This window comes from Pseudactinotalea sp. Z1739 (genome assembly GCF_049725055.1).
Classification (GTDB): Bacteria; Actinomycetota; Actinomycetes; order Actinomycetales; family Beutenbergiaceae; genus CALKWS01.
In genome coordinates this window covers 1-54,858 of sequence record NZ_JBMPQA010000006.1, presented here as the reverse complement: position 1 = coordinate 54,858, position 54,858 = coordinate 1, and the positions used below count along the sequence as shown (strand labels likewise).

General features: G+C 70.0%; 55 protein-coding genes, 3 pseudogenes and 1 riboswitch (1 of these 59 only partly in view). Of the genes and pseudogenes, 28 read left to right on the top strand and 30 right to left on the bottom strand.

What is annotated here, in order from left to right; genetic code table 11:
• Nucleotides 1-220, bottom strand: the 5' portion of a protein-coding gene (locus tag ACO0LV_RS09510) for a TOBE domain-containing protein (RefSeq protein ID WP_424787653.1). The gene continues 191 nt to the left of window position 1, outside the view; only the first 220 of its 411 coding nucleotides appear in the window; it begins with the start codon at nucleotides 218-220; its stop codon lies off the left edge, out of view.
• Nucleotides 221-368: 148 nt separating this feature from the next.
• Entirely contained in the window at nucleotides 369-962 is a 594-nt protein-coding gene (locus tag ACO0LV_RS09505; protein ID WP_424787652.1) for a TetR/AcrR family transcriptional regulator, read from the bottom strand.
• A 53-nt stretch (nucleotides 963-1,015) separates the two neighbouring features.
• Here ACO0LV_RS09505 and ACO0LV_RS09500 point away from each other — a divergent pair, with 53 nt between their 5' ends.
• The 3 genes and pseudogenes from ACO0LV_RS09500 to ACO0LV_RS09490 form a co-directional block, all read left to right on the top strand.
• Nucleotides 1,016-1,996 (top strand): alpha/beta fold hydrolase, encoded by a 981-nt coding sequence (locus tag ACO0LV_RS09500; RefSeq protein ID WP_424787651.1) that lies wholly within the window; start codon nucleotides 1,016-1,018, stop codon nucleotides 1,994-1,996.
• A gap of 20 nt (nucleotides 1,997-2,016) precedes the next feature.
• On the top strand, nucleotides 2,017-2,415 hold the full coding sequence (locus tag ACO0LV_RS09495; protein ID WP_424787650.1) for a DUF4267 domain-containing protein: 399 nt from the start codon (nucleotides 2,017-2,019) through the stop codon (nucleotides 2,413-2,415).
• Nucleotides 2,412-2,915 (top strand): annotated as a pseudogene (locus ACO0LV_RS09490) (TetR/AcrR family transcriptional regulator); the annotation flags it as partial. The gene ACO0LV_RS09495 and the pseudogene ACO0LV_RS09490, both read left to right, overlap by 4 nt.
• A gap of 146 nt (nucleotides 2,916-3,061) precedes the next feature.
• Here ACO0LV_RS09490 and ACO0LV_RS09485 read toward each other — a convergent pair.
• Nucleotides 3,062-3,427 carry a WhiB family transcriptional regulator gene (locus ACO0LV_RS09485; RefSeq protein WP_424787649.1) on the bottom strand — a complete coding sequence of 122 codons (366 nt, stop codon included), beginning with the start codon at nucleotides 3,425-3,427 and terminating at the stop codon, nucleotides 3,062-3,064.
• Entirely contained in the window at nucleotides 3,424-5,295 is a 1,872-nt protein-coding gene (locus ACO0LV_RS09480; RefSeq protein ID WP_424787648.1) for an MFS transporter, read from the bottom strand. The genes ACO0LV_RS09485 and ACO0LV_RS09480 overlap by 4 nt, the downstream gene beginning before the upstream one ends.
• A 114-nt stretch (nucleotides 5,296-5,409) precedes the next feature.
• On the opposite strand from ACO0LV_RS09480, the gene ACO0LV_RS09475 reads away from it, so the two are divergent.
• Entirely contained in the window at nucleotides 5,410-6,132 is a 723-nt protein-coding gene (locus ACO0LV_RS09475; RefSeq protein ID WP_424787647.1) for a TetR/AcrR family transcriptional regulator, read from the top strand.
• A 45-nt stretch (nucleotides 6,133-6,177) separates the two neighbouring features.
• Here ACO0LV_RS09475 and ACO0LV_RS09470 read toward each other — a convergent pair whose 3' ends face one another.
• The 4 genes from ACO0LV_RS09470 to ACO0LV_RS09455 form a co-directional block, all read right to left on the bottom strand.
• Nucleotides 6,178-6,573 (bottom strand): hypothetical protein, encoded by a 396-nt coding sequence (locus ACO0LV_RS09470; protein ID WP_424787646.1) that lies wholly within the window; start codon nucleotides 6,571-6,573, stop codon nucleotides 6,178-6,180.
• A gap of 239 nt (nucleotides 6,574-6,812) precedes the next feature.
• Complete coding sequence (locus ACO0LV_RS09465; RefSeq protein ID WP_424787645.1) at nucleotides 6,813-7,238, bottom strand: cupredoxin domain-containing protein; 426 nt, start codon at nucleotides 7,236-7,238, stop codon at nucleotides 6,813-6,815.
• Between the two features lie 40 nt (nucleotides 7,239-7,278).
• Nucleotides 7,279-8,034, bottom strand: coding sequence for an anti-sigma factor family protein (locus ACO0LV_RS09460; RefSeq protein ID WP_424787644.1), 756 nt, complete (start codon nucleotides 8,032-8,034; stop codon nucleotides 7,279-7,281).
• Nucleotides 8,027-8,605, bottom strand: coding sequence for an RNA polymerase sigma factor (locus ACO0LV_RS09455; RefSeq protein ID WP_424787643.1), 579 nt, complete (start codon nucleotides 8,603-8,605; stop codon nucleotides 8,027-8,029). The genes ACO0LV_RS09460 and ACO0LV_RS09455 overlap by 8 nt, the downstream gene beginning before the upstream one ends.
• A gap of 141 nt (nucleotides 8,606-8,746) precedes the next feature.
• Between ACO0LV_RS09455 and ACO0LV_RS09450 the strand changes: the two genes are divergently transcribed.
• The gene (locus ACO0LV_RS09450) at nucleotides 8,747-9,325 is read left to right on the top strand and encodes a hypothetical protein (RefSeq protein WP_424787642.1); all 579 of its coding nucleotides are present in this window, start codon (nucleotides 8,747-8,749) and stop codon (nucleotides 9,323-9,325) included.
• 122 nt (nucleotides 9,326-9,447) lie between these two features.
• Here the strand turns inward: ACO0LV_RS09450 and ACO0LV_RS09445 are convergent, their stop codons facing one another.
• The gene (locus ACO0LV_RS09445; RefSeq protein ID WP_424787641.1) at nucleotides 9,448-9,828 is read right to left on the bottom strand and encodes a DUF5655 domain-containing protein; all 381 of its coding nucleotides are present in this window, start codon (nucleotides 9,826-9,828) and stop codon (nucleotides 9,448-9,450) included.
• 143 nt (nucleotides 9,829-9,971) lie between these two features.
• Here ACO0LV_RS09445 and ACO0LV_RS09440 point away from each other — a divergent pair, with 143 nt between their 5' ends.
• The 9 genes and pseudogenes from ACO0LV_RS09440 to ACO0LV_RS09400 all read left to right on the top strand — a co-directional run bounded on the left by ACO0LV_RS09440 (nucleotide 9,972) and on the right by ACO0LV_RS09400 (nucleotide 19,370).
• Nucleotides 9,972-10,781: a serine hydrolase domain-containing protein gene (locus ACO0LV_RS09440; protein WP_424787640.1), complete on the top strand. Its 810-nt coding sequence runs from the start codon at nucleotides 9,972-9,974 to the stop codon at nucleotides 10,779-10,781.
• An 81-nt stretch (nucleotides 10,782-10,862) separates the two neighbouring features.
• Nucleotides 10,863-11,351 (top strand): hypothetical protein, encoded by a 489-nt coding sequence (locus ACO0LV_RS09435; protein ID WP_424787639.1) that lies wholly within the window; start codon nucleotides 10,863-10,865, stop codon nucleotides 11,349-11,351.
• Nucleotides 11,352-11,570: 219 nt separating this feature from the next.
• Nucleotides 11,571-14,174 carry a DEAD/DEAH box helicase gene (locus tag ACO0LV_RS09430; protein ID WP_424787638.1) on the top strand — a complete coding sequence of 868 codons (2,604 nt, stop codon included), beginning with the start codon at nucleotides 11,571-11,573 and terminating at the stop codon, nucleotides 14,172-14,174.
• Complete coding sequence (locus ACO0LV_RS09425) at nucleotides 14,167-15,318, top strand: DUF2510 domain-containing protein (RefSeq protein WP_424787637.1); 1,152 nt, start codon at nucleotides 14,167-14,169, stop codon at nucleotides 15,316-15,318. The genes ACO0LV_RS09430 and ACO0LV_RS09425 overlap by 8 nt, the downstream gene beginning before the upstream one ends.
• An 82-nt stretch (nucleotides 15,319-15,400) precedes the next feature.
• Nucleotides 15,401-16,057, top strand: a pseudogene (locus ACO0LV_RS09420) (DUF2510 domain-containing protein); the annotation flags it as partial.
• Nucleotides 16,054-16,290 carry a hypothetical protein gene (locus tag ACO0LV_RS09415; protein ID WP_424787636.1) on the top strand — a complete coding sequence of 79 codons (237 nt, stop codon included), beginning with the start codon at nucleotides 16,054-16,056 and terminating at the stop codon, nucleotides 16,288-16,290. The pseudogene ACO0LV_RS09420 and the gene ACO0LV_RS09415, both read left to right, overlap by 4 nt.
• 114 nt (nucleotides 16,291-16,404) lie before the next feature.
• A complete protein-coding gene (locus ACO0LV_RS09410; RefSeq protein WP_424787635.1) occupies nucleotides 16,405-18,060 on the top strand; it encodes a DUF2510 domain-containing protein in 1,656 nt (551 codons plus the stop codon).
• Between the two features lie 84 nt (nucleotides 18,061-18,144).
• Nucleotides 18,145-18,678: a pentapeptide repeat-containing protein gene (locus ACO0LV_RS09405; RefSeq protein ID WP_424787634.1), complete on the top strand. Its 534-nt coding sequence runs from the start codon at nucleotides 18,145-18,147 to the stop codon at nucleotides 18,676-18,678.
• Complete coding sequence (locus ACO0LV_RS09400) at nucleotides 18,675-19,370, top strand: YggS family pyridoxal phosphate-dependent enzyme (RefSeq protein WP_424787633.1); 696 nt, start codon at nucleotides 18,675-18,677, stop codon at nucleotides 19,368-19,370. The genes ACO0LV_RS09405 and ACO0LV_RS09400 overlap by 4 nt, the downstream gene beginning before the upstream one ends.
• Nucleotides 19,371-19,385: 15 nt before the next feature.
• Here the strand turns inward: ACO0LV_RS09400 and ACO0LV_RS09395 are convergent, their stop codons facing one another.
• Both ACO0LV_RS09395 and ACO0LV_RS09390 read right to left on the bottom strand, forming a co-directional pair.
• Nucleotides 19,386-20,207 (bottom strand): ABC transporter permease, encoded by an 822-nt coding sequence (locus ACO0LV_RS09395; protein WP_424787632.1) that lies wholly within the window; start codon nucleotides 20,205-20,207, stop codon nucleotides 19,386-19,388.
• Nucleotides 20,204-21,139, bottom strand: a complete 936-nt coding sequence (locus tag ACO0LV_RS09390) for an ABC transporter ATP-binding protein (RefSeq protein WP_424787631.1) — start codon at nucleotides 21,137-21,139, stop codon at nucleotides 20,204-20,206. Before ACO0LV_RS09390 ends, ACO0LV_RS09395 begins: the two co-directional genes overlap by 4 nt.
• A 103-nt stretch (nucleotides 21,140-21,242) precedes the next feature.
• Between ACO0LV_RS09390 and ACO0LV_RS09385 the strand changes: the two genes are divergently transcribed.
• Nucleotides 21,243-21,995 carry a TetR/AcrR family transcriptional regulator gene (locus tag ACO0LV_RS09385; protein WP_424787630.1) on the top strand — a complete coding sequence of 251 codons (753 nt, stop codon included), beginning with the start codon at nucleotides 21,243-21,245 and terminating at the stop codon, nucleotides 21,993-21,995.
• 77 nt (nucleotides 21,996-22,072) lie between these two features.
• Here ACO0LV_RS09385 and ACO0LV_RS09380 read toward each other — a convergent pair whose 3' ends face one another.
• The 4 genes from ACO0LV_RS09380 to ACO0LV_RS09365 form a co-directional block, all read right to left on the bottom strand.
• Entirely contained in the window at nucleotides 22,073-23,122 is a 1,050-nt protein-coding gene (locus ACO0LV_RS09380) for a lipoyl protein ligase domain-containing protein (protein WP_424787629.1), read from the bottom strand.
• A 41-nt stretch (nucleotides 23,123-23,163) separates the two neighbouring features.
• Nucleotides 23,164-24,801, bottom strand: coding sequence for a citramalate synthase (cimA, locus tag ACO0LV_RS09375; RefSeq protein WP_424787628.1), 1,638 nt, complete (start codon nucleotides 24,799-24,801; stop codon nucleotides 23,164-23,166).
• A 245-nt stretch (nucleotides 24,802-25,046) separates the two neighbouring features.
• A complete protein-coding gene (locus tag ACO0LV_RS09370; RefSeq protein WP_424787627.1) occupies nucleotides 25,047-25,460 on the bottom strand; it encodes a DUF7715 family protein in 414 nt (137 codons plus the stop codon).
• 104 nt (nucleotides 25,461-25,564) lie between these two features.
• Entirely contained in the window at nucleotides 25,565-25,753 is a 189-nt protein-coding gene (locus ACO0LV_RS09365; RefSeq protein ID WP_424787626.1) for a hypothetical protein, read from the bottom strand.
• A 443-nt stretch (nucleotides 25,754-26,196) separates the two neighbouring features.
• A riboswitch (SAM riboswitch) is annotated at nucleotides 26,197-26,311 on the bottom strand.
• Between the two features lie 81 nt (nucleotides 26,312-26,392).
• Between ACO0LV_RS09365 and ACO0LV_RS09360 the strand changes: the two genes are divergently transcribed.
• From ACO0LV_RS09360 to ACO0LV_RS09350, 3 genes are all read left to right on the top strand, one after another.
• Nucleotides 26,393-26,935 (top strand): hypothetical protein, encoded by a 543-nt coding sequence (locus ACO0LV_RS09360; RefSeq protein ID WP_424787625.1) that lies wholly within the window; start codon nucleotides 26,393-26,395, stop codon nucleotides 26,933-26,935.
• A gap of 139 nt (nucleotides 26,936-27,074) precedes the next feature.
• Nucleotides 27,075-27,905 (top strand): ABC transporter ATP-binding protein, encoded by an 831-nt coding sequence (locus tag ACO0LV_RS09355; RefSeq protein ID WP_424787624.1) that lies wholly within the window; start codon nucleotides 27,075-27,077, stop codon nucleotides 27,903-27,905.
• A complete protein-coding gene (locus tag ACO0LV_RS09350; RefSeq protein WP_424787623.1) occupies nucleotides 27,902-29,302 on the top strand; it encodes an FtsX-like permease family protein in 1,401 nt (466 codons plus the stop codon). The genes ACO0LV_RS09355 and ACO0LV_RS09350 overlap by 4 nt, the downstream gene beginning before the upstream one ends.
• A gap of 9 nt (nucleotides 29,303-29,311) precedes the next feature.
• Here ACO0LV_RS09350 and ACO0LV_RS09345 read toward each other — a convergent pair whose 3' ends face one another.
• On the bottom strand, nucleotides 29,312-30,199 hold the full coding sequence (locus tag ACO0LV_RS09345; RefSeq protein ID WP_424787622.1) for a DUF2268 domain-containing protein: 888 nt from the start codon (nucleotides 30,197-30,199) through the stop codon (nucleotides 29,312-29,314).
• A gap of 69 nt (nucleotides 30,200-30,268) precedes the next feature.
• On the opposite strand from ACO0LV_RS09345, the gene ACO0LV_RS09340 reads away from it, so the two are divergent.
• A complete protein-coding gene (locus ACO0LV_RS09340) occupies nucleotides 30,269-32,011 on the top strand; it encodes a bifunctional 3'-5' exonuclease/DNA polymerase (protein ID WP_424787621.1) in 1,743 nt (580 codons plus the stop codon).
• Between the two features lie 28 nt (nucleotides 32,012-32,039).
• Here ACO0LV_RS09340 and ACO0LV_RS09335 read toward each other — a convergent pair whose 3' ends face one another.
• The 5 genes from ACO0LV_RS09335 to ACO0LV_RS09315 all read right to left on the bottom strand — a co-directional run bounded on the left by ACO0LV_RS09335 (nucleotide 32,040) and on the right by ACO0LV_RS09315 (nucleotide 36,829).
• Complete coding sequence (locus ACO0LV_RS09335; RefSeq protein ID WP_424787620.1) at nucleotides 32,040-33,140, bottom strand: branched-chain amino acid aminotransferase; 1,101 nt, start codon at nucleotides 33,138-33,140, stop codon at nucleotides 32,040-32,042.
• Nucleotides 33,141-33,210: 70 nt separating this feature from the next.
• Nucleotides 33,211-34,251, bottom strand: a complete 1,041-nt coding sequence (locus ACO0LV_RS09330; RefSeq protein WP_424787619.1) for a 3-isopropylmalate dehydrogenase — start codon at nucleotides 34,249-34,251, stop codon at nucleotides 33,211-33,213.
• 100 nt (nucleotides 34,252-34,351) lie between these two features.
• The gene (locus tag ACO0LV_RS09325; protein ID WP_424787618.1) at nucleotides 34,352-35,515 is read right to left on the bottom strand and encodes an FAD-dependent oxidoreductase; all 1,164 of its coding nucleotides are present in this window, start codon (nucleotides 35,513-35,515) and stop codon (nucleotides 34,352-34,354) included.
• Between the two features lie 13 nt (nucleotides 35,516-35,528).
• On the bottom strand, nucleotides 35,529-35,963 hold the full coding sequence (locus ACO0LV_RS09320; RefSeq protein ID WP_424787617.1) for a hypothetical protein: 435 nt from the start codon (nucleotides 35,961-35,963) through the stop codon (nucleotides 35,529-35,531).
• A 233-nt stretch (nucleotides 35,964-36,196) separates the two neighbouring features.
• Complete coding sequence (locus ACO0LV_RS09315) at nucleotides 36,197-36,829, bottom strand: hypothetical protein (protein WP_424787616.1); 633 nt, start codon at nucleotides 36,827-36,829, stop codon at nucleotides 36,197-36,199.
• A 146-nt stretch (nucleotides 36,830-36,975) separates the two neighbouring features.
• On the opposite strand from ACO0LV_RS09315, the gene ACO0LV_RS09310 reads away from it, so the two are divergent.
• Genes ACO0LV_RS09310 through ACO0LV_RS09300 form a run of 3 tightly spaced genes read left to right on the top strand, consistent with a single transcriptional unit; the run spans nucleotide 36,976 to nucleotide 39,691 of the window.
• Nucleotides 36,976-37,557, top strand: a complete 582-nt coding sequence (locus ACO0LV_RS09310; protein ID WP_424787615.1) for a DUF4870 domain-containing protein — start codon at nucleotides 36,976-36,978, stop codon at nucleotides 37,555-37,557.
• Nucleotides 37,554-38,594, top strand: a complete 1,041-nt coding sequence (locus tag ACO0LV_RS09305) for a proline racemase family protein (RefSeq protein WP_424787614.1) — start codon at nucleotides 37,554-37,556, stop codon at nucleotides 38,592-38,594. The genes ACO0LV_RS09310 and ACO0LV_RS09305 overlap by 4 nt, the downstream gene beginning before the upstream one ends.
• On the top strand, nucleotides 38,591-39,691 hold the full coding sequence (locus tag ACO0LV_RS09300; protein ID WP_424787613.1) for a YeiH family protein: 1,101 nt from the start codon (nucleotides 38,591-38,593) through the stop codon (nucleotides 39,689-39,691). The genes ACO0LV_RS09305 and ACO0LV_RS09300 overlap by 4 nt, the downstream gene beginning before the upstream one ends.
• Before the next feature lie 50 nt (nucleotides 39,692-39,741).
• Here ACO0LV_RS09300 and ACO0LV_RS09295 read toward each other — a convergent pair whose 3' ends face one another.
• From ACO0LV_RS09295 to ACO0LV_RS09280, 4 genes are all read right to left on the bottom strand, one after another.
• Nucleotides 39,742-41,085, bottom strand: coding sequence for a GNAT family N-acetyltransferase (locus tag ACO0LV_RS09295; RefSeq protein ID WP_424787612.1), 1,344 nt, complete (start codon nucleotides 41,083-41,085; stop codon nucleotides 39,742-39,744).
• Between the two features lie 252 nt (nucleotides 41,086-41,337).
• Complete coding sequence (gene ilvC / locus ACO0LV_RS09290) at nucleotides 41,338-42,366, bottom strand: ketol-acid reductoisomerase (protein WP_424787611.1); 1,029 nt, start codon at nucleotides 42,364-42,366, stop codon at nucleotides 41,338-41,340.
• A gap of 48 nt (nucleotides 42,367-42,414) precedes the next feature.
• On the bottom strand, nucleotides 42,415-42,939 hold the full coding sequence (gene ilvN, locus ACO0LV_RS09285; protein WP_424787610.1) for an acetolactate synthase small subunit: 525 nt from the start codon (nucleotides 42,937-42,939) through the stop codon (nucleotides 42,415-42,417).
• Between the two features lie 8 nt (nucleotides 42,940-42,947).
• Nucleotides 42,948-44,789 carry an acetolactate synthase large subunit gene (locus ACO0LV_RS09280; RefSeq protein ID WP_424787609.1) on the bottom strand — a complete coding sequence of 614 codons (1,842 nt, stop codon included), beginning with the start codon at nucleotides 44,787-44,789 and terminating at the stop codon, nucleotides 42,948-42,950.
• Nucleotides 44,790-45,102: 313 nt separating this feature from the next.
• Here ACO0LV_RS09280 and ACO0LV_RS09275 point away from each other — a divergent pair, with 313 nt between their 5' ends.
• Nucleotides 45,103-47,544, top strand: coding sequence for a DUF418 domain-containing protein (locus ACO0LV_RS09275; protein WP_424787608.1), 2,442 nt, complete (start codon nucleotides 45,103-45,105; stop codon nucleotides 47,542-47,544).
• Nucleotides 47,541-48,164: a response regulator gene (locus tag ACO0LV_RS09270; RefSeq protein ID WP_424787607.1), complete on the top strand. Its 624-nt coding sequence runs from the start codon at nucleotides 47,541-47,543 to the stop codon at nucleotides 48,162-48,164. Before ACO0LV_RS09275 ends, ACO0LV_RS09270 begins: the two co-directional genes overlap by 4 nt.
• Nucleotides 48,165-48,197: 33 nt before the next feature.
• On the opposite strand, the gene larB is transcribed toward ACO0LV_RS09270, so the two are convergent.
• From larB to ilvD, 4 genes are read right to left on the bottom strand one after another with little or no spacing between them, the layout of a single operon-like run.
• Entirely contained in the window at nucleotides 48,198-48,875 is a 678-nt protein-coding gene (gene larB / locus ACO0LV_RS09265) for a nickel pincer cofactor biosynthesis protein LarB (RefSeq protein ID WP_424787606.1), read from the bottom strand.
• On the bottom strand, nucleotides 48,868-49,716 hold the full coding sequence (gene larE, locus ACO0LV_RS09260; RefSeq protein ID WP_424787605.1) for an ATP-dependent sacrificial sulfur transferase LarE: 849 nt from the start codon (nucleotides 49,714-49,716) through the stop codon (nucleotides 48,868-48,870). Before larE ends, larB begins: the two co-directional genes overlap by 8 nt.
• A gap of 55 nt (nucleotides 49,717-49,771) precedes the next feature.
• Nucleotides 49,772-50,161, bottom strand: coding sequence for a hypothetical protein (locus tag ACO0LV_RS09255; RefSeq protein WP_424787604.1), 390 nt, complete (start codon nucleotides 50,159-50,161; stop codon nucleotides 49,772-49,774).
• Nucleotides 50,162-50,163: 2 nt separating this feature from the next.
• A complete protein-coding gene (ilvD, locus tag ACO0LV_RS09250; RefSeq protein ID WP_424787603.1) occupies nucleotides 50,164-51,888 on the bottom strand; it encodes a dihydroxy-acid dehydratase in 1,725 nt (574 codons plus the stop codon).
• Nucleotides 51,889-52,014: 126 nt separating this feature from the next.
• Here ilvD and ACO0LV_RS09245 point away from each other — a divergent pair, with 126 nt between their 5' ends.
• From ACO0LV_RS09245 to ACO0LV_RS09230, 4 genes and pseudogenes are all read left to right on the top strand, one after another.
• Nucleotides 52,015-52,548 carry an aromatic ring-opening dioxygenase LigA gene (locus ACO0LV_RS09245; protein WP_424787602.1) on the top strand — a complete coding sequence of 178 codons (534 nt, stop codon included), beginning with the start codon at nucleotides 52,015-52,017 and terminating at the stop codon, nucleotides 52,546-52,548.
• A 242-nt stretch (nucleotides 52,549-52,790) separates the two neighbouring features.
• Nucleotides 52,791-52,922: pseudogene (locus ACO0LV_RS09240) on the top strand (hypothetical protein); the annotation flags it as partial.
• The gene (locus ACO0LV_RS09235; RefSeq protein ID WP_424787809.1) at nucleotides 52,870-53,211 is read left to right on the top strand and encodes a hypothetical protein; all 342 of its coding nucleotides are present in this window, start codon (nucleotides 52,870-52,872) and stop codon (nucleotides 53,209-53,211) included. The pseudogene ACO0LV_RS09240 and the gene ACO0LV_RS09235, both read left to right, overlap by 53 nt.
• Complete coding sequence (locus ACO0LV_RS09230; protein ID WP_424787808.1) at nucleotides 53,208-53,429, top strand: hypothetical protein; 222 nt, start codon at nucleotides 53,208-53,210, stop codon at nucleotides 53,427-53,429. The genes ACO0LV_RS09235 and ACO0LV_RS09230 overlap by 4 nt, the downstream gene beginning before the upstream one ends.
• Nucleotides 53,430-53,652: 223 nt before the next feature.
• Here the strand turns inward: ACO0LV_RS09230 and ACO0LV_RS09225 are convergent.
• Nucleotides 53,653-54,858: IS1634 family transposase (locus ACO0LV_RS09225; RefSeq protein ID WP_424787601.1), on the bottom strand; the 1,206-nt coding region annotated here is incomplete at its 5' end.

The following is a 54,858-nucleotide window of genomic DNA, read 5'->3' as shown; positions in this document are numbered from 1 at the left end:
TGAACCGGTTCCGCGCGGAGGACCCGATCGCCGAGTCCCCCAGGCTCGCCGGTCGCGCAGCATGCTCCTCAGCTCGGCGAGCGAGTTCGGCGCCGTCGATCACCTTGCGTCCAGCACGGTCCTGGGATGCGCTCAGCAACCCTTCCTCGACCCATCGGCGCACGGTGTCATCGCTGACACCGAGAAGAACGGCGGCCTCACTGATCCGGAAATACGGCATGATCAGCACTCTACATCCGCATGCTCGGTTGTATGGCACTCTATTACCCGATTTCGCGGAGTGTCTCTCTTGGCTGCCAGGACCAAGCGCGCAGCATGTCCGGACCAGCGCGCAGAACTCATGGCGTCGGCCCGGTATGCCACGTCGCTCAGTCGAACAGGAGGTGCTCCATCATCCGCACCAGTTCGTGCGCCGCCCCGGCCGTGTCATACGCAGGGTCAACCAGCCGCTCCCGCATGATCGCGTCGATTCCGCCGCCCACGATGATGGCCAGGGAGCGCAGGTCCGCATCGCCGGGACGCCTGCGGTCACGCCGGGCCTCGGCCATGATCGCCGCGAGGTCCCGCCAACGCCGACCGCGATCGAGGTCCCGGGGCTGGTTGATCAACGCCTCCGCCATCATGCGGATGTGGCGGGGGTGGCGATGCAGGTGCGCGATCATCGTACGCACGTAGACCGCGGGACGGTCCGCAGGTTCAGCCTCCGCCACCGCCTCTCCCACCTCGGCGACCAAGGAATCCAACACGTACTCCAGCGCCGCCTGCACAACGGCGTCCTTGGAACCGAAGTGATAGAGCACCGCCGCCTTGGTGATCTCCGCCGCCGCCGCGATGCCGGCGAGGGAGGTGCCGGCATAACCGCGCTCGGCGACGAGTTCGATCGTGACGCCGACGAGTTGCTCGCGCCGCGCCTGCTCGGTGAAGGTCAGTACCCGCGACCCGTCGGACTTATCCCTTGCCATGCTCTGAGATTCTACCGTACGGTGACTGAACTTACCGATCGGTTAGGAGCGATATGTCCACACCTTCTCGCCGCCCCCGGTGGCGTCGTCTTCGAATCGCCCTGGTAGTCGTCGCTGCCATCGGGGTCGTCGCTACGTTCGCACTCCGGTCGCCGTCCCCGGCCGGTCACTGGCGAAGCGCTGAAGGTCATGACCACTTCCAGGAGGCCTACGCCGAGGCGATGGCCGAGATGCCCGCACCAGATCGCACGCTCGACCTGCGTACCGACTTCGGTCTGGTGCGCGCGTACCACTTCCCCGGCACCGGCGACAGCGGTGACCCGCTCATCCTGATCAACGGCCAGGGCTCAGCCTCTCCCGCATGGGCGGACAACATGCCCGATCTGCTCGCCCTCGGTGACGTCTACACCGTGGACCTGCTCGGGCAGCCCGGAATGAGCGTGCAGGAGCGGCCGATCGAGGACAATGCCGAGCAAGCCTTGTGGCTGCACCAAGCCCTGGACCAGCTCCCGGAGGACCAATTCCACTTCGTTGGGCTGTCCGTCGGAGGCTGGACGGCAGCGAACTACGCCACCCATCACCCCGGACCGGTCGCCAGCCTCAGCCTGATCGACCCAGTGTTCACCTTCGGCACCATCTCTCCCGGATTCGTCGCGCGCTCCATCCCTGCCTCGATCCCCTGGCTCCCGAAGTCTTGGCGCGACGGTTTCAACTCCTGGATCGCCGGCGGGGAGGACACCGAGGAGTTCGCCGTGGGCCGGATGATCGACGCCGGTCAGGTGCACTTCGCCACGAAGGTCCCGGCCCCCGAGCGGATCAGCGAGGAGGCCTTGCGCGACCTGCAGATGCCGGTGCTGGCGATCATCGCCGGAGGCTCGGTGGTGCACGACGCCGAGTCCGTCGCACAGACGGCCGAGGCCACCCTGGCTCACGGCACGGTCGAGTTCTACGACGGAGCCTCCCACGCCGTGGCGGGGCAAGAGCCGCAGCGTGTGGCCGCCGACGTCGGCGCCCTCCTCAGGTCCCAGGACTAGATCCGCACAGATCGCGACCGGTGGGTCGGGCCCGGTCCGGAGGAGGCCGCGCCGCGCAGTCGGCATCGCAATCGCCGTGGTCGGCGCATTCGGCATCTCGGGAATCGGGCCGCCTACCTGGCGGTTCCCCAGGCGATGGCGGCCAGTTTCGGCCTACCCGTCATCCCCGCGGTCGGGGCCACCGCATGGTTGCAACTGAAGGGGTCCGGGATCTGGCGACCGGGGTGGTCGCCGGGGTGCTGATCTTCCTCGCCTCCCCGGTCGTGGTTGGTGCGGCGATGCTGGCCTTGGCGATCGTGCCCGCCAGCGATGCCCTCGTTGTGCTGCGAGGCGCAGGTAGCACGAGCACAGCCCTCGGAATGCACGGCGCCACGGCTGCGGTCATGGTGCTCGGCGGGTTGGGCCTGGTGCTGGGATGAGGGCGCCGACGGATGGCCCGTGCGAGCGCCGGAAGACAGCCCGTCGGGACCAGATGGCGGCTGCGTTGCAGATCGCGGACGCAGAGGGCTGGTCGGCGGTGACCACGAAGCGGGTGGCGCAAGCGATCGATGACAGTCAACCGGTCATTCATCAGCACTTCACCGGCCGGCAGGATCTGATCGATGCGATCGCCAAGGGAGAGTTTGAGGCACTGACGACCCTCACCGATCAGTTCGTCGACGGGTCGCGACGGCACGGGCTCGCGGATCTGTGCCGGACCTACTTGGCCTTCACCGCGACGAACGCGCGGCTGTACGAGGCGATGTTCACCCGCACGAGCGCGCTGACCTTCGCCGCCACGAACACCCCGGGAGAACTGCGCGAGTCGTTCATGAGCCTGCGCCGGGCGATCGCCGACCGTATCGGCGGTGCGGATCCGGATGAGTCCGCGGAGTTGCTCCGGGCCACCTGGCACGGGTGGGCCTCGCTGCGTGCAGCCGGGCGCATCCCGCCGCAGCGGATCGAGGCGCACATCGCCCCGATCGCGCGGATGTGGGACGGAAGCGGAGCCGGGACCGCGGAGAGCGGCCAGCACGTTCAGTTGGCCGCGCGGCAGCCCGGTCCATCAATCGCGAGCGCTCGTCCTCAGGCTGCCTGGGTGCGGCGGCGCGACGGGGCGTGCGACTCGTTCTTGCGGGGCCGGCCACGCCCACGCTTGCGGGCAACGATCTCCCCGTCGACGAACACCTCGCCGCCCCACACACCCCAGGGTTCACCGCGGTCCATTGCACCACGCAGGCATGCCTGCTTGATCGGGCACTCCTGGCACAACTCCTTCGCTCGCTCCACCTCGTGTCCACCCTCGGCGAACCACAGGTGGAGGTGAGCGGGGTCCTGGCAGGGCAGCACGCGCTCGTCACGGGCCGGCCGCGCGAGCGCATCGAGCCGCTGGACGGTACCTGAGTTGCGCTCCTGCCCGGTGCCCGACGCACGTTCGCTGGGCACAGTCATGATCCATCTCGGGTCGGGGTGAGTTCGCTGGCCACGGACACCTCGGACGCTACCGCCACAGGGGAAGCGGGTCGGCTCGCCCGGGCCGCTGCCCCCGTAACGACTGCTGGAGCAGAATTGCCTGCGGGAGCGGGGCCATCTGCTGGAGCGGGGCCATCTGCTGGAACCGAACCAACTGCCGGAGCCAGGCCATCTGCTGGAGCGGAGCCATCTGCTGGAACCGAACCAACTGCCGGAGCCAGGCCATCTGCTGGAGCGGAGCCATCTGCTGGAACCGAACCAACTGCCGGAGCCAGGCCATCTGCTGGAGCGGAGCCATCTGCTGGAACCGAAGGGCGGCTGGTGCGCACGCGCACGACCGTCACTCCGACCGCCACAATCGCTATCGTCACCGCGGCGAACCCGGCATAGGCCTGCAGTCCGGCGACGGTCGCCTCCCGGATCAGGCCGGGTAACTCAGGCGCCGTTGCTGCCCAGTCCCGGCCGGCGAGGAAGCCCTCGTGGGCACTGCCCCGGGCCGCCTCCGCCGCCTCCGGCGGGGTGTGCGGGGGAACGCGTCCGGTCAGGTACGTCCGGTACATCACCAGGGCCAGAGCACCGGCGGCCGCGATCCCCATGGCCGAGCCCAGTTCCCCACTGACCTCCTGCGCCGCCGCGGCCGATCCGGCTTTGCGCTCCGGCGCGCTGGAGACAATCAGGTCCGATAGCAGCGCCATCGCCGGGCCTATACCGAGACCGACAGTGGCAATACCGGCGACCTGGGCCAGCAGGGGCGCGTCCGGCGTCGCCGTCAACGCCAGCAGGAGGGCGCCGAATGCGGCCACAATGAGGCCTCCTGCCACCGCCGTCAGCGGCATCATCCACCGGGCCAGCCTCGGGGCAAGCATGGCGCCGATGATGTTGAGCACGATGAAAGGCAGGGTCCACAGTCCGGCATGCAATGCCGACAGTCCGACCACCAACTGCAGGTGCTGGGTGAAGAGGTAGAACGTGCCAACGCCGGCGACGCCGGTCAGTAGCAAGACCAGGAGGGCCGCACCCACGCGGGTGTTCCGGAGCAGCCCCAGGTCGAAGACCGGCTCGGCGAGCCGGCCCTGGCGGCGCAGGAACAGAGCCAGGGCCCCGGCACCCGCGACGACGGCGACCAGGTACGTCCACCCCGACCCGCTTCCCGACTCCTGGCGGGTGACGAGCCCCTGCAGGCCGTAAACCAGTGCCAGCATGCCGGCGACGGACAGGATCACGCTGTGCAGTTCGATCGGGGCGCGATTGCGTACCTCCCGTTCCGGTAGCAGCGCCGTACCCAGGATGACCAGCAAGAGCATCGGTGGCACGTTGAGCAGGAAGACCGAGCCCCACCAGAAGAACTCCAGGAGCGCGCCCCCCAGGAGCGGGCCGATGGCGCCGCCGACCGTGAAGGAACTGAACACCACCGCGATCGCCAGCCGGCGCTGGTCCGGATCGGCGAACATCGTGCGCAGCAGGGAGAACAACGACGGCATCAGCGTCGCACCGGCGACCCCGAGCGCGGCGCGCGCCCCGATCAACATCGCGGCGCTGGTGGACATGGCAGCCACAAGAGACAGCGCACCGAAGACCGCCGAGCCCATCAGCAGCAGACGCCTCGGGCCGATCCGGTCCCCCACCCGCCCGGCGACAAGGAGGAAGCCCGCGATCAGGAAACCGTAGACATGCACGATCCACAGCGCCTGTCCCGCGCTGGGCTGAAGGTCCTGGGTCAGGGACGGCAGCGCGAAGAACAACACGGTCAGGTCACTGGCCACCGCGATCATCGGCAGCACTAGGAGCACCAGACCCAGCCACTGCCGCGTCGTGGCCCGGGGTGGCTCCTCGTAGTGGTAGCCCATCGCTTCCTCTCCCTGGTCGTTCCGTTACGTTGCGGAACGTTACGCGCAGTGGCACAGGTTGCACAAGGGGGTTTTATTACGACATGTCTCGTAATCTCGACGTAACATGGCCACATGACGTCCGAAGACGCCCCGCGTACGGTCGGCCGGCCCCGCGATGCGCAGATCGATGCGGCGATCACCGCTGCGGCCATGGAGTTGGTGCGCGAGGTGGGCTACCTCGGGGTGACGCTCGGAGAGGTAGCCAAGCGCGCAGGGACGTCGCGTCCGGCGATCTATCGTCGCTATTCCGGCCGCGCAGAACTGATACTGGCCGCGATCGAAGCCCATCTGGAACCCCCGACCGCCCCCGACGATGGCTGCACCCTGTGTGGCATCGAGGAAAGTCTCACGATCTTCCTCTCCATGTTCCGCACGATCGCCCCGGAGGTATTCACCACCCTGTACTCCGAATGCGCCCGGGACCCGATGCTGCGCGAGCGGTACGTGCGCGTGGCGATCGAGCCGTCCCGCCGGGCCGTGCGCACCACCTTGCGCCGGGCGGTCGACCGCGGCCACCTGCGCGAGGACGTTGACATCGAACTGCTACTCGACATCATCGCCTCCCTGACGCACTACCGGGTCCTGACCGGTGAGCACCTGAGTAACGTCGAGGCCGAGCAGGTGGTCACGGTACTGCTACGCGGCGCTGCGGTGGACTATGACGAACTGCTGGCACACAGCATGGAACTCGAGCGTGCACAACACGCCACCGAACCTCGCCTGGCCGAACCGCATTCATTCTGCTGGCCACAGCCCGGCGCCGCCGACCCACCCCGCGAGGACGGCGGTCCCTAGGCGCCGGGGGGTCGCAAAACCCTGCCGCAGCGCCGTCCTCGGTCCTCACACGCGTTCGGACGCGGCCCGCCTGCCGGCCACGGCGAACCCGAACAGCCCCAACAGCACCCCGACCGCCGCGGCGAGCACGCTGAGCACCTTCAGTGGATACCAGGTCGGGTCATACATGGACGGGATCGGTCCCACAGCGGGCACGTTCACGAAGGAGTAGAGCAGCACCGGTCCCAGTGCGGACAGGGCCACCAGCGCCGCCACTGCATAGGCGAGCCGCGATCCCGCGACCAGCACCAGGAGCGCGGCCACCGCCGCAGCGCCGCCCTGGATCCGGAAGAGCGCGGCCCCGCCGATCCCCTCCGGTGCGGCCAGTTGCATCGCCCCGGCGAGGGTGAAGTGCACGTACGCATCCACTGCGAGCGCAACGGCCACCAGGATGCGCACCACCGGTTCGACACCGCGAGCGCGAGTGCGGCCGGCGGCGCGGCCAGCGATGCTGCCGTCTGGAGGGCCGCCGGTGCGGTCAGTCGTGCGGTCAGTCGTGCGGCCACTGGTGCGGCCAGTCGTGCGGCCACTGGTGCGGCCAGTCGTGCGGCCAGTCGTGCGGCCAGTGGTGCGGTCGCCTCTACGGCCAGGAGTGCGGCCGGCGGTCCGGTAGCCCCGGTCCTTCGCGCCGGCCACCTCGCTCACTCCACGACCAGCGTGGCGGTCATCGTCGGATGCGGGGTGCAGTGGAACGAGTACTCCCCGGGCTCATCCGGCACGGGGAGCATCACTTCCTCTCCCGGCGCCAGATCGACATCGAACAATCCGGCCTCATCGGAGGTGACCGTGTGGCCGACACCGTCCTCGTTACGGATCGTGATCTGGCCGCCGGCCGGCACCGCGCCCGGCATCTGATACTCGAAGTCGACGATGACGATCACGGCGGCCTCCTCCCCTGCCTCCCCCGGTTCCGGCTGGGTCGCACCGGACGGGCCGTCAGCCTCGCCGTTGCCACACCCGGTGAGCAGAGCAACGAGCAGGGCAAGGAGCAGGGCGGAAGCGCCGAAGCATGCCCGGGGGTGGCGCTCGGCCGCAGCGTCCAGGTCAAGGTGGGCGTCAAGGTCCATGTCAGGGATACGACTGCCGGACCCGAACGGATTGCCTCGATCAGAATTCGGCGACGGACCAGACCGCACCGTCCTCGGTGACCATCTCGACCGCCTCGACCCCTTCGTCGGGCATCGCGATCACCCAACTGTTGGGTCCATCGGCACGGAGGCGCCACTGGCCCACGTCCCGGGTGCTGCCGTCGGCCAGGACCAACCGGCAGGTGTAGGAATACCCTTGCGGACCGTCGGTCCGGGTGAGCACCCGGTCGTCGATCTGTACGACGAGCACCGGCCCGTCCGCGGCCCTGCTGGGGGTGACCGTGCCGACGGCCTGCCCACCGGTATCCACCAGGGGTTGCTCCCACCGGCTCGAGGCTGCCGGGATCTCCTCATCGCTCTCGCCGAGTCCGGCCATCACCCCGGCTCCCACCGCTGCTCCGAGCAGTCCGGCAGCCACCGCCAACCGTACCGACCACCGGCGCCGGCTTCGCCGGTGTGCGAGCACGGCAGGGCCGGGTTCGCCAGCCGGATCAGGTACAACCTCCGGGTGGTGCTCGCCGGCGGCCTGCTTCTGCGAGTTCTGCCGACCCCGGGCCAGCGCCGCGAGCACCCCGTCCTCGAAACCGGCCGGCGGTGCGGTGCGCGGCACGGCCGGAAGCACCAGTTCGACGGCGTCGGCGATCTCACCGTAGTCACGGCGACAGGTGGGGCAGGTGGTCAGATGCGCGGTGACCTGGTCGCGCTCGCCCTCCGCTGCGTGGCCCAGGGCCAGGTCGGTCAACTGATCCTCGGTGGGGTGCAGTCGCTCAGCCACGGTCCACCGCCATCTCCTCCCGAAGCCTGCGCAGCCCGGTGCGGATGCGGGTCTTGGCGGTTCCCAGCGGGATCTGTTCCCGGTGGCTCACCTCGGCCGCCGTACAACCCCCGACGACGGCGAGCACCACCGCGCGGGCCTGCTCGGGCGCGATGCGGTGCAGCCGCCGGATGGCCTGCTCGGTCTCCAGTCGGTGCACGGCGCTCTCCTCCAGGTCCGGGGCGCTGGACAGTGTCTCGTGCAGGAGCCGGTCCAGCACGAGGTCGTCGGTGGGCTCGGCGCGCCGGGCCCGGACGGCGTCGATCGCAGCGTTGCGGGTGATCGTGAGCAGCCAGGTCAGCACCGAGGCACGGCGCAGGTCGTAACTGCCCGCGGCTCGCCAGACCCGCACGAACACCTCCTGGGACACGTCGTGCGCCAGTGCCGCGTCCCGGGTGATGCTGACCGCCATCCCGAACACCGCCGACTGGAAACGCCGCACGAAGGCTGCCGAGACCGCCGGATCGTCCAGCGCCAGCCCGGCGAGCAGGGCGGCGTCGTCGGCCCGGTCGGCGCGGGACACGGCTGCCATACCCCAGGGTACGACCGGGCCGGCCAAAGGGATTGGACGGCCGACAGGAATCGTCGGCTCCGGCAATCCCTGCACGCCCTCTCCCACGTATCCCACAGTGTCCGGCCACCACGGCCGGCGGTCAGGAACTGGAGGAGAGCAATGGGACGACGGACCACCGCGCTACTCAGCGCCGGCATCCTCGGCGTGGGCCTGCTGACGGCATGTGACCCCGGGGGGTCTTCCGGCGAGGGAATGGAGGACCCTGCTCCGGCGGACGACGCCGCCGTTGATGCCACCGCGGAGGACGACGAGGCCGCCGAGCGTGACAACGGTGCCGGCGGCGAGGACGGCGATGGCGATGCTGCCGGCGAGACGCTCACGACCACCGAAACGGACCTGGGCACCTTCCTGGTGGACGGGGCGGGCATGACGCTGTACCTGTTCACCGCCGACTCGCCCGGCGTGAGCGCCTGTATGGACGAGTGCCTGGAGAACTGGCCGATCCTCGAAGGTGAACCGAGCGCCGGCGACGGCGTCGATGAAGCCCTGCTCGGCAGCATCGAGCGCGATGACGGCACCGTGCAGGCGACCTACGCCGACTGGCCGCTGTACTACTTCGTCCAGGACTCCTCCCCCGGGGATGTGACCGGGCAGGGGGTCCAGGACGTCTGGTACGTGGTGGCCCCGGACGGGCAGATGATCACCGCGGAGGATGAGGACAGCAGACCGGGCTACTGATCCGAAGCAAGCCACCTGAGCCATGCAACACGGCCTGCTGATCCCGGCCGAGCCGCACCCGTGGCACGTCGCGGCGAGCGCTATCGCCGGCGAGTCACCGCTCGAGGGCTGGTCGGGCGCCGCTAGGACTGCAGGTGCGCACCGCAACCGACGTCGTAGGCCTCCCGCAGCCAGGCGATGAATGTGTCATCCAGGTCGGCCGCCTCGCTCAATCGGTACTGATGCACGTTCAGGTTCCGCTGATAGGGCGCAACGCTGCTGATCCGCCGGTCATCGGTGCCCAACGACCGGGTCATGTCGAAGTAGCCCCGGACACCTGTACTGGTGGGACGGGCACTGGCGAAGCCGCGGCGGGAACCCTTGAAGGTGACCGTGGTCTTGGACACCGACTTGGTGACGTCACCGAAACCATTGATCACCTCCTGCACCCGCCGGTACAGCGTGACGAATTCCTCGGGTTTGCCGTGCAGGTGATCTTCTTCGGTCCAGGTGCGCTCGCTCATCACTCGAGCGTACTGACCCGCCCGTGCCGAGGGTCTCTACTGTCGACTCGCATCCGGTTCTCCGGGGACGGTCATCGGGCCCCAGGCCCCGGGCGAGGTGCCAGCGCAGGCGCACTGCCGCCTGGTCGTGGCAGGCTGGAGGGGTGAGCACTTACCCCACCCTGGAAGATTTCGACTTTCCCGTCGCTCTGGCGGTCTCCGATTCGCGGGAGGTGCTGGCGTTCACCGGCGCCATCGAGGAGGTCTTCGACTGGAAGTCGGTGACCAAGCCGCTGGCCGCCTGGGCCACGCTGGTGGCGATCGACCAGGGCCACCTGGCACTTGATGACCCGGCCGGCCCCGACGGCTCGACTGTGCGGCACCTGCTCGCCCACGCCTCCGGGCTCCCGTTTGAAGAAGGTCCGACGCAGAGCCCGGAGAGGCGCCGGGTGTACTCCAACATGGGCTTCGACGTCCTCGCCGAGCACGTCGGCTCCGCCGTGGGCAGCAACTTCGATGACTGGATGCGCGCCAGTGTGCTCGAACCGCTGGAGATGGACAGGGTCGAACTCTCCGGTTCAGCGGCATTCGGTGCCTCCGGAACGATCACCGATCTGCTCGCCCTGGCGCTGGAACTGCTGGTGCCCACGCTGGTCACCGCCGAACTGGCCGAGCAGGCCCGCACCGTCCAGTTCCCCGGGTTGGACGGGGTGCTCCCGGGCTTCGGCCGCCAGCAGCACAACGACTGGGGTCTGGGCATGGAGATCCGGGACCACAAGTCCCCGCACTGGACCGCCGAGGACGCCTCCCCCGACACTTTCGGACACTTCGGCCAGTCGGGCAGTTTCGTGTGGGTGGACCCCGGCGCCGACCTGACCGCGGTCTTCCTGGGCGAGCGCTCCTTCCGCCAGGACACCCACGCCAAACTCTGGCCCCGGCTCAACGCCGAGATTCTCGCGTCCCACCGCGGCTGAGGCCGTGCCGGCCGCCTCTCAGGTCGCGGGGGATGGCGTTGTGGCCTTTGATGGAGGCACCTTGAGGAATAGGAGTGCGCCATGGACACGTGGATCTGGATCGTCATCGGAGTCGTTGTACTGGCCATCATCGTGGTCGCGGTGCTGGCAATCACCCGGAAGAAGAGTGCTCGCGACCAAGAGCAGCGAGCGGTACAGGAGCGGGCCAACCGCGAGCAAGCGGCCGCCCTGCGCGCAGACGCCGAACAACGCGACCTCGAAGCGCGCGAACGCGAGGCCCAGGCCACCAAGACCGAGGCGCAGGCCCAGCAGGCCCGTGTGGAGGCCGACCGGCTCGAGCGCGACGCACAAACCCAGGCCCAGGGCGCCGATCGGGTCCGATCCGATGTCGACCGCGAACTGGCCGATGCCGACCACCTCGACCCCGACCGGGACGCTGAGGGCACCCGATCCGGCTCCGAACACCACGCCGGGGCCGGGGAGCCCGACTCCGGCCGGCATGCCGGGCGCACGCGGCCCGACTCGGACCGACCCGACACCGGCGACGACCGGACTGCCCGGGGTCACTGAGACCGAGCACGCCCGGCGGGCGGCCGGGACCGCACGAGACTGGGATCTGCGGCGGACCAGTTAGCGAGCCGGGACCCGGATCCCGCCCGATCGCCGACGCCGATCGGAACTGGTGCCGGCGCGAACCCGGTCGCATGGAGCCCGAGAGCACCTGAGCCACCACGGTCCGACCGGTGCCACCGGGCCGCACTGCCTCCGGGGTAGGCCACACTGGGAGCGATGACCCTCACACCCCCGGCCGATCCGGCCGATCCAGGAACCGTCGACGACGACGCCGTCGTGGAGACGTTCACCGACTGGGCCACCACCCGCGGCCTGAGCCTGTACGACCACCAGGAGGAGGCGCTGCTGGAGCTGGTCACCGGTTCCCACGTCATCCTGTCCACCCCCACCGGCTCGGGGAAGTCACTGGTGGCGGTGGCCGCCCACTTCACCGCACTGGCCCACGGCCAACGCTCCTACTACACCGCCCCGCTGAAGGCCCTGGTCAGCGAGAAGTTCTTCGACCTGATCGAGATCTTCGGGGCCGAGCGGGTCGGGATGATGACCGGGGACTCGGCCATCAATACCGACGCTCCGATCATCTGCTGCACCGCCGAGGTGCTGGCCAACCAGGTGCTGCGCGAGGGTGAACTGCATGACGCCGGTGTGGTGATCATGGACGAGTTCCATTTCTACGCCGACCCCCAGCGCGGCTGGGCCTGGCAGCTCCCGCTGCTGGAACTACCCGAGGCCCAGTTCCTGCTGATGAGCGCCACCCTGGGCGAGGTGTCCTTCTTCGCCGAGGACCTGCAGCGCCGCACCGGCAACCCCACCGCGATCATCGCGAACGCCGAGCGCCCGGTTCCGCTCACCTTCGAGTACTCCCTGGAACCCCTGCACGAGTTGATGCTCAAACTCGTCCAGACCGACCGCGCCCCGGTCTACGTGGTCCACTTCACCCAGGCCGCTGCCCTGGCCCAGGCCCAGGCGCTGACCTCGGTGAACCTGACCGACAAGGCCCGGCAGAACCGTATCGCCGAGGCCATCGGCGACTTCTCCTTCGCCAAGGGCTTCGGTGCCACGCTCTCCCGGCTGCTGCGCAAGGGCATCGGGGTGCACCATGCCGGGATGCTGCCCCGCTACCGCCGGCTCGTGGAGCGGCTCACCCAAGCCGGACTGCTCGCCGTCATCTGCGGCACCGACACCCTGGGGGTCGGCATCAACGTCCCGATCCGCACCGTGGTGCTCACCGGGCTCACCAAGTTCGACGGCGTGCGCTCCCGGCACCTGAGCGCCCGGGAGTTCCACCAGATCTCCGGGCGGGCCGGGCGGGCCGGCTACGACGATGAGGGCCTCGTGATCGTCCAGGCCCCCGAGCACGTGATCGAGAACGCCAAGGCCCTGGCCAAGGCAGGCGACGATGAGAAGAAGCGGCGCAAGATCGTCCGCAAGAAGGCGCCCAGCGGGGTGGTCAACTGGACGGACAAGACCTTCGAACGGTTGCGCGACGCCCAGCCCGAGGCCCTGACGAGCCAGTTCCGGGTCTCCCACGCCACCGTGCTGGGCGTGCTTGCCCGGTACGGGGACCCGGTGGCTGCGATGGCGAAACTGCTCACCGACAACCACGACGAGCCCGTGGATCGCAATCCTCATCTGCGCCGGGTGGTCCACATCTACCGGTCCCTGCGCGCAGCCGGGATCCTGGAACGCCTGCCGGTACCGGACGCCCAGGGCCGGCGGGTGCGTCTGGTGCGTGAGGTGCCCCTCGATTTTGCGCTCAATGCCCCGCTGTCCCCCTTCGCCCTGGCTGCTCTGGAACTGCTCGACCCCGAAGCCCAGACCTATGCCCTGGATGTGGTCTCGGTGATCGAGGCAACCATGGAAGACCCGCGCCCGGTGGTCCTGGCCCAGCAGCGTGCGGCTCGCGATGAGGCGGTCGCGGCGATGAAGGCCGAGGGTTGGGAGTACACCGAGCGGATGGAGGCGATGGAGGAGATCACCCATCCGATGCCGCTGGCCGAGCTGCTCGGTGCCGCGCTGGCCGAGTACCGCACCGCCCACCCGTGGGTGGATGAGTACCCGCTGCGGCCCAAGTCGGTGGTGCGGCACATGGTCGAACACGCCATGACGTTCTCGGAACTGATCTCCCGCTACTCCATCGCCCGCAGTGAGGGGGTGGTGCTGCGGTACCTCACCGACGTCTACCAGGCGCTGCGCCAGGTGGTCCCGGCCGAGCGGCACACGCCCGAACTCACCGAGATCATCGACTGGCTCGGGGCAGCGGTGCGGGGGGTGGACTCCTCCCTGCTGGCCGAGTGGGAGGCGCTGCACGCCGGGGATCAGGACGCTCCCGACGCACTGGCCCGCGCCCGCTCGGACGCGCAGGAGCAGCCGACGACGACGGAGGCCCGGCTCGGCGGTGAGGGCGCCTCGGTCACGGCGAACCGGCACGCTTTCGCCACCAAGGTGCGCACCGCGATGTTCCGTCGGGTGGAACTGCTGGCACGGGAGGACTACACCGGGCTGGCCGCGCTGAGCGCCCGGGAGGGCCAGAGCGAGTGGGATGAGGACCGCTGGCGCACCGAGATCGCCGGCTACTGGGCCGAGTACCACGATATCGGCATCGGTCCGGACGCCCGGAACGCGGCGATGTGCCGCCTCACCACCGAGGGGCGCACCTGGCAGGTGACCCAGATCCTGGACGACGCCGACGGCGACCGGGACTGGCGGATGTTCGCCGCGGTCGACCTGGACGCCAGCGATGAGCGGGACAGCCCGGTGATCCGCATGCTCGGCGTCGGAACTGCGGATTGGGCGCAATACAGTAGTGCCCATGAGTGAGAAGGAGGCCGGGTGGTACCCGGATCCCTCCGGGGAGAACCAACAGCGGTTCTGGGATGGCGATGGCTGGACGGAGTACTACCAGCCGTTGCTGCCCAAACCGGAGGCCGCTCACGACTCCCGGACCCCGACCGAGGACTACCCCTACCTGGCCCAGGCCGGCGGAACGATGACCACTCCGCACATCCCGCCGCCGCAGGGGTGGGCGACGAGCTCGAACACCTGGTCCGCCCCGCAGCCCACCACCAGTTGGGGTACCCCGGCCGACCCCCAGGACTACGCCGGCGGCGACTACCGTCCCCCGGATCCGGCCTGGGACGCCGGGGCCGGTACCCAGGTCTACCGCTCCGGCACCCAGGGTGGCGGCGGTGGTCGCGGCGGGCTGATCGCCGTGGTGGTGGCCTCTGTGGTGGTGTTGGTGTTGTTGGTGGTCGGTGGTGTCCTGGCCTTCCGGGGCAACGGCGGCGGTGGTGCCGGTGACGACGGCCCGACCGAGGAGGGCGTGGTCGAGGTGGGCGGGACCTCCTCGGGCAGCCTGCCTCGCGATGGCGAGTGGGTCGGTGCGCTGACGATCGCCGACGCCGGGGCCTACCTGGTAGACGCCCGCAGCACCGGCGGTGACGACCTGCAGATGGCGGTGCGAGACGGCGGCGGCGCCACCCTGGCCTACAACGACGATCGGGGCAACCTGTTCCAGTTGGGCGGTGACCGACTCGACCCGATCGCGCCGGTGTACCTGGAGCCGGGTGAGTACGAAGTCGTGCTGAGTGAGTACCGGGGCAGGGCCACCGACGTCACCGTGGACGTGGTGGCCATCACCGAGCGGTTCGCCGTTGCTGATGTCGTACAGGCCGACATCGAGGCCGATGGTGCCTTCCTGGCCGTGCTGGAACTGGATGAGGAAACCGAACTCACGGTGGACGTGCAGGCCGTGGGTGCGGGCGACCCGACGCTGACCGTGCGCAGCCTGGACCGCGACGCGATGTGGACGGACGACGATCGCGGCAGTAGGGCCGATGACGAGGGTGGCAGCACCTACGATCCGCTCCTCACCGAGGACCTGCAGGCAGGACGGTACGCGGTGATGGTGGCCGAGTACGGCGGCGACCCATTGACCGTGCAGATCGAGCTCTCGTCCTCCTGAGCCGGTGCCGATGTCCTCGAACGAGCCGGCGGCCGGTGCTGTCGAGCGAGGGCCGATCCCGCCGGGGTGATACCCCGATCCCCTCGATGTGGCCGGGCAGCGGTACTTCGACGGGTCGTCCTGGACGATGCACGTTGCCCCCAGGCCCGCGGTGCAGGTGCCGGTCCAGCGGCGCAGGTACGCCCGTTGGGTCCTGACCGGTGGGGCGGTCGTGCTCGCGGTGGTGATCGGCCTGGTGGCGTTGAGCCGGGCCATGGATCGGCCCGAGCCGGTGGACTTCCCGACGATCGGCGTCGGCGGCGCCCAGGAGGATGATCCGACCGAGGCCGGTCAACCCGAGGTGGTTCCCGGTGAACAGCTCGCGGCCGGGGACGCAGTCGCCGGGTCCATCGCCGAGGGCCAGGAGCGGCACGGCACCCTCACCGTCGCCGAGGAGGCCCTGATCCTGCTCGATGCCCGCCCGGTCGACGACGGCGGGGGTGACCTGACCATGTCCGCTCACACCGCCGACGGCGAACGGGTGGCGGGCAACGACGACCGCGGCGAACTGGCACGCATCGGCGGATCCGACCTCCCGGTACTGGTGCTCAGCGCCGATCCCGGTTCCTACAGGTGGTGGTGGTGGGATCCTGGCTGGCCGAATCGGCGTCCGACTTCGAGTTGGTCGCCACGATCCCCGAACCGGTCGAGGTGGAGGGTGAGATCGAGGAGTCATGGGATCTCGGAGCCGGGTCGATGATCATGCGGACGCTGGTGGTGACCGAGCCGGGACCGTACCTGATCGAGGTGATGGCCGAGGGCGGAGCGCACGGGTTCCTCATCGACACCGTCTCCGGTGAGGTCACCACCTGGCGTTCCGGAGCCGAACACATCCAGGAGGAACGTGACCTGGCCACCGGTCGTCACCTGCTCATCATCTCCCGCGACGGCCTGGACGCCGGAGACCTGGCACTAGCCATCGGTCCCGCCTGAGACCAGTAGGCCCGCCAGCGGCCCGGAGATTCAGCCGGCGGATGGCGGTGCGCCTGGTCCCGCTCATCTCGGGGAGGGCTCCCGTGCGGCCCCCACGCCAGTAGGCTGATCTTCATGAGTCATCACGTGCCTGCCGGCTGGTACCCCGACCACCACGACGCCACGCTGCTGCGCTACTGGGACGGTGCCCAGTGGACCCAGCACACCCATCCGGCCGCCGGGGATGCGCAGCAGGACCAGGCCGGCCAGCAGGCTCAGGACAGTCAGCGCACCGGGCAGGACCAGCGGGCCGGCTATGACCAGGATGCTAACGGCCAGTCGGCCGTCGGTGGCCTCGCCGGGACCGAGGGCGCCCACGGGTCCGAGAGCGCCGGGGCCACCGAGAGCGGCGAAGGGATCGAGGGTTCCGGTGGGCCTACGAGCGCCGAGGGCACCGACGAGGCTGAGGACGCCGAGGGCACCAAGGTGATCCCGCCTGGAGCGGACGAAGCGCAGACACAGCAGTTCGACTCCCCGACCGAACAGTTCCCAGCGGGCCATGGTCAGGGCTCCGCACCCGACTACGGTCACGCCGCCACCTCCGGTTATGACCAGCCCGACCAGCCGACCCCGCAGCCCCACGACCAGGGCGCAGCCGCCGGCTACGGGGCCGCCGGCTATGGGGCCGCCGGCTACGGGGCCGCCGGCTACGGCCAGGGCTCCGCCCCCAGTTACAGCCAGCAGCCCACGCCCGGCTACGGGGAGTCGCAAGGCGGCTACGGCCAGGGCTCCGCCCCCAGTTACAGCCAGCAGTCCACACCCGGTTACGCCGCCGGCGGCTACGGCGCGGCCGGCTATGGCCACTCGACACCGGGATACGGGCAGCCGGGCGACGGTTCGGCCCCGCCGCCGGGAGGCGGCTCGCCCGGCCCGGGTGACCAGCCGAAGAGCAAGACCGGCATCCTGATCGCCATCATCGCCGTCGTCGTGGTGCTCCTGGCTGGACTGATCTTCCTCGGTGTTCGGTTATTCGGCAGCGACGGCGCCGATCCCGAACCCACGACTGTCCCCACCGGGGAGCCCACCGAGGAACCCACCGAGGAACCCACCGAGGAACCCACGGACGAACCCACCGAGGAACCCGACGGCGGTGGCGCCGACGTCGACGGGGGCCAGTTCGAGATCGGCGACGTCGTCGCGGGCTCCATCGAGGTGGGCGAGACCTGGTCCGGGATGATGACGGTCGAGACCGAGGGGGTCTACGTGATCGACGCGATCCGCGGTGAGCAGGACCCGGACCTGACGTTGCGAGTGCTCGACTCCTCCGGCAACCAGATCGCCTACAACGACGACCGCGGCGGGTCGCTGACCAGCATCATCGGCGGCCACAACTTCGACCCCTACCTCGCCCTGGGCCTGGAAGCGGGTGACTACACCGTCGAGGTGGGCACGTGGAGCGACGCGGACGGCGGTCAGTTCGAGTTGTTCGCCGGCGAGATCGCCCCTCTCGAACCGGGACAGGAGATGACGGCCGGTCTCGATGCGCACTCCTACGTCGCACGGGCCCTGGTAGTGGAGGAGGCCGGGGAGTACACGGTCAACGCGACCGCCGAGGAGTGGGAGGCCGCGATCGCCCTCTTCACCGCTGATGGCACCAGTTACACCCTGGAGGACCCGCAGGAGTCCGAGGCATCGCTGACCGCGAACCTGGAACCGGGTAGTTATGCCTTCGTCATCGCCGACCCGGGCGGGGAGCCGGACACCTTCACGTTCGAGGTCCAGGGTCCCTGACCTCCGGGGTGTGAGCCGGCGATGGAGGGACACAGCGGCGATTGGTTCAGCGCAGCGGACCTGACGCAGCGCAGGTGGGCGGGGGTGACGCTCGAGGAAGTCACCCTCGAGGAGTGTGACCTGTCCCGGATCCGGGCCACGGCCGGCACCTGGCGGCACGCCCTGATCGACGGGGGCACCCTGCGCGGGTCGGACCTGGCCGCCCTGCACACCACCGACTGCTCGCTACTGCGGGTGAGCATGGACGGGGCCAGGCTCACCGGATCGTCGTGGCTACGCGCACGCTGGCGCGACCTGGAGGTCAACGACGTCCAGGCGGACGGGCTCAGCGCGGTGCAGGCATCCTTCGCCGACGTGCGGCTGCGCAATGTGAGTCTGCGGGAGGCCGACTTCACCTCCGCCACCTGGCAGCGGGTGCACCTGATCGACTGCGACCTCACCGCCGCCCGGTTCGCCGGGATGCGAGCCGCTCACGTCAGTTTCAGTGGCTGTACCCTGACCGGTATCAGCGGTATCGAGGCCCTCCGCGGCACCACCCTCGCCAGCACCGACGCCATCAGTGCCCTGGGTGCCATGGCCGCCCACCTGGGGATCCGGATCACGGAAGGAGAACAGTGACACTGCAGGACAACCTCTCGGCCATCCGAACCCGGGTCGACCGGGCCGCCCGGGACGCCGGCCGCAACCCTGCCGAGGTGCAGATCCTGCTCGCCGTCAAGACCCAACCGGCCGAGTCGATCCGAGCGGCCATCGCCGCCGGTTACACCCTGCTCGGGCACAACCGGGTCCAGGAGATCCGGGCGACCGCGAAGGAACTGGGCGACCTTGATCACCAGATGCACATGATCGGCCACCTGCAGTCCAACAAGGTCTCCCAGGCGCTGCGGCACGTCACGTGCGTCCAGTCCGTGGCCGGCACGCGCCTGGCCGACCGTCTGGACCGCGCCGCGCAGGCTCGCGGGCAGGCCCTGGAGGTGTTCGTGCAAGTGAACACCTCCGGTGAGGACTCCAAGGGCGGAGTCGGCCCGCAGGAGGCCCCCGCGTTGTGCACCCACGTGGGAGCCCTGGAGCACCTGCGTCTGCGCGGGCTGATGACCATCGGGGCCAACTCCCCCGACCCCGAGGTAGTCCGCGCCTCCTACACCGACCTCGCGAAGGTGCGGGACGCCGTCGTCGGCTCCGGTGCCCCCGGCACCGACCGGGCAACCGAACTGTCCATGGGTATGAGCAGCGACCTCGAGATCGCGATTGCCGCAGGAGCCACCATGGTGCGCATCGGCACCGGCGCGTTCGGAGAGCGACCCGCCTGACCCGCGTCTGCGCCCTCAGGACCGCCGCGACATCAGTCCCAGCGTCAGCGCCGTGGCTCCCACACCCCAGGCCGCCACCAGCAGTACCTGCGCGGGCTCGACCGTGAAGACGTGCGGCGCCAGGTTCGCACGGATCAGATCGGCCATCGACTCCATCGGTAGGACCCGGTGGACGGCGGCGAGCCACCCGGGCAACACCTCCGAGGAGAAGGTGAGCGGGCTGAACAGCAGGATCACGAACACGAGCACCTGGGTGAGCAACTGGGCGATTCGTGCCGGTAGCGCGGTGGCGATCGCGTACCCGATCATCGCCGCGATAGCGGCCACCACCACCGCCACCAGCGGAGACCAGAGCGTCGGAGCCAGATCCAGGTCGTACCGCAGGGCCGCGACGAACACGGCCAGGGCGATTCCGGGCAGGGCCACCACGGTCCAGACGGCGATGTCGGCGAACAGGAACGCCGAGCGCGGGGCCGGCAGAGAGCGGAACCAGTCGTAGGAGCCCTCCAGTTTCATCGACCCCACCACCTGGGGCACGAGCACCAGGCCGGTGACCAGCAGCAGGATCGTCGGGGCGCCGGTGGACAGCATCATCGCCACCTGGGGGTCCTGCACCGGGGCCAGGAAGCCGAACCCGATCACGATGCCCGTGGCCATCATCACCTGCACCACCACGTTCAGCGGTAGCAGCACCTTCGAGGCCGCGGCGTTCCAGCGCACCAGCATCGACCACGACCGGATCCACTCGGTCACCACGTTGGTCCCGGTGTCCTGACCGGCCCCCGGGATCAGGTCCATGGCCGGGACGCCGCTCTCGGTCGGAGTCGTCGCGCTCATGCTGCCTCCTGCGGCTCAGTGGTTGCGGGGGTCCTCCGGGTCAGTTGCACGTAGGCGTCCTCCAGCGTCGCCGGCTGCATCGCGAAGGTCTCGATGCGCCCGTCCACCTGGGCCGCGCGGGCCCACCCGATCGCGGCCTCGGCAGCGGCGGCGTCGATGGTGGCGCTCAGCCGGCCGTCGCGGGTTTCGGTGACCTCGGCCTGCGTCGGGGCCGGCGGGGTGGTGCCCGGGGCACTGCGCAGTTCCAGTCGCAACCGGCCGCGCAGGTCCGCGGTGAGTTGGCTGGGTGTACCGCCTGCCACCACCGTGCCCTGGTCCATGATCACCAGGTGGTCCACGGCCCGTTCGGCCTCGGTCACGTTGTGCGTCACCAGCAGTACTGCTGCGCCGGCATCGGCTTCCTGCCGGATCTCGGTCCACAGGAGCCGGCGGCGCACCGGGTCGACGTCATTGGTCGGCTCATCGAGAACCACCAGTCCGGTGGGCACCGCGGTGGCTATGCAGAATGCCACCAGCCGCTTGGCGCCGCCGGAGAGCTTGTCCGTGGGGCGGTCCATCCACTCGGTCAGGTCGAGTCGCTCGAACCGTTCCCTCGCCCGGGCACGGACCAGGTCACGGTTCGCACCACGGATGCGCCCGACCAGTTCCACCGCGAGCGCCGGGGTCAGGCCACTGATCGGCACGTTCGCCTGTGCCTGGATGGCGCACCTCCGCCGGGCCTGCCGCGGATTGGCCACCGCGTCGATGTCACCGATGTGGACGCTGCCGGCATCGGGCTTGGTGATCCCCACCACCTGGTTCACCAGGGTGGTCTTGCCCGCGCCGTTGTGTCCGAGCAGACCCACGACCTGCCCTGCGGCCACATCGAGGTCCACCTGGTTGTTGGCGACAACCTTCCGGAAGCGTTTGGACACTCCCCGCACAGCCAGCATCGCACCACCCTTTCCACATACTCATCAGTACTCACATACCTACCGGTATCTCGATGAGACTAGTCAGATACCAACGGGTATGTCAACGCGATATCATCGGTCCATGACGAGTTCACGGGTCGACCGCTCCATCCCGTCCGATGGCATCGAGCCAGGGCCCGCCGATCGCGCGGAGCCCGGGTCCGGGCCGCCGGCTCCGAAGTCCCGCGCACAGCGCCGGGCCGAAACCCGCGAGCAACTACTCGACGCCGCCCTGGTGGTCTTCACCGAGCGCGGGTTCCACGGCGCCACCCTCGATGAGATCGCCCGGCACGCCGGCTACACCAAGGGGGCGGTGTACGCGAACTTCGCCGATAAGGAGGACCTGTTCCTCGCCGTCGTCGACCGCCGCATCGACCACGGCGTACAGAGCCTGAGCGAGGTGGAGGCACTGACGCACGCCGGTGAGATCACCGACGAAGAGGTTCCGGAGGTCATCGAGCAGCAGTTCCAGATCCGCTGGGCGCTACTGGCTCTCGAAGCGGTCATGTACGCGGTGCGGGAGCGGCCCGAATTGCTGGCCGAGTTCGCGAAGCGGTACCGACACATCGACGCCCACACCACCCGCTTCCTACGGATGAAGGCGGCCGATCCGCCCGAGGCGATCGAGGCACTGGCGATCGGACAGAACGCCCTGGGTGAGGGGCTCATGATCCGCCACATGATCGAACCCGAGCGGATCACGCACGAGGTGATCGATCGGGTCTACACCGCCGTGTTCGACCCGGCGCACCGCCAGGCGTGGCGGGAGGACCCAGCCGCGCCGGATCCGGAGCGTGCCCACCGGGGAGAAGCCGACGACGACGCACCGCGGTAGGCGCGTCGGCACACCCTGGGTACGGGTGCGGCCGGGATGCCCGCGACCTCGTTCCGGCGCACCGGGCCGGTCCGCGTTCACGGGACCCGGTGCAGCCACTCCTTGGTGGCGAACTTGGACTCCACGAGCTCCTCGACCCGAGCGAACTCGGCCGACCGGACCTCGCTCTGGCTGGTGGTGTACCGGGAGCGGAAGTAGTCCAGCAGTGCGGTCACCACGTCCTCGCGCGCCATCTGACTCTGCGAGCGCAACGGATCCACCCGCTTGTTCGCGCTGGTGGTGCCCTTGTCGGAGAGTTTCTCGCGGCCGATCCGCAGCACGTCGGTCATCGCGTCTGCGTCCATGTCGTAGGACATCATTACGTGGTGCAGGACCGCTCCCCCGGCCAGCCGCTTCTGGGCCGCCCCGCCGATCTTTCCGGCCGGTGAGGTGATGTCGTTCAACGGTACGTACGTGGCACTCACCCCGATGCTCTCCAGCGCACCGAGCACCCAGTCGTCCAGGAACGCGTAGGACTGCTCGAAACTCATTCCGTCCACCAGCGTAGCAGGCACGTACAGGGAGTAGGTGATGGACGTTCCGGGCTCGACGAACATCGCTCCGCCTCCGGAGATCCGCCGCACCGGCCTCACCCCGCGGCGCTCGGCGGCAGCCAGGTCCACCTCATTGCGCACCGACTGGAACGACCCCAGGACCACGGCCGATTCGGCCCACTCCCACAACCGCAGCATCGGCCCACGCCGTCCGGCGCCGAGTTCCTCCACGAGCACCTGATCCAGCGCCAGGTTCTGGTACGCCGGCAACGGCCCGGCCTGGATGAGTTCGAAGGAGTGGTCCGACCAGGTGGTGGAGGCCCCCAGCGCACGGCGCACGGCGATGCCCACCGAGCGCGCGTCGAATCCGATCAGTGCCGCGTCGATGGTGGCGGCCTCGATGCGCTCGGCGAGTTCCCGGCCACTGGTCTCGGCCGGGAGGCCGCGCAGCGCCTCATCGATCCGGTCCAGGGCGTCATCGGGCTCGAGGAAGAAGTCCCCGCTGATGTTCACCCGGGCCAGCACCCCGTCCTCGACCTCGACCTCGGCGACCACCAGTTTGCCGCCGGGAACCTTGTACTCGCCTCGTCTCACGCCACCACCCTAGCCAGTCACGAGCATCGCCGAGGGCGCGCTCAGCGCGGCGTCACCTCATGCTTGACCAGACCGAAGACGAAGCCGTCCACCAGCGCCTCCCAGGAGGCCTCCAGGATGTTCGGGCCGACGCCCACGGTGGACCAGGACCGCTGCCCGTCGGTCATCTCGATCAGCACCCGGGTGATCGCGTCGGTGCCGTGGGAGGAGTCCAGCAACCGCACCTTGTAGTCGATCAACTCGAAGCCCTCGATCACCGGGTACACCCCGGACAGCGCCACGCGCAGGGCGTGGTCCAGTGCGTTGACCGGGCCGTTGCCCTCCCCGGTCGACACCCGGCGCTGGTCCCCGGCGTGCAACTTCACCGTGGCCTCGGAGTTGATCTCCCCGGCGTGCGAGGTGTGCTCCACGATCGCCCGCCAGGACTCCACCCGGAAGAACGAACGACGACGGCCCTCGAGTTCTTCCAGCAGCAGCAGTTCGAAGGAGGCGTCCGCGGCGTCATAGGTGTACCCGTTGGCCTCGGCGTCCTTGACCCGCGTGGTGACCCGCCCGAGCAACTCCGACTTCCCGGCCAGGTCGAACCCCAGCTCCCGGCCTTTGAGCTCGATGCTGGCCCGCCCGGCCATATCCGAGACCAGCATCCGCATGTCGTTGCCCACCTCGCGTGGGTCGATGTGCTGGTACAGGTCCGGGTCCACCCGGATCGCCGAGGCGTGCAGGCCCGCCTTGTGCGCGAACGCGCTGGCGCCGATGTAGGGCTGGCGGGCGAACGGGGCGATGTTGGTGATCTCGCTGATCTGGTGTGCCACCGAGGTCAGTTCGGCCAATCCGGCATCCGGGAGCAGTTCCTGCCCACGCTTGAGTTGCAGGTTCGCCACCACGGTGAGCAGGTCGGCGTTACCGGTGCGTTCCCCGTATCCGTTCACGGTGCCCTGAACGTGCCGGGCACCGGCCTCGATGGCCGCCAGGGAGTTCGCCACCGCACACCCGGAGTCGTTGTGGGCATGGATACCCAGTTTGCCGGTCGACCGGGCTCGCACGGCCGAGACGATCTCGAATACGTCATCGGGCAGCATCCCGCCGTTGGTGTCGCACAGCGCCACCACGGCCGCACCGGCCTCCTGCGCCGCCATCACCGCGGCCAGGGCGTAGCCGGAGTCGAACCGGTAGCCGTCGAAGAAGTGCTCGGCGTCCACGATCACCCGCCGCCCGGCGTCGATCAGGTAGCGCACGGTGTCGGCGATCATGTTGAGGTTCTCCTGCCCGTCGGTGCGCAGGGCCCGCTCGACGTGGCGGATGTCGCTCTTGGCCACCAGGGTGATGACCGGCGCCTCGGAGTCCACCAGGGCGCGCACCTGGGGGTCGAGATGCGCACTGCCCAGGGGTTTGCGGGTGGAGCCGAACGCGGCGAGTTCGGCGTGGCTGAACTCCATCTCCTTGTGGGCCCGGGCGAAGAACTCGGTGTCCTTGGGGATGGCGCCGGGCCAGCCGCCCTCGATGTAGGTCACGCCCAATCCGTCCAGCAGCGGGGCGATGGCGATCTTGTCCGCCACCGACAGGTTCATCCCCTCCTGCTGGGCACCATCGCGCAGTGTGGTGTCGTAGACGTCGACCTGGTCGGCCTCCTTCGCCCCGCTGGCGGCGCCCGCCGTCTCGGTGTTGAGGCTGGTGCTCATATTCCTGACTCTCTCCTGGGTGCCACCGCTCGGCGGCCGGATCTTCCTTCGGGCCGGTGCGGGATGAGTGATCCCGATGGTCCTGCCCGGAGTGTGCGACTTCGCTGCCGGCGGGAAGGGGTGGTCCCGCCAACAAAAAAACCTCCCGTGGTGCGGGAGGTTAGCGCGTGTGCCTGCAGGCACACGCGCTAGTCAATAATGAGCGCGACGGGGGTGGTGTAACGCATGGTGTTCATCATGCCACATCAGGGCCGGGACGCGGGTACCTCGCGCTCGTAGACCACATCCAGGCGCCGGCCCAGCACCGTGCCCACCCCGAAGTGGGTGGCCACGTGCTGGATCCGCTGCCAGGCCTCGGCGACCATCTGCTCCGCCAATTCCGGCTCGTCGGCGTCGAACCAGCCACCGGCACTCAGGCTGGAGCGGATCGCCTCGCGCACCTCCGCCTCGCTCAGCGGCACCTCGGCCACGATCGCCGTCGTCGTCATCCGGTGGGAGTTCAGGCCGCTGAACGCGATCCCGCACCCGCACGAGCCGGGGTCGATCCGGCAGCAGTCGCAGTACTCTCCGATCATCAGCAGTTCTCCGGCCACGCAGTAGTCCACGTCGGTGGCAACGTCCCCGTTCGTGCGACGGGTGGCAATCAGTACTCGCATCATTCTCGCCTCCTGCCCGCACGGTAGGGGCAGGCACTGACATCGCGGCCCGGGAGGGCGTGCCCAGCCACCCGTCCCGTCGCGGCCGGCTGCCCACGGACCGGCGGCTACGCACCGGCGAGGGTGAGTGCCATCCGCGTCCCCGCTTCACGCGCTTCCAGGACGTCCAGGACGTCCAGGACGACCTCGCGCACCGCCGAGGCGGTCCAGTCCCCCGCACCGGTCCACTCATCGGGCTCGAGGGCGAATGGGCCCGGGCCGGGGCGGCCGGCCCAGGTGCGGTAACGACGGGGCACCCGCCGCGCCGGGCTCGGCCGGGGCTGACGTCGACCGGGGCTGACTCGACTGGGGCTGACTCGACTGGGGCTGACTCGACTGGGGCTGACTCGACTGGGCCGGCCCCACGGCCGGAGTGCTCGAAGGAGCCACGGGGATCTGGTACCCCAACCGGGACAGGTCGCTCACCGCCTCGTGCAGCACCAGGAAGGTAGGCGGGCGAAACCCACGCGAGCGCCGGGCCAGCACCGCTTCTTCCCAGTGCGGGTGCATGGTCAGGTCACCGCCCAGCGCGCGTTGCTGCATGGCGCCCAGCGCGAACGTGGCCATGTGTCGTCCGGGCTGGTCGGGTGGGCGGTGCGACAACAGGGCGAGTTTCCACTGCAGCCGCTCGCGGTCGGAGAGATTGGTCAGTAAGGAGATGGCTCGTCGCCACCTTTCGCATCGCCGGCACAAACCCACCGGCTCCGACTTGCCGCCACCGGTTGGCAGCGGCCGGTTCTTACCCCGGAGCACCCCGCTCAGGAGAGGGGGTTGCTGTGCGGCCAGCCGGGTACTTCACGCCGCAACTCGGGAACCTGGTACGGACGGTAGCAACCCCGGCAGACATCCGGCCTCGCACAGATGCCCCGACCGGCCGGCCGTGGTGGACTGGCACCATGTCCGTCACGATCGATCGGCACACCCGGCTTACGCCCGAGGAGGCATGGGCCGCGCTGACCGACTTCGCAGGCCACGGCGCCGTCATGCCCTTCACCTACGTGTTGTGCGAGCCGGGTGCGCCGAACTCCCCCCGTGCGGGTTGGCGTTTCATCGCCCGCACCCGCCTGGGGCCGTACCTGCTGGAGGACCCGATGCGGATCACCCACTGGGAGCCTCCGAGGGCCGGCCGCGGCGGCGAGTTCCACGTGCGCAAGGTGGGTCGCGTCCTCGCCGGCTACTCGGTGGTGCAGGTGCGCCCCACCGCCACCGGCGCCGCAACCGGCACCACCACCGCAACCGCAACCGGCACCACCACCGCAACCGCCACTGGCACCACCACCGGCACCGGCACCGGCACCGGCACCACGATCACCTGGCGACAGCACCTTCGGCTCCGCGTACCCCTGCCACCACCGGGCCCCTGGATCTCCGATGCGATCACCCGGTGGTTGTACGGGCGCGCGATCGACACCCTGCTCGCCGCCCATCACGGACGCTGAGCCGGCACCATCGCCACGACTGCTCTCTCGGGTCAGACCACGGTATGACCTTCCCCTGCACCGCCCGGCTGACGTTGCTCCAGGATGAGGGGTCTGCCGGCTGATGTGCCGCCGCCCCGTCCGCGGGCACGCTGGCACCATGACCTTCGCACGCACCCTCAGCGCCCACGCCCTGACCAAGACCTACGTCACTGCGCCGCACACCACCACCGCCCTGCGCGGGGTGGACCTGAGCATCGCTCCCGGGGAGTCGGTGGCGATCATGGGACCCTCCGGATCCGGCAAGACCACCCTGTTGCACTGCCTGGCCGGCGTGCTGGTGGCCTCGGCCGGCCAGGTGCAGTGGGCAGGGACGGATCTGGGCGCGATGTCCGACGCCGAGCGCACCGTGCTGCGACGACGCGACTTCGGGTTCGTGTTCCAGTCCGGGCAACTGCTGCCGGAATTGCCCGCGGAGGAGAACGTCGCACTGCCGCTGTTACTGGCCGGTCACCCCCGGGCTGCCTCGGTCGGGCGCGCCCGGCAGTGGCTGGCCTATCTCGGCCTGGCCGGGATGGAATACCGCAGGCCCGGGGAACTCTCCGGCGGTCAGGCCCAGCGGGTGGCGATCGCTCGTGCGCTCATCGCCGCCCCGGGTGTCATCTTCGCCGATGAACCCACCGGGGCCCTGGACCAGGAGACCGGGCATGAAGTGTTGTCGGTGCTGACCAACGCCACCCGGGAGACCGGCTCGGCGCTGGTGGTGGTCACGCACGACACGGGGGTGGCCGAGTGGTGCTCACGCACCGTGCACATGCGCGATGGGTCGATCGTGCCCGGGCCGGGCGAGCCGCAGCCTGGTCATCCCCCGCCCGGCGCGCCACCCGGTGCCACGGCCACGCCACCCTGGCCGCCGGCAGCGCAGGCGGGCCCGTCCCAGCACCATCCCGCTGCGAGCGGCCCGTGGAGCGGTCCAGGGGTGCGCTCGTGACCGCTCCGGGCAACCAGGCCGTCACCATGAACTCGCAGGGCACGGCCATGTCCGCTGGGCCGCAGCCGGCCGCATCCGCCGGCTCGTTGCGCTCGGCCCTACGGCTGTGGCGCCTGCTGCGCGTCCGCGACGCCGGCCGATCGGATCCACAGCGTCTCACCGGGGTGCTCGCGGTGGTGGCCTTCGCGGTGACCACCGCCGTGCTGCTCCTGGTGCTGGGTGGCTTCGGCGCGTTCCAACAGCGGGCCGAGGCCGGCGGTCCCTACTCCGATGAGGGCTTCTACGTGGTCCTGGCCGGGACCGCCTCGGTACTGCTGCTGGTCCCGCTGATCACCCTCGGCGGGGCCGCGGCCCGGCTCTCCATGGCCCGCCGCGACGAACGCCTCGCGGCCCTGCGCCTGGCCGGTGCGACCACATCCCAGGTCTCGGTCATGACCGTCCTGGATGCCACCGTGCAGGCTTTGGCCGGAGCGTTCATCGGAACGGCCGGGGTGTTCGCACTGATCCCCCTGGTCCTGCCGGTGACCTTCCAGAACCGACCCTTCACCTACGCCGAACTGGTCCCGGAGTGGTGGGTGTTCGCGCTGACCGTCACCGGTGTAGCGCTGGTGTCCATGCTCTCGGCCGGTGCGAGCCTGAGGAAGGTCGCGATCACCCCGCTGGGTGTGGCCGCACGGCACACACCGAATCCGCTGCACTGGTCCCGCGTGGTGCCGCTCGTGCTGTTCGCCGCCTGCTTCGCCGTTCTGGTGCACTACGGGTTGGCCGGGATCGTGGTGCTCGTGGCGGTCCTGGCCGGTGGGTTCGCCCTGCTCAACCTGCTCGGACCGTGGGTGATGAGCCTGGTCGGTCGTCTCAGTGCCCGCCGGGCCCGGTCGGTGGGTACGTTGATCGCCGCCCGCCGGATCATCGATGACCCCAGGGGGGCCTGGCGCAGTGTCGGCGGGGTGGCACTGTGCACCTTCATCGCCGGGCTGACCGCAGCGGCCGCGATGTTCGACTCCGTCGGCTCGGATGACCCGATCGTGGCGGACCTGTCCACCGGCGGTCTGCTCACCCTGACGATCGCCGGTCTGCTCGCGGCGGTGTCCACCGGGGTGATGCAGGCCGGAGGGATCATCGACCAGCGCACCCAGTACCGTGCGCTGCATCTGGCCGGCACCGATCTGACGGTGATGCATGCGGCCCGGCTCCGCCAGACGGCCATCCCGCTGCTGGCGGCCGTGCTCATCGCCACCGCGGCAGCACTGGTGTTCATGCTGCCGGCCCTGGGGTTCGGCCTGCTCAGTTCGGTGCCCCTGCTGATCCAGTTCCTGCTCAGTGTGGTGGCCGTCTGCCTCCTGGTGCTGGCGGGCAACCTGGCCAGCGCCCGGGTGGTGCGCACCGTGCTGGCCTGAACTCCGGCCTCAGGGGTCCTCGGCCCGGCGCAACGCGACCCGGATGACCTCATCGTGATCGGCGAGCAGCGCCTGGTCGGCAGTCATCCCGCCGGCCTCCAGATAGGCATCGACCAGACGATTGCCTGCCGAGTAGCCGGCTCCGGTGGGAAGCCCAACCGGCTGTCCGCCGTAGCGGAGCGCGTGGGCGTCACCGAGTACCCAGGCGGTGAAGTCCTCCATGCCCGTGACGCCCAGACCGGTGCAGACCTTGGCGAACACCTCGTCGTCGTCCAGTGCCCCCAGACCGATACGGGTGTATCCGAGATTTCCGTACAACTGCCGGGCGAAGGCATCGGCCAAGCCTTCGGAGACGATGTGCTCGCCCACCGTGACGGTGGCCGGATCCCAGACCCGGTTGGCGAAGCGCAGGTTGTGGTGCAGTTCGTGCACCGCGATGGCCTCGATCTGCTCCAGGTTCTCCGCCGTCGGCCAGATGTTGATCCACAGGTAGCCGGTCACACTGCCGTTGGCGACCATGGCAAGGCTGTCGTTCATGAAGTGCTCGTCATCGGGATTGCCCAGGACGACCAGGACGATGATTTCCTCCGGGACGGTGATGTCGGGCGTGGCCCGCAACTGCACCGCGAGCGCATGCTGCAGCGCGGACTCCACCCGTCCCCATACGTTCGCCTCGGCCATCGCATCCAGCGCGGGCAGGTAGCGCGCGTCCTCGACATCGAGCCGGAACCCGCTGCCCATGTGGTGCATCTCGATCACGTCGGCCTCGCCCGGGAAGTAGCGGTACATCCCCGCGGCTTGCTCCAGGAACGCACGCGCGATCTCCGCTCGCTGCGGCAGCGGAGCGGTCAGGATCTCGCGGAACGCGGTCCGGCCATCAAGCACGGTGAAAACCATGGTCGAGAGCGTAGGAACGGCGGCACCCGGGATCAAGACGTTTTCCGGCGCCTCGATACAGTAGGCCGGGTGGAGATCGCGGTTGCGGTGCAGGGGCCGACGGCGATGGTGCAGTCGGTGCAGCACCGCAGCGATTCCGGCCACGGCAGGGCCGAACCGGAACGACTGGCCCTCGCCGAACTGCCGGCGCGGGTGGCCGCGCTGGAGTCCGAGCACACCCATACCCCGCCCCGGTGGATCTGGGCCGACACCCGTGCGGCCGCCGCCGTCCTGCTCCCCGCCGGTGTGCGGGTGCGGCGCTGCCTGGACCTGCGGTTGTGCCACGCGATACTGCGCCGCACCCCAGCGGGTCGACAGTGGCCCGACTCCCCCTGGGACACACCGGTGGAAGTCCCGGCGGCCTCGGTCACCGACCAGGGTGAGAGGCTCTTCGATGATCACTTCGGCGCCACCGGCGCCGACGAGTTCTCCCTGGCGCAGGTACACGCTGAACGCGCGCGGCAGGACCAGGCCATCCGCGCTCACCCGGCCCCGGGCAAGCTGCGGCTGCTGATGGCGGCTGAATCGGTCGGTGCCCTGATTGCGACCGAGATGCAGGCCGACGGGGTGCCGTGGGACCGGGCCGTGCACGAGGAACTGCTCACCGCCGCACTCGGTCCCCGCCCGGGACCGGGACTGCGCCCGGCGAAGTTGGAGGACCTGGCCGTTCGGATCCGCACCCACCTGGACACCCCGGCACTGAACCCGGACTCGCCCGCCGATGTGCTGCGAGCCTTGCGCGCCCAGGGCCTGGACGTGCGCACCACCCGCAAGGGGGAACTCGCCAGGATCGACCATCCGGTGATCGCACCGCTGCTGGAGTACAAGAAGCTTGCCCGGCTGCTCAGTGCCAACGGCTGGGCGTGGCTCGATGCCTGGGTGAGCCCACCCGACCCACACGGCCCGGCCGGGCGCCAGGGTCGGTTCCGGCCCGAGTACGTCCCCGGCGGGGTGGTGACCGGCCGGTGGGCCGCCAGCGGCGGGGGCGCACTGCAATTGCCCAAGCAGGTCCGCGGCGCCCTGCGAGCCGATGCCGGGTGGCGCCTGGTGGTGGCCGACGCAGCCCAGATCGAACCCCGCGTGCTGGCCGCGATGGCCGGCGACCAGGCCCTGGCCCGGGCCGGTCGCGGGGGTGACCTCTACCAGGGCCTGGTCGACTCCGGGGTCGTGCCCACCCGGGATGCGGCGAAAGTGGGGATGCTCGGTGCCCTCTACGGCGGCACCACCGGGGACTCCGGCGCCCTGATGCCCCGGTTGCGCCGGGCCTACCCCCGGGCGATCGACGTGGTCGAGACCGCCGCACGGACCGGGGAGGCCGGGGGCGTGGTGCACACCTGGTTGGGACGGACCAGTCCCGCCCCGGGCCCGGAGTGGGTGGAGCAGCAGCGGCAGTCCAACCAGGCCGACGCCGACGCCGAGGCACAGCGCCGCGCCCGCAGCCGCACCCGGGAGTGGGGCCGCTTCACCCGCAACTTCGTGGTGCAGGGCACCGCCGCGGAGTGGGCGCTGTGCTGGCTCGGTGAGATCCGTCGTCGGCTGTCCGAACTCGACGGCCATACCGATGGCGAGGGTGACATCGATGGCGACGGTGCCCACCTGGTCTTCTTCTTGCACGATGAGGTCATCGTGCACGCACCGCAGGCTCAGGCCGAGGCCGCCGCCGGGGCTGTCCGGGCAGCAGCCACGGCGGCCGGCACGCTGATGTTCGGGCAGACCGCGGTGGACTTCCCGCTGAGCGTGTCCGTGGTCACCGACTACGACCAGGCGGCCTGACGAGGTGGCATAGGCCAGCCGGTTGCGCTCAGGCCAGCCGGTGCATCCAGCCGTAGGTGTCCTCGGCTCGCCCGTACTGCACGTCGGTGAGTTTGGCGTGCAGGCCGGTGGTGACCGCACCTGGCCCGCCGTCGCCCACCGTCAGGTCCAGTCCGGTGCCCTTGAACTGGCCGATCGGGGTGACCACCGCCGCGGTCCCGCAGGCGAAGGCCTCCACAATGTGCCCGCTGCGGATCTGCTCGGCGATCTCGGCGAACGGCAACGGGCGCTCGTACACGGTGCGGCCGTCGTCGGCCATGATCCGCAGTACCGAGGAGCGGGTGACACCGGCCAGGATGGTCTCGGTGAGTTCGGGGGTGTGCACGGCGCCGTCCGCGTCGACGAAGAACACGTTCATCCCGCCCAACTCCTCCAGCAACGTGCCGGTGGCCGCGTCCAGGAAGCACACCTGGGAGCAGCCGTTGTCCGTGGCCTGCTGCTGGGGCAGCAGGCTGGCGGCGTAGTTGCCGCCGCACTTCGCGGCGCCGGTGCCCCCGGGTCCGGAGCGATGGAAGTCGGTGGTGACCCAGATCGAGACCGGGCTGAAGCCGGAGGTGAAGTAGGGCCCGGACGGGGAGGCGATCACGAGGTAGTCCACGCGGTGCGCCGGGCGCACGCCCAGGAACGACTCGGAGGCGAACATGAACGGGCGCAGGTACAGCGAGGAGCCCGGGGAGTCCGGCACCCACTCGGTGTCGGTGCGCACCAACGCCTCGATCGAGCCGATGAAGTCGGCCTCGCGCAGTTCCGGCAGGGCCAGCCGCCGGGCGCTGGCGGCGAAGCGCGCGGCGTTGGCGTGGGGCCGGAACGTCCACACCGAGCCGTCGGCGTGCCGGTAGGCCTTGAGCCCTTCGAAGATCTCCTGGGCGTAGTGCAGCACGGCGGTGGCCGGGTCCAGGCTCAGCGGGCCGTAGGCCTCCACCCGGTGGTCGTGCCAGCCCTCACCCTTCGTCCACACCGCTCGGGCCATGTGGTCGGTGAACACCTTGCCGAAGCTCAGGTCGGCAAGGGCCTGCTCACGCTCGGTCTGCGTGCGCGGATGTGAGGTGGGGCGCACCTCGAAGGTCGCCGCAGTGGTTTCGGTACTCATCGTGCCCCTTCGCCGGTCGTGATGGGATCACGCTACCCCCCACGGCTGGGCGGTGGTAGCAACTGGCGGATCAGGCGCGGACGCGCTGCGCCAGGGCGTCCCCGATCTCGGAGGTCGAGCGGGCGCCGCTGCGTTCGGCGATGTCGGCGGCGACCGCCTGCTCGATCCGCTCGGCCTGTTCGTCCAGGCCAAGGTGTGCCAGCATCAGCGCCACCGACAGCACCGCCGCGGTGGGGTCGGCCTTCTCCTGCCCGGCGATGTCGGGGGCCGAGCCGTGCACCGGTTCGAACATCGAGGGGTACTGGCCGGTGGGGTTGATGTTGCCCGAGGCAGCCAGTCCGATCCCGCCGGCGATCGCCGCAGCCAGATCGGTGATGATGTCCCCGAACAGGTTGTCGGTGACGATGACGTCGAACCGGGCCGGGTCGGTGGCCAAGAAGATGGTCGCGGCGTCCACGTGCAGGTAGTCCACGGCCACCTCGGGGTACTCGGCCCCGACGGCGTCCACGGTGCGCCGCCACAGGTGCCCGGCGTGCACCAGCACGTTGTGCTTGTGCACCAGGGTCAGCTTCTTGCGGGGCCGGGCCTGGGCGCGGTCGAAGGCGTCCCGGACCACCCGCTCCACCCCGAACGCGGTGTTCACGCTGACCTCGGTGGCGATCTCCTGGGGTGTGCCGGTGCGCACCGAGCCGCCGTTGCCGACGTAGGGACCTTCGGTTCCTTCCCGGACGACGACGAAGTCCACCTGGCCCGGATCGGCCAGGGGCGAGGGGATGCCCGGGAGGATCTTGGCCGGGCGCAGGTTCACGTAGTGGTCCAGCTCGAACCGCAGCCGCAGCAACAGCCCCCGCTCCAGCACACCGCTGGGCACCGAGGGGTCCCCGACGGCGCCGAGCAGGATGGCGTCGTGGGCTTTGATCGTCTCCAGGTCCGCCTCGGTGAGTGTCTCTCCGGTGGCGTGCCAGCGCCCCGCGCCCAGATCGAGTTCGGTTGCCTGCACCGTGACGCCACTTCCGGCCAGTACGGCGTCCAGGACCTTGCGGGCCTCGCCGGTGACGTCCCGGCCGATTCCGTCCCCGGCGATGACAGCGAGTTTGATAGTGCGCGACATGGCCCCACCGTAGCGCACCGGTCCCACGGTTCGGACGGAACGTCTCGCCAGTTGAGCGCCTGGCTCCGTCACCGATGTCCGGCGGGCGAGCGGGTGCGCCTCAGAGCGACCAGCTCCGCCTCGCTCCCGGGCCGTGGGCGGCCAGGGCGAAGCGTTCGGGAACCCGACCGGTCCCGGTGAGCAGCGCCGTCGTCCACTCTCCGATGAGCGGGGCGAACTTGGCACCGTGTCCCGAACAGGCCGAGCACAGCACCACCGGTCCGATCCGGTCGACCAGGAAGTTCTGGGTCGGCGTGGTGGTGTACAGGCAGGTGCTGGCGTTGGCCGGCTCGGGATCCAGGCCGGGCAGCCATCGGCGGACATAGGCCTGCACGCGTTCGGTTCCGGCCGGATCGATGAGCCCGTCACGACCGGTGGCACTGGTGGGCCGGCCGTGATGGTGCTCGGCGACCTTGCGGTCCAGGCCGGCGCCGCCGTCGCGGCCGCCGGAGAGGTGGTAGATCTCGAACCCCTCGGCGGCGTGGATGGTGCTGGGCCATGGGTCCTGGGAGGGGTCGGCGCGCGGGAAGTGGAAGGTCTGCTCCTGGGTGATCGACAACGCCGGGAGGACCGGATCCAGCACCATGCCCCTGGTCAGGTCCGGCAGCCACGCCCCCGCCGTGATGACCACGGCCCGAGTTCGGATCTCCTGGTCACCCAGGCGGACGGTGGCGCTGTCGTGGTTGCCCGCCACGCTGACACCGGTCACGGGCTGGTCGAACCGCACCTGCGCGCCATGGCCTCGAGCCAGGTCCAGGAAGGTGGTCACCGCCGTCTCGGCGTCCACGGTGCCGGCCTCGGCGTGATGCACCACCGGGGTGTCGAAGACCATGCCCGGCCAGCGGTGCATCGCCTCGGTCGGGCTGAGCACCTCGTGTGCCACGCCGGCGCCGGAGAGGTTCGCCACGATCTGGTCCACCCGCCTGTCCGGACCGAAGTCCAGGGCGCCGAGGCGGTTCAGCAGGGTTGCCCCAGCAGCGAGTTCGGCCTCGCGCCACAACTCGAAGGCACGGCCGGTCAACTGTGTGTAGAGGGCATCGGCATAGGCGCGCCGCACGATCCGGGCGCTGCCGTGGGAGGAGCCGCGATCGTGGTCGGGGCCGAACTGTTCCAGCACCAGCACGTCCAGGCCGCGGCCGGCGGCCTGCCACGCGGTAGCCGCACCGGCCAGTCCGGCACCGATCACCACCACGTCGTGGTCGAGCGCGCCACCGGCCGGTCTCATCTGCGCGCCCGGCTCAGCGGTCCGCCCCGACCTTCTCGCGTGCGTGCCGCTTGCGGCGCCGTGGGTAGAGCACCTCCAGATGCTCCACCTGGACGGTGCCGGCGGCATCGGGCACGTCCGGATGGGAGTCGGCCACATCCACGGTCACCGTGCGCACCAGCGCCCGGGGCTCTCCCTCGCCGTCGAGCACGATGCCCAGGTCACCCACCTGCGCGGGCGGCTGCCCGGCACTGGTCAGGTCCGCCACCGGCACCGCCTGGGTCATGGTGCCGGTGCTGAGGAGTTCCTCGACCTCGGCGGTGGCGGTTGCCGGGTCCGGGGAGGTGGACCAGACCGGGGGCGGGACCGTGTTCTGCACGTTCTGCCCGATCACGACCTCGAGCCGGTTCAGGTTTCCCTCGATGCGGGCCTGTATCCAGAAACGTTCCACCGCGGCCTCAGACGTCATCGGTCCATCATGCCGCAGGTGCGGGCGCGGGCGCAGTGCGGGCCTGATGCCGCAGGTGCGGGCGCGGGCGCAGTGCGGGCCTGATGCCGCAGGTGCGGGCGCGGGCGCAGTGCGGGCCGGACCTGCGGGTCGACGCATGCCGGCTGTACCAGCGGCTCGACGCCGGCCGCATCCGCAGATCGACTCATGCCAGGAGCGGCGTCAACTCCTGGTCAGGCCGGGAACCGCCGCACTCAGGTGAGGTAGCCCGCAGCACGCAGAGCGAGCACCAGGATCAGCGCCAACCAGGACAGCGCGCTCAAGTACGCCTGCGCAAGCACCCGAAGCCCGCTGGTGCCCAGGGTCGGCGGGATGAACAACCTGGCCCTGGGGTAGTCATCCAGGATGCCGATCACCTGGTCGGGCAGGCGCACCAGGACCCACAGGCTCCGCAACCGGCGCAGCAGCAACAGACCCCCGCGTGCGGCGATGTCGCGGACCTTCTCCAGCAGGTCCTTGCTAAGCAGACCGGGGCGCAGCAGCGCCCGGAACTCATCGGCGAGTTGCTCCGGCTGTGCCGCCGCACGCAGATAGGCCCGTCGGCGCAGCACGAAGGCCACCTCGATCGTCAGCCCGATCGCGATCAGCACACCCACCACGATCAGCCCCACCGGGCGGCGCAGCCCGGCCATCACCCAGACCAGCCCGGCGAGCGGCACCACCGGGATCAGCGCCAGCAGCAGTGAGGGCCAGCGCAGCACCCGGACCGCCAGCGCCAGCGCCCGGGCGGCGTGGGTGGCGGCCGTCCGAGCCTCTCGTTCGCTAGGCTGGGACGGCGAAGCGCCAGCCGAGCCCGGGGGCTGCTCGGCACGGTCGGAGTCGGGCATGGCCGAATCCTATGACCCTCGGCCCGAGTTCCATGGCACGAAATCGCGACGTCCGTGCGAGCGGCTCGACAGCACCACCGAGGATCGGTCAGGCTGAGCGCACACTTTCGCCCCGGCACATCCGGGGCATAACGGTTGGAGGGCCCATGTCCCAGGACTACCCGAATGCGCCAGGACCCGGAGAGCACTCCCCCGGCGCCCAGAACCCGGGCGGCCAGGGCTCGCCCCCCGGCGGGCCACCGGTCGGTGGGCACCAGGGCGGGGGCCCACCGGTCGGCGGGCACCAGGGCGGTGGGTACCATGGCGCTGCCGGCCAGGGCGGTGGGTACCACGGCGGCCACCAGCACGAGGGGCGGCCGAGCGACCCGGGCGCCGGCGCCGATGAGCGCACGTTGGCGATCGTCGCGCACCTGTCACCCATCATCGCCTTCGTGGTCAGCGCCGGGTTCCTGTCCGTGCTGGGCCCGCTGCTGATCTGGATGTTCTTCCGCGACCGCGGCCCGCTGGTCCGCAACGCCTCGGCCACGGCGTTCAACTTCCACATCACCGTATGGGTCGCGATCATCATCGGGTGGATCTGCTTCTTCACCATCGTGCTGATCCCGCTGGGCATCGTGATCTGGTTGGTGGCCGTGGGCGCGCAGGTGGTCTTCTCCATCCTCGGCGCGGTACGGGCCAACCGCCGGGAGATCTACACCTACCCCTTCCAGGTGCCGATCCTGACGTGACGCAGTGCTCACGAGAGGCCCTGATGGAGACCTACCGCACCGAGGACTACCACACCGGCGGGGAACCGTTCCGGATCGTCACCGATCCTGGTGTCCCCCTGCCCGGACGCACCGTCGCCGAACGTCGCATGCACGCGATGTCGGACGGTCCGGCCGACCGGGTGCGCCGGATCCTCTGCCACGAACCGCGCGGGCACGCCGACATGTACGGCGGGTTCATCACCCCACCCGATGACGACGGCGCGCACTTCGGGGTGTTGTTCTGGCACAAGGACGGCTTCTCCACCGCGTGTGGGCACGGCACGATCGCCCTCGGTGCCTGGGCGGTGCGGACCGGCCGGGTCAGCGCCCCGGAAACCGGCACCACCGACGTGGTCATCGACGTACCCTCCGGCCGGGTCACCGCACGCGTGCACACCGAGCAGGGTCAGATCCTCGGGGTGGACTTCCTCAGCGTGCCCAGCTACGTCCTGGCCACCTCCGTGCCGGTGCGGACCAGCGCCGGTGAGCTCCTCGTCGACGTCTCCTACGGCGGTGCCATCTACGCCCAACTGGACGTCTCCGCCGTCGGCCTCTCGATCGACCCGGAGCACACCGGGGAACTGATCGCCCTGGGCCGGCAGATCAAGTGGGCCCTGAACGAGACCGAGGTGGCCCGCCACCCCGTGGACCCCCGGCTCAGCGGGATCTACGGGACGATCCTGTTCCAGCGGTTGCCCGCCACCGAGCCGGGCGAGATCCGCCAGCGCAACGCCACGATCTTCGCCGACGGGGAACTGGACCGCTCCCCGTGCGGATCGGGCACCGCCGCGCGTCTGGCCACCCTGGCCGCTGCAGGTGAACTCGGTGCCGGCGAGATGCTGGTGCACTCCTCCATCGTCGACTCCCTCTTCACCGCCCGGATCGTGGACCGGCTCGAGGTGGCCGGGTACCCGGCCGTGCTACCGGAGGTGACCGGGATGGCCTACCGGACCGGCGACAGTACGTTCACGGTCGATCCGCTCGACCCCCTCGTTCCCGGGTTCGTGCTGCGTTGACAGCCACATCCCGCCTCGGTGAGCGCCGCCGGTGGCGCTCCATGCTGCCCGGCCTGGGCCTCGCCGTCGTGCTCGCCGCTGCGGCCACGGCGGCCGCTCCGCTGCTCCCGCTGATCGGTGCACCCGTGCTGGGGGTGCTGCTCGGGCTGGTGGTGGCCCTGCTGCGGTGGCGTCGCACCGGCCCCGAAGGCGCCGCGCGCAGCGACCGGTTGGCCCCGGGGTTGCGGTGGGCCGGATCCAAGGTGCTGCAGGTGGCGGTGGTCCTGCTCGGCGCACAGTTGTCGTGGGCGCAGGTGGCCGACTCCGGCATCGCGGCGCTGCCGGTGCTGGTGGCGGTGATCGCCGCGGCCCTCGTCGGAGCGTGGCTGCTCGGGCGGGCCCTCGGTGTGGACCGTGATCTGCGCACCCTGCTGGGGGTGGGCACGGCGATCTGCGGGGCCTCGGCCATCGCAGCGGTGACTCCGGTACTACGCCCGGCGCCGGACAAGGTCGCTTATGCGCTCTCGACGGTCTTCGCCTGCAACATCGCCGCCGTGCTGGCCTTCCCGGTGCTGGGTCAACTGGCCGGGTTGAGCCCGGAGGCGTTCGGGATCCTCGTGGGCGCCGCCGTCAATGACACCTCCTCGGTGCTGGCGGCTGCGAGTGCGTTCGGCCCCGAGGCCACCGATACCGCGGTGGTGGTGAAGCTGACCCGGACGCTGGCGATCATCCCGATCGTGCTGGGCCTGTCGGTGCTGGTGGCGCGGTGGGCTCGGGCGGACAACGGCCGGAGCGGGAGCGGGACGGCCCCGGAGGGCGGCGCAGTTGCTCACGCCGGCCGGCCCCCGGTGTGGCGCCTGGTGCCGTGGTTCCTGACCGGGTTCGTGCTGCTGGTCGTGGCGAACAGCCTGGGGTTGGTGCCCGGGGCGTTGCACGATCCGGTCACGACCGCGACCACGTTCTTCATCACCGTGGCGCTCAGCGCGGTCGGGGCCGGCGTCGATATCGCGGGCCTGCGGCGGACGGGTGCGCGTCCGATGGTCCTCGGGGTCGGGTTGTGGCTGGGTGTCACCGGCGCGGCCCTGGGCGCCCAGGCCGCTACCGGCACCCTCACCTGACCGGCCCGCCCGGCGAAATCCCGCATGCTCCTTGAGCACACGCCGGTGTCTCAGTCGCGGCGGGCGAGCAGGATGAACTCCGGGCTGTGCTCGGTCAGGTCGGCGCCGGAGAAGTCGCCCCAGGTGGCGGTGACGGTGAAGCCCGCGGTGGTCAGGGAGTCGGTGAGGCCGGCCAGGGTACGGAACCGGAGGGTTTCCTGGTTGACCAGGTGCCTGCCGTCGGGCAGCACCGTATGGCCCTCGTGGGTCTCGACGGCGCCGTAGCCGGCGGACTCGGCCACGGCGATCGAGTGGCTCCAGGACCGGAACTGACCGCCATCGGGGTGGGGATAGGTGTCCTCGGTGGTCTTCCTGGTCCACGTCTCCCAGCAGCGGGCAGCAGGGTTGCGGGACTCGAAAGCGACGTGACCGCCCGGGCGCAGGGTGCGATGGATATCGTCGAGCACCCGGGCCCACTCGGTCCCGCCGAGGAAGTACTGCGCCACGTGGCCCTCCATCACCACCAGGTCGGCATCGTCGTCGGGCATGCCGGCGGACGTGCCGTGGATCCACCGCACCTGCTCACCCCCGGGCCGGGTGCGGGCAATCTCCAGGATCGCCCCGGCCGGGTCCACGCCGGTGACCTGGTGCCCGGCGGCAGCCAGATCGACGGCGAGCACGCCGGTGCCGCACCCGAGGTCGGTGACGCGTTCGGCCGGCAACCGCCGGGCCAGGGCGAGGTAGAAGTCGTGGTCCCGGCGCCCGGCACACTCGGCGTCATACGTCGCCACCAGCGCCGGGTCCTGGGTCCAGGTCGGGATACGCACCGGGCGCGTGTACCGGCGGCAGCGGTGCACACGCGCGTACCGGGCGCGCATCGCCTGCTCATCGGCGAGCCGGGCGTGGCAGAACGCCTTGACCGGGCGGCTCAGGCCCGCGGGGGAGGTGAAGTCATGCGTCTCCCCCGCACCGGCGTGCACATGCAGATACTCCTGGGCCACCCGGAATCCATGGCGCACGTACCAGGCGTTCGCGGCCCCATCCTCCCGGGTCCAGGCATCCAGCACGGTGGTACCGGCGGCCGCCAGCCGGGCCAGGGCCTCGCTCAGGAGGGCATCGGCGATGCCCTGGCGCTGATGGTCCGGATGCACGCCGATGGTGTCGATGGTGGCCGCCGGCACTCCCTCGTCGTCCCACAGTTCCAGGTCGAGGATGCCCACCACCTGCTCGCTGCCCGGGGTACGCACGTGCGCAGGCCGGGGCCCGGTGGCGACAAGTTGAATCGACTCGTTCTCGAAGGTGGTGCGCTCCGCCTTGACGTCATCGAAGTAGGCCGAGCCGTGGAAACTCAGGGCCCGGCAGCGCAGCCAGGAGGCCTCGTCGTCATCGCGGTAGGCACGGATCCTTGCTCTCATCGCTCGCGACGGTAGTCGCCGCAGTAGTCACGGGCGAGCGTATTTCCCGATCCGGGGTCGCGGAAGCAAGGAACGCGGCCCCAGTCGGCCCGGAGGTGGTCCCGGTCCGGCTGAGGCCGCGTTCGACGGCGCTATCGCGGGTCGCCCTCGCGGGCAATGTGCGTCAGCGTGCGGCGCTGCCCTCGGTTGGACTGTTCGGGCAGACGCCTTCCGCTGACTGCGCCGACCGCTCGTCCCTCGCGGGCAACTGCGTCAGCGTGCGGCGCTGCCCTCGGTGTAGTCGGCGTCGCTGGGCTTGACCCAGGCGAAGAGCTTGCGCAGCTCCCGACCGGTGCCCTCGATCGGGTGCTGCTCACCCTTGGCCCGCAGCTCCTTGAACTCGGTGCCACCAGCCTTCTGGTCATCCATGAAGCGCTGGGCGAAGGACCCGTTCTTCACGTCCTCCAGCACCGCCTTCATGTTCTCCTTCACCTGCGGGGAGATGACCCGCGGCCCGGAGACGTAGTCGCCGTACTCGGCGGTGTCGGAGATGGACCAGCGCTGCTTGGCGATCCCGCCCTCGTACATCAGGTCCACGATCAGCTTCAACTCGTGCAGCACCTCGAAGTAGGCGACCTCGGGCTGGTAGCCGGCCTCGGTGAGCACCTCGAACCCGTACTGGACCAACTGGGAGGTACCGCCGCACAGCACCGCCTGCTCACCGAACAGGTCGGTCTCGGTCTCCTCGGTGAAGGTGGTCCTGATTCCCGCCGCGCGCAATCCGCCGACCGCCTTGGCGTAGGACAGCGCCAACTGCCAGGCGCTGCCGGAGGGGTCCTGCTCCACCGCGACGAGCACCGGAACCCCGCGCCCGTCGACGTACTCCCGGCGCACCAGGTGGCCGGGCCCCTTGGGGGCGACCATGAAGACGTCGATGTTCTCGGCGGGCTCGATGAACCCGTACCGGATGTTGAAGCCGTGACCGAACACCAGGGCGGCCCCATCGCGCAGGTTCGGGGCGATCTCGGCGGCGTAGACGCCGGCCTGGACCTGGTCCGGGGTGAGGATGACGACGACGTCGGCCTCGGCGGTCGCCGCCGCCACGTCCAGCACCTTCAGGCCCTCCTCGCTCGCCTTCGTCGCCGAGGCCGATCCCTCCCGCAGTCCGACGCGCACGTCCACACCGGAGTCACGCAGGTTCAGCGCGTGCGCGTGCCCCTGGCTGCCGTACCCGATGACGGCGACCTTCTTCGCTGCGATCAGGGACAGGTCGGCGTCGTCGTCGTAGAAAAGTTCAGCCACAGTGGCACTCCTTCAGTGTTGGGATGTGGGTTGAGTGGGTTGGTCGGTTCAGGCGGTGCGGGAGATCCGTTCCAGGGCCCGGTCGGTCATGGAGCGCGAACCGCGCGCCACGGCCACCGAACCGGATTGCACGATCTCACGGATCCCGTAGGGGCCCAGCGCGGTCAGGAGCGCCTTGATCTTGCCCTCCCCGCCAGTGGCCTCGACCGTGACGGCCTCCGTGGAGACATCCACCACATGGGCGCGGAAGAGTTCCACGACCTGCAGCACCGCGGTGCGGGAGTGGTCGTCGGCGCGCACCTTGACCAGGAGCAGCTCGCGCTGCACCGAGGACTCGGGGGCCAGCTCGACGATCTTGATCACGTTCACCAGTTTGTTCAACTGCTTGGTGACCTGCTCCAGGGCGTTGGACTCCACATCCACCACGACGGTGATCCGGGAGATCTCGGCGTGCTCGGTCGGACCCACGGCCAGGGAGTGAATGTTGAAGGCCCGGCGGGCGAACAAGGCCGAGACGCGGGTCAGGACGCCGGGCTTGTTCTCCACCAGCACCGAGAGTGTGTGTCGGGACATGTCGTTCCTCACTCGTCGCGTTCGAAGTCCGGGCTGATGCCGCGGGCGTACTGGATGTCGTCGTTGGAGACCCCGGCAGCCACCATCGGCCACACCATCGCGTCGGCGCTGACGGTGAAGTCCACCACCACGGGCCGGTCGTCGATCTCGTTGGCCCTCTTGATCGTGGCGTCGACGTCCTTGGCGTTCTCGCATCGCAACCCCACGCAGCCGTAGGCCTCGGCGAGTTTGACGAAGTCCGGGATCCGTCGGGTCTCGAACCCGGTGTTCAGGTCGGTGTGGGAGTACCGCTGGTCGTAGAACAGCGTCTGCCACTGCCGCACCATGCCCAGGGAGGAGTTGTTGATCACCGCGACCTTGATCGGGATGCCTTCGATGGCGCAGGTGGCCAGTTCCTGGTTGGTCATCTGGAAGCACCCGTCGCCGTCGATCGCCCAGACCAGGGAATCGGGATAGGCGACCTTGGCGCCCATCGCCGCCGGTAGCGCATACCCCATCGTGCCCAGCCCGCCGGAGTTCAACCAGGTGCGCGGGTTCTGGTACCGGATGAACTGGGCGGCCCACATCTGGTGCTGGCCCACCCCGGCGGTGTAGATCGCCTCGGGGCCCGAGATCTCCCCGAGCCGGGAGATCACGTGCTGCGGAGCCAGCAGGCCGTCCTCGGTGGGCGTCCAGCCCAGGGGGTAGGTCTCACGCAACTGGTCCAGGGTGCGCCACCAGCCCTCCAGGTCCGGCTTGCCGTGCTGGACGTGTTCGGCGTCCACGGCCACGGTCAGTTCGCGCAGAACGTCCTTCAGGTCACCGACGATCGGCACGTCGGCTAACCGGTTCTTGGAGATCTCCGCCGGGTCGATGTCGGCGTGCACCACGGTGGCCCCGGGGGCGAAGGAGTCCAGTCTGCCGGTCACCCGGTCGTCGAACCGGGCGCCCAGCGCCACCACCAGGTCGGCCTTCTGCAGTGCGGCCACCGCCGCCACGGTGCCGTGCATGCCGGGCATGCCCAGGTTCTGCGGGTGCGCATCGGGCAGCGCACCGCGGGCCATCAGGGTGGTGACCACGGGGGCGCCGGAGGCGTTGGTCAACTCCAGCAACTCGGCGGCGGAGTTGGACCGGATCGCTCCCCCACCCACGTACAGCACCGGCTTGCGTGAGGTGGCCAGCAGCCGTGCCGCCTCACGGATCTGCTTGCCGTGCGGCTTGGTGATGGGCCGGTATCCGGGCACGTCGAGTTCGGCCGGGGGCCAGACGAAGGACGTCTGCTCCTGCATCGCGGACTTGGCGATGTCCACCAGCACCGGGCCCGGCCGCCCGGTCTGGGCCAGGTGGAAGGCCTCGGCGATCCGGGCCGGGATCTCATCGGCGTCGGTGACCAGGAAGGAGTGCTTGGTGATCGGCATCGTGATGCCGACGATGTCGGCCTCCTGGAAGGCGTCGGTCCCGATCATCGGGGCCGCCACCTGACCGGTGATCGCCACCATCGGGACCGAGTCCATGTGCGCATCGGCCAGTGGGGTGACCAGGTTGGTGGCGCCGGGGCCGGAGGTGGCCATGCAGACCCCGACCCGGCCCGAGGCGGCCGCGTAACCGGTGGCCGCGTGGCCCGCGCCCTGCTCGTGGCGCACCAGGATGTGGCGCAGACGGCGCGAGTCGAACAGCGGGTCGTAGACCGGCAGGATCGCCCCGCCCGGAATGCCGAAGATGACGTCGGTCCCGGTCTCCTCCAGCGAACGCACGACGGCCTGGGCGCCCGTCATCGGCTCGGCCGGGCTGGTCACGACGTCGTTCGTGGTGCTCAGCGCCGGTATGGGCGGGTGCGTGCGAGGCGGTGCCGGGTGCGGAACCTTGGCCATCGCTCCTCCTGGTCTAGATCACATCAGACAAACAAAAACCCCTCGGCCGAGGTGGCGATCGAGGGGCGCGTGGTGAGGGGACGAGTGTTCAGTCCCCCGCGCACGCGCGGGGGATGAGGACTACTCGGACGATCCCGTTCACCATGGTGGCGATCCTAACCCCGCAATGACCACCGCTGACAAGCCGTCTCACATAGTGGGCCACGTGGTCAGCCCGTGGACACATGGTGGGCCGCCCCGTCATCGCCGGGACAGGGCCCTATCCCCCGATCGGAGGATATGGGCCGATCGTGTTGCTTCCTAGCGTCGAGGTATGGACTTCAGCGCCCCGACCCCCGCACGACCGAACGCCACGGCAGCGTCCCCCACCACACCGGTCACCGAACGCTTCCTCGCCCCGGACCTGGCCCGCGGCCTGATGCTGGCGCTGATCGCCGTCGCGAACGTGATGATCTACCTGCACGGCCGGCCCTACGGGCTGCGTCAGCACACGCTGACCGGGAACGTCGTGGACCAGGTCGTCAGCGCGTTCCTGGGCGTCGCGGTGGATGCTCGCGCCTACCCACTGTTCGCGGCCTTGTTCGGCTACGGGATCGTGCAGATGATCCGGCGCCGGCAGGAACGGGGTATCGACGAGGGCCAGATCCGGCGAACCCTGCGCTGGCGCTCGGTGGGTCTGATTCTCTTCGGCGGGCTGCATGCCGTACTCGCGTTCTCCGGCGACATCCTGGGGTGGTACGGGCTGCTCGGGCTGGTTCTGGTCCGGCTGCTGCGGCTGAGTGACCGAGCACTGCTCGTGGTGGCGTCCATCTGGCTCGCCGTGGCAGGAACGGTCCAGGGGGTGATCTTCGCCGACCCGACCCCGCGAGCCGAGCGCTCCTACTTCTGGTCCTATGCCATCTCCGACCCGCTCCAAGCCGCCGGGCTGCGGCTGCTCGAATGGCTGATGGGCCCATTCGGCTTGCTCGCCGTCCTCAGCGCGATGCTGGTGGGCGCCTGGGCCGGGCGGCACCGCATTCTGGAGCACCCGCAGCGCCACCGGGTGCTGCTGCGTCGAACGGCTGCGATCGGGATCATCGCCGGCATCGCCGGTGGCGTGGGTCCGGCCCTTCTCGGCGCCGGGATCTGGACCCCGGCTCTGCCCCTGACCCTCGCGATCTCCTGGTTGCACGTGGTCACCGGGGTGGCCTGCGGGCTCGGCTACGCCGCCCTGATCGCCCTGATCAGCGCCGCGCTGACGGCGTCCGGCCGGGACCGGCACTGGAGCGTGCGGGCACTGCAGGCAACGGGGCGCACGTCGCTGTCCTGCTACCTCGCCCAGTCCGTGGTCTTCGCCGCGCTGCTCCCGGCTGCCGCACTGGGGTGGGGTGGCCGGCTCGGTCCCGCGGCAGCAGCCGCTCTCGCGCTGGCGACCTGGGCGATGATCGTGCTGGCCGCCGCAGCCCGGGGCGCGCGGCCCGGTCCGGCCGAGGCCGTCCTCGCCCGGATCGTCGGCGGTCCCCGCGCCGGCACGTGCGACGATCAGGGGATGACGCCGCAGGGTGCTGCGCCACACGGCAACCGGACCGACTGGATCTGGCTGCTGCTGCCGTATGCCATGCTCCTGCTCACCTCCGCCTATGCCGGCTTCACCGGCGAGGTCGGCGCGGCGCAGGTCCCCCGCACCATCGTCATCGGCCTGGCTCTGGTCGCCTGGCACACCTTCTGGGCCATCGGGCACCGGCACTGGCTGGAGCGGGCCCTGGTGCCGATGGCGTTGTACTACGTCGGCCTGGTCGCGCTGTGCGCGCTGCTGCTGGAGATCTCACCGAGCTATCTCCCGGTGTACCTGGTGTGCTACGCGATCGCCTTCGTCGCACTTCCCGGCCTCTGGGCCTACGCGGGCCTGCTGCTGGCGGCGTCGGTGCCGGTGGCACTCACCAGCGCCCTGGGCTGGCAGGAGCCGGACCTGGCGGTCAACCTGGGTGGCCTGGCGCTGGCCGCGGTCATCGGGTGGAGCATCCGGAAACTGGAGGCCGAGACGGCGGCGCGCACGGCCGCTCTGACCGAACTCGCCCGGGCGCACGAGGACCTGGAACGGGCATCGGCCGAGAACGTCGCGCTGCAGGACCGGCTGGTGACCGAGGCCCGCGAATCCGGGGTCCTGGCCGAACGCGCCCGGCTCGCGGCCGAGATCCACGACACTCTCGCTGCGGCGCTGTCGGGAATCGTCAGCCAGCTCGAGGCACTGGACGCCGAACTCGCGCCCGAGGACCCCATCCGCGGCCGGGTACGTATCAGCACCGACCTGGCCCGGGAGAACCTGCGTGAGGCACGGCTCTCGATCCAGGCACTGCGGCCGACGGCACTGCATGACCAGCACCTGCCCCTCGCCCTGACCGAACTCACCACGGCATTCGAGCAGGCACATGGCCTCACCGCCCGGGTGCACGTCACCGGCACGGTCGTGCACATCCCCCAGGACGTCGAGGACGCCCTGGTGCGGATCTCCCGGGAAGCGTTGACGAACATCCGCCGGCACGCCGGCGCCGGTCGGGCTCACCTGACGCTGTCGTACTTCGGGGACTCCATCGCCCTGGACATCGCCGATGACGGCGCCGGCTTCGGTGACCCCAACCCGAGGGGGCACGGCTTGCAGATCATGACCGAGCGCGCGCAGGGAGTGGGCGGTGCGGTCCAGGTGCGCACGGACCCGGACGCCGGCACCACCGTGACCGCCACCGTCCCCCTGCCAGGCAGGACGGCGGTGGGATGACCGGACCGATCCGGCTGCTCCTCGTCGATGACCACCCGGTGGTGCGGGACGGCCTGCGGGGGCAGTTGCAGACCCAGCCGGATTTCGCTGTCGTCGCCGAGGCCGGCACCGCCGCCGAGGCGTTGGCGGTGCTGGGCCGGCTCACCGTGGACGTGGTGATCACCGATCTGCGGATGCCCGGCATCGACGGGCTCGAACTGATCAGCACGATCAGCCACGACCATCCCACGATCGAGGTGATGGTGCTGACCACCTACGATGCACGGCCCGACATCGACGCCGCGCTGGCCGCCGGGGCGCGCAGCTACCTGCTCAAGGACACCGAGCGAGCACGGCTGTACGAGGCGGTGCGCTCCACCGCCGGTGGGCGCCCGGTCCTGTCCCCGTCGGTGCACGCGCGCCGGGCAGCCGCCCCGGAGCCGGCTCCGAGTCCGCTGAGCGCCCGCGAGCGCGAGGTGCTCCAACGGGTGGCGGCCGGCCGCACGAACCACCAGATCGCGGCCGAGTTGTTCCTCGGGGAGTCGACCGTGAAGACACACCTGCAGCACATCTACACCAAACTCGGTGCCAGCGACCGGGCCGCCGCGGTGGCGATCGCCTACCAGAGGGGACTGCTCTGACCCGGCCGGGCCCGCAGCCTGGAGGGGCGCCGGTCAGGAAGCGGCGATCTGGGCGGCCAGATGCCCACCGCCGTAGCCATTGTCGATGTTGACCACCGCGACACCCGGGGCGCAGGCGTTCAGCATCGACAGCAGCGGCGCGAGCCCGGCGAACGCCGCGCCGTAGCCCACGGACGTGGGCACCGCCACCACCGGGGCACTCACCAACCCCGCCACCACGCTCGGCAGGGCCCCGTCCATACCGGCTGCCACGACGACGGCCCGCGCACCGCGCAGCAGGTCCAGATGTCCCAGCACCCGGTGCAGACCCGCCACCCCCACATCGACCACCAGTTCGGTGGACCGGCCCAGGTAGCGGGCGGTCAACTCGGCCTCACGTGCCACCGGCAGGTCGGAGGTCCCGGCGGCCAGGACGACGACGAGCCCGCCGTCCGCTTCGGGCGGCTGCGCGGGCCAGGCGAGCAGCCGGGCGCCGGGGTCGTGATAGGCGTCGGGCAGCACCGCCAGGACGGCGTGCGCCTGTTCGGCCGAGGCGCGGGTGAACAGTGTGGGCGTGCCCCCGGCACCGACCTCGGCGGCGATGCGGGCGAGTTGCTCGAGGCTCTTGGGCTCACACAGCACCGCCTCGGGGTAGCCACGCCGGGCCGCGCGGTCGTGATCGAGGTGGGCGATCCGGTCGAGTTCGGGGCCCGGTCGCCAGGCCTCACGCATGGGTGACGGAAACCAGCGGCAGGGTGAAGGCACCGGACTGGATGCCACGCAGGTCCATCGCCGCGAACCGGAAGCCGGCGTCCCGGACCACCCGGTCGACCTCCTCGCGCTGTTGCACGGCACTGAGCATCTCCTGCGGGAGCAACTCGAGCCGGGCGACGTCACCGTGGTGGCGCACGCGGGAGTCGGTGAAGCCGAGGCGGCGCAGGCCCGCCTCGGCCTGATCCACCTGGCGCAGTTTCTCCGGTGTGACCTCCTCGTAGTGCGGGATGCGCGAGGCCAGGCACGGTGCGGCCGGCTTGTCCGCCACCGGCAGGGCCAGGGCCCGGGCGACCTGGCGCACCATCGCCTTGGTCATCTGCGCCTGTGCCAGTGGTCGGAGCACCCGGTGGTTGGTGGCAGCCTGGGCGCCGGGACGGTCCGGCCGCTTGGCGTCATCGGCGTTCTCGCCGTAGGCGACGGCGGTCAGGCCGAGTTCACTGACGAGCTCGGCGGAGATGCGGGTGAACAGCTCGTCCTTGCAGTGGAAGCACCGGTCCGGCCCGTTGGCCCGGTACTGCGCCGAGTCTGCCTCGTGGGTTTCGACCTCCACCACCCGAGCCCCGATCGCCGAAGCCGTGGCATGGGCCGCGGCGCGTTCGTCGGTGGCCAGGCTCGGTGAGATGCCCAGGATCGCCACCACGTTCTCGGTGCCGAGTTCGCGCACCGCCAGGGCGAGCAGCGTGGCCGAGTCCACCCCACCGGAGTAGGCGACCCCGAGCGGCACCTGACCGCTGAGTTGTTCCGCGACGCTCGCCACGGCCTGCTCGGCCGGCGCATCCAGTCCGGGGATCGTCGTCATGGCCTGCTGCTCCTCGCTGTGCTTAGCCCGGTCCGAATGCTACCGGGCCGCCGGTTCAATCCCATGCCCCAGGAGCCCGGCGTTCTCCCCCGCCCGGGGAACCGTGGTGGTCGGCCGAAGGGTAACCCGCCGCCCTCCTCCCCTGGGGGCTCCGGGCGTACTGGGCGCGCCGGCGCCGATGTCCCACCAGGACCAGCATCATCAGCACACCGCCCACCAGCGCCGCGCCGAGCACCAACCAGACCCCGGTCTGCGGATCGACGACTTCCAGTGCGTAGACGGCCACGATCGCGACCGTGAGCAGGACGGCATTGACCACGCCGACCTGAACGATGGCCATCGTGAAGGCCTGCGGCGAGCCCGGCTCCGGACGCCCGCCGCGTTTCCGGCCGGAGGGACCGATCTGGTTCGGGATGCGGGCGTCGCCGCCGGGCTCGAACGTCATCGTCAGCCGAGCACCGCCCCCACCGAGGCGGACTTGACCAGTTTGGCGTACTTGGCCAGCACCCCGCGGGTGTAGGTCGGGGGCAGCGGCTCCCAGCCCTCCCGGCGACGCTGGAGTTCCTCGTCGTCGACCAGCAGGTCCATCGTCTTGTTCGCCACGTCCAGGCGGATCCGGTCACCGTCGCGCACGAAGGCGATCGGTCCGCCGTCCACCGCTTCGGGGGCCACGTGACCGACGCACAACCCGGTGGTGCCCCCGGAGAAGCGCCCATCGGTCAGCAGCAGCACGTCCTTGCCCAGGCCGGCGCCCTTGATCATCCCGGTGATGGCGAGCATCTCGCGCATCCCCGGTCCGCCCTTGGGACCCTCGTACCGGATGACGACGACGTCACCTGCGGTGATCGTGCCGTCCTCCAGGGCGTCCATCGCCCCGCGCTCACGGTCGAAGACCCGCGCGGTGCCCTCGAACACGTCGGAGTCGAACCCGGCGGACTTGACCACCGCACCTTCCGGGGCCAGGGAACCGTGCAGGATGGTGATCCCGCCGGTCGGGTGGATCGGCTCGCCGATGGCACGCAGGATCTTCCCGTCCGGGTCCGGAGGGGCCACGTCGGCGAGGTTCTCGGCCACGGTGCGCCCGGTCACGGTGAGGCAGTCCCCGTGCAGCAGGCCCGCGTCCAGGAGCGCCTTCATCACAACCGGGACCCCACCGATCCGGTCCACATCGGTCATCACGTACCGGCCGAACGGCTTGAGGTCCCCCAGGTGGGGCACCCGGTCGGCGATGCGGGAGAAGTCCTCCAGGGTCAACTCCACCTCCGCCTCGTGGGCGATCGCGAGCAGGTGCAGCACCGCGTTGGTGGACCCGCCGAAGGCCATCACCACCGCGATGGCGTTCTCGAAGGCCTCCTTGGTCATGATCTGCCGGGCGGTGATGCCCTGGCGCAACATCTCCACCACGGCCTCCCCGGACTTCAGCGCGAAACTGTCCCGGCGCCGGTCCGCCGAGGGCGGTGCGGCGCTGCCGGGCAGCGACATCCCGATCGCCTCGGCCACCGAGGCCATCGTGTTGGCGGTGTACATCCCCCCGCAGGCTCCTTCGCCGGGGCAGATGGCCCGCTCGATGCGGCCCACGTCCTCCTCGCTCATCAGGCCCCGCGAACAGGCGCCCACGGCCTCGAAGGCGTCGATGATGGTGACGTCCTTCTCGGTGCCGTCGGAGAGCTTCACCCAGCCGGGCATGATCGAGCCGGCGTAGAGGAACACCGCAGCCAGGTCCAGCCGGGCCGCGGCCATCAGCATCCCCGGCAGCGACTTGTCGCACCCGGCCAGCAGCACCGAGCCGTCGAGGCGCTCGGCCTGCATCACCGTCTCCACCGAGTCTGCGATCACGTCCCGGGAAACCAGGGAGAAGTGCATCCCCTCGTGGCCCATCGAGATCCCGTCGGAGACCGAGATCGTCCCGAACTCCAGCGGATACCCACCACCGGCGTGCACACCGGCCTTGGCCCCCTGGGCCAAGCGGTCAAGGGACAGGTTGCACGGGGTGATCTCGTTCCAGGAGGAAGCGATGCCGATCTGTGGCTTGGCGAAGTCGTCATCCCCCAGGCCCACCGCCCGGAGCATCCCGCGCGCTCCGGTGGCCTCCAGGCCATCGGTGACGACACGGCTCCGGGGCTTGATGTCGGGGGTTCGGGCGCTGGTGTTATCACTGGTGGGGGCAGTCATGCCGGCCAGTCTAATGTGCTCTGGCTCATAGTCGGGTCGGGACTTCCGGCCCAGATGTCCCGGTCGCGAATGGACCAGGATCGAACCAACGTGATCACACCACCACGACAGATTGAGAAGGTCACCATGTCCGCAGTCATTCGTTCTTTCAAAGCCACCAAGGTCCTGGGAGTCATCCTGCTGGCCTTCGGCATCGCCTTCATCGCTGCCGGCGCGACCACCTGGGGAATGGTCAGTTCCCAGTTGAACGATGAGAACATCACCATCCCCGGGGACGCCCGCTGGTTCGCCGGTGAGGAGGTGCGCGGCCCGCTGACCGCCTACGCCCAGGCGGATGTGATCAACGAGCACGCACTGGCCGGCACCGAGGGTCGCACCTACGCCGAACTGGGAAGCGCCATGCGTGAGGTCGAACCGGGCACGCCCGAGCACGAGGAACTCCAGGGCCAGCGTGACTCGATCATGAACGCCTCGTTCCTGCGCGCCTCGCTGTTCACCTCCGTGCTGGCCTACGGGGTGTCCGCGCTGGTGATCGGCCTGGGCGTGGTGTTCATCGTGGTGGCCTGGGGCATGCGCCGGATCGGCTTCGCCCTGGTCGCGAACGAACCCGCGGGTGCCGCACCGGCCGCCAAGGAGCGCGAGGCCGAACCCTCCAGGTAGTGCCCGAGCCGGGGCCGACGACGTCAGCCGGCCCGGGCTCGCTGATCACAACGCCCTGGGTGCCTCGTGCACCCAGGGCGTTCGTCGTCGTCGCCCTTGCCCGCCCGGAGGCATCCGGGCGCACGCACCGGCGTGGCTCGGTCAGGTACGCGACTCCCGGGGCGCCACCAATCCTGCCTCGTTGGCGAACACCACCAACTGGGCCCGGTCGCGGGCGTACACCTTGGCCATCGCACGGCCACATGGGTCTTGGCCGTGGTGGGCCCCAGGCCGTCGTCGTCGACCTGCAGCGTCACCTGCGCATCGCTCGAGCAGTGAGTGATGCCGCAACGCGCCGGGTCCGCACCTACTCCGGCGGCATGCGCCGCCGCCTCGACCCGGCCGCGAGCCTGCTGGGCCATCCGCGCATCGTGTTCCTCGACGAGCCGACCACCGGCCTGGGATCCGGAAAAGCGCGAGGATCTGTGGCGTACCATCCAATCGCTGGCCGCCGACGGGTGCACCGTACTGCTGACCACGCCGTACCTGGAAGAGGCGGACGCGCTCGCGGACGAGATCACCGTGATCGACCACGGGAGCGTGATCGCCCACGACACCCCGGCCGGCCTGAAACACCTCGCCGGCGGCAGATCGCCGGCATCCAGCCGCGAGATCCGACCATGACCGAACTCGCCGCCCTTGAGCGGACCGGCGGCGGGGTGCTGACGGTTCCCGTGAACGGCGAGGACGAATTCGCCCGGATCGTTCACCATCTGCAGGCAGCAGATGCTGAGGTCTCCGAGTTGGCGCTGCGGCTATCCACCCTCGATGAGGTCTTCCTCACCCTCACCGGCGACGGCGCCGGTGCACCCACCGAACCCAAGGCAGGAACAGCACCATGACCAACACCACAAACGCTGCATCACTGTCGGCGATGCCGGGAGACCCGTAGCAGCGCACTGCGGCCGGCAAGCCCCGGTTCACTGGTCCTGACCACCGGCGGCGGTGGGCCCTGGCCCGCCACAGTCTGGTCCTGGCAGGACCCAGCCTGACGAGGACCGGGCGCAACCCGGGCCCGCTGCTGGATGCGCTGATCCTGCCTGTGACCCGAGTTGCACATTTGCCTTAGTGTCCCGGTTTTTCGGTGATCTGGTTGATGATTTCGGCGGTTTCCGGGGGGATGTAAGCGGGGAGTTTGTGGGTCTGTCCGCCGGCGCGGATGAGCGCGGCGCGGATTGGGCGCAGAGTGGTGATGATCTTCTTCAGCGATAGCCCGGTGGCGGCTTGCATGTAGCGGGCCAGGGCCAGGGCGGTGAAGACGATGGTCAGGTGGGCCTCGATCGAATCGCGGGTTCGGTGGAAGATCGGCCTGGCGCGCAGGTCGCTTTTGCTCATCCGGAAGGAGGCCTCGACCTGCCATAGGTCGTGGTAACTGGCGATGACCTCACCGGCAGGCATCATGGTGGCGGGGATGTTGGTCTGATAGCCCTTCAGCCCGACCAGACGCCTGGCGCGGTCCAAGGCGGCGACATCGAGTTCCCGGCCGGCTTTGGTGGTGGTAATGAATCGGGCGTTCTTCGGGCGGACTTCACCGTTGATGATCGCCAGCGCCCGGTTCTCTTGGGTGGTGATGGTCTTGGTATCCCGGGTGGCGCGTCTACGTGAGTACTGCCAGATCGCCCGCCAGGCCTTGGGATGTTTCACCGGGTCCCACACCGGTTCGGCCTTCTTGGCGGTGTCGTGTTTCCTGGGCCCGCCGCTGCGGGGAGTGATCGTATCGATCACCTGCCCGTCATCGAAGGCATCCCCGTGCCAGTGGAAGTGGCGGGCCAGGTCTCCGGGGGCCTTGGTGGTCCGGGAGCCGACGATGAACCGCATCTTCGCCTCATCCAACGCCTCCAGGTTGGCCTGGGACAGCATCCCGGCATCGGCCACGATGACCATGTCCTCGATGTTGTGCCGGTCCTGGAACTGCTCGATGATGGGCAACAGGGTGTGGGTCTCGGCGTGATTTCCTTCAAAGCAGCCGATCTCCAGCGGGAACCCGCCCCGGTCGACCAGCAATCCGACCACGATCTGGGGATCGATCCGACGTTCCTTCGAGTAGCCGACTTTGCGCAAGTCGTCCTCGTGCTCGGCCTCGAAATACAGCGTGGTGACGTCGTAGAGAATTAGGGAAATATCACCGTGGCTGGTCGCGTGGGCGAAGCACTTCTGGGCAATCTGGGACCGGTAGTCCTCGGCGTTGATCCGCTTCAAACACGCGCCGATCGTGTTGCGGTGCGGGGCATCAACGCCCAGTTCCTCCAGGATCCCGATGGTGGCCAACTT

Bases quoted from the DNA above. Each gene is read 5' to 3' on its own strand.
- ACO0LV_RS09505 (WP_424787652.1), bottom strand. From the start codon at position 962: ATGGCAAGGGATAAGTCCGACGGGTCGCGGGTACTGACCTTCACCGAG.
- ACO0LV_RS09500 (WP_424787651.1), top strand. From the start codon at position 1,016: ATGTCCACACCTTCTCGCCGCCCCCGGTGGCGTCGTCTTCGAATCGCC.
- ACO0LV_RS09485 (WP_424787649.1), bottom strand. From the start codon at position 3,427: ATGACTGTGCCCAGCGAACGTGCGTCGGGCACCGGGCAGGAGCGCAAC.
- ACO0LV_RS09480 (WP_424787648.1), bottom strand. From the start codon at position 5,295: ATGGGCTACCACTACGAGGAGCCACCCCGGGCCACGACGCGGCAGTGG.
- ACO0LV_RS09475 (WP_424787647.1), top strand. From the start codon at position 5,410: ATGACGTCCGAAGACGCCCCGCGTACGGTCGGCCGGCCCCGCGATGCG.
- ACO0LV_RS09465 (WP_424787645.1), bottom strand. From the start codon at position 7,238: ATGGACCTTGACGCCCACCTTGACCTGGACGCTGCGGCCGAGCGCCAC.
- ACO0LV_RS09455 (WP_424787643.1), bottom strand. From the start codon at position 8,605: ATGGCAGCCGTGTCCCGCGCCGACCGGGCCGACGACGCCGCCCTGCTC.
- ACO0LV_RS09450 (WP_424787642.1), top strand. From the start codon at position 8,747: ATGGGACGACGGACCACCGCGCTACTCAGCGCCGGCATCCTCGGCGTG.
- ACO0LV_RS09445 (WP_424787641.1), bottom strand. From the start codon at position 9,828: ATGAGCGAGCGCACCTGGACCGAAGAAGATCACCTGCACGGCAAACCC.
- ACO0LV_RS09435 (WP_424787639.1), top strand. From the start codon at position 10,863: ATGGACACGTGGATCTGGATCGTCATCGGAGTCGTTGTACTGGCCATC.
- ACO0LV_RS09430 (WP_424787638.1), top strand. From the start codon at position 11,571: ATGACCCTCACACCCCCGGCCGATCCGGCCGATCCAGGAACCGTCGAC.
- ACO0LV_RS09425 (WP_424787637.1), top strand. From the start codon at position 14,167: ATGAGTGAGAAGGAGGCCGGGTGGTACCCGGATCCCTCCGGGGAGAAC.
- ACO0LV_RS09415 (WP_424787636.1), top strand. From the start codon at position 16,054: ATGATCATGCGGACGCTGGTGGTGACCGAGCCGGGACCGTACCTGATC.
- ACO0LV_RS09410 (WP_424787635.1), top strand. From the start codon at position 16,405: ATGAGTCATCACGTGCCTGCCGGCTGGTACCCCGACCACCACGACGCC.
- ACO0LV_RS09395 (WP_424787632.1), bottom strand. From the start codon at position 20,207: ATGAGCGCGACGACTCCGACCGAGAGCGGCGTCCCGGCCATGGACCTG.
- ACO0LV_RS09390 (WP_424787631.1), bottom strand. From the start codon at position 21,139: ATGCTGGCTGTGCGGGGAGTGTCCAAACGCTTCCGGAAGGTTGTCGCC.
- ACO0LV_RS09385 (WP_424787630.1), top strand. From the start codon at position 21,243: ATGACGAGTTCACGGGTCGACCGCTCCATCCCGTCCGATGGCATCGAG.
- cimA (WP_424787628.1), bottom strand. From the start codon at position 24,801: ATGAGCACCAGCCTCAACACCGAGACGGCGGGCGCCGCCAGCGGGGCG.
- ACO0LV_RS09370 (WP_424787627.1), bottom strand. From the start codon at position 25,460: ATGATGCGAGTACTGATTGCCACCCGTCGCACGAACGGGGACGTTGCC.
- ACO0LV_RS09360 (WP_424787625.1), top strand. From the start codon at position 26,393: ATGTCCGTCACGATCGATCGGCACACCCGGCTTACGCCCGAGGAGGCA.
- ACO0LV_RS09355 (WP_424787624.1), top strand. From the start codon at position 27,075: ATGACCTTCGCACGCACCCTCAGCGCCCACGCCCTGACCAAGACCTAC.
- ACO0LV_RS09345 (WP_424787622.1), bottom strand. From the start codon at position 30,199: ATGGTTTTCACCGTGCTTGATGGCCGGACCGCGTTCCGCGAGATCCTG.
- ACO0LV_RS09335 (WP_424787620.1), bottom strand. From the start codon at position 33,140: ATGAGTACCGAAACCACTGCGGCGACCTTCGAGGTGCGCCCCACCTCA.
- ACO0LV_RS09330 (WP_424787619.1), bottom strand. From the start codon at position 34,251: ATGTCGCGCACTATCAAACTCGCTGTCATCGCCGGGGACGGAATCGGC.
- ACO0LV_RS09325 (WP_424787618.1), bottom strand. From the start codon at position 35,515: ATGAGACCGGCCGGTGGCGCGCTCGACCACGACGTGGTGGTGATCGGT.
- ACO0LV_RS09320 (WP_424787617.1), bottom strand. From the start codon at position 35,963: ATGACGTCTGAGGCCGCGGTGGAACGTTTCTGGATACAGGCCCGCATC.
- ACO0LV_RS09315 (WP_424787616.1), bottom strand. From the start codon at position 36,829: ATGCCCGACTCCGACCGTGCCGAGCAGCCCCCGGGCTCGGCTGGCGCT.
- ACO0LV_RS09310 (WP_424787615.1), top strand. From the start codon at position 36,976: ATGTCCCAGGACTACCCGAATGCGCCAGGACCCGGAGAGCACTCCCCC.
- ACO0LV_RS09295 (WP_424787612.1), bottom strand. From the start codon at position 41,085: ATGAGAGCAAGGATCCGTGCCTACCGCGATGACGACGAGGCCTCCTGG.
- ilvN (WP_424787610.1), bottom strand. From the start codon at position 42,939: ATGTCCCGACACACACTCTCGGTGCTGGTGGAGAACAAGCCCGGCGTC.
- ACO0LV_RS09280 (WP_424787609.1), bottom strand. From the start codon at position 44,789: ATGGCCAAGGTTCCGCACCCGGCACCGCCTCGCACGCACCCGCCCATA.
- ACO0LV_RS09275 (WP_424787608.1), top strand. From the start codon at position 45,103: ATGGACTTCAGCGCCCCGACCCCCGCACGACCGAACGCCACGGCAGCG.
- ACO0LV_RS09270 (WP_424787607.1), top strand. From the start codon at position 47,541: ATGACCGGACCGATCCGGCTGCTCCTCGTCGATGACCACCCGGTGGTG.
- larB (WP_424787606.1), bottom strand. From the start codon at position 48,875: ATGCGTGAGGCCTGGCGACCGGGCCCCGAACTCGACCGGATCGCCCAC.
- larE (WP_424787605.1), bottom strand. From the start codon at position 49,716: ATGACGACGATCCCCGGACTGGATGCGCCGGCCGAGCAGGCCGTGGCG.
- ACO0LV_RS09255 (WP_424787604.1), bottom strand. From the start codon at position 50,161: ATGACGTTCGAGCCCGGCGGCGACGCCCGCATCCCGAACCAGATCGGT.
- ilvD (WP_424787603.1), bottom strand. From the start codon at position 51,888: ATGACTGCCCCCACCAGTGATAACACCAGCGCCCGAACCCCCGACATC.
- ACO0LV_RS09245 (WP_424787602.1), top strand. From the start codon at position 52,015: ATGTCCGCAGTCATTCGTTCTTTCAAAGCCACCAAGGTCCTGGGAGTC.
- ACO0LV_RS09235 (WP_424787809.1), top strand. From the start codon at position 52,870: ATGCCGCAACGCGCCGGGTCCGCACCTACTCCGGCGGCATGCGCCGCC.
- ACO0LV_RS09230 (WP_424787808.1), top strand. From the start codon at position 53,208: ATGACCGAACTCGCCGCCCTTGAGCGGACCGGCGGCGGGGTGCTGACG.